The organism is Lacticaseibacillus sp. 30 (genome assembly GCF_053819265.1).
The window spans coordinates 1-50,280 of the sequence record NZ_JBSOQX010000021.1 but is presented as its reverse complement, the minus strand read 5'-3'; the positions used below and the strand labels follow the sequence as shown (position 1 = coordinate 50,280).

General features: G+C 45.7%; 50 protein-coding genes. 27 read left to right on the top strand and 23 right to left on the bottom strand.

All coding sequences use genetic code 11. The annotated features are described in order from the left end of the window. Positions 1 to 350 precede the first annotated feature (350 nt). Positions 351 to 695 carry a hypothetical protein gene (locus tag ACWPAB_RS12425; protein ID WP_003584092.1) on the top strand — a complete coding sequence of 115 codons (345 nt, stop codon included), beginning with the start codon at positions 351 to 353 and terminating at the stop codon, positions 693 to 695. Positions 696 to 917: 222 nt separating this feature from the next. Here ACWPAB_RS12425 and ACWPAB_RS12420 read toward each other — a convergent pair whose 3' ends face one another. The 4 genes from ACWPAB_RS12420 to ACWPAB_RS12405 form a co-directional block, all read right to left on the bottom strand. Then, positions 918 to 2,294 carry an Nramp family divalent metal transporter gene (locus tag ACWPAB_RS12420; RefSeq protein WP_003584090.1) on the bottom strand — a complete coding sequence of 459 codons (1,377 nt, stop codon included), beginning with the start codon at positions 2,292 to 2,294 and terminating at the stop codon, positions 918 to 920. A 482-nt stretch (positions 2,295 to 2,776) separates the two neighbouring features. Then, positions 2,777 to 3,058 carry a hypothetical protein gene (locus tag ACWPAB_RS12415; protein WP_016367437.1) on the bottom strand — a complete coding sequence of 94 codons (282 nt, stop codon included), beginning with the start codon at positions 3,056 to 3,058 and terminating at the stop codon, positions 2,777 to 2,779. Positions 3,059 to 3,076: 18 nt separating this feature from the next. After that, a complete protein-coding gene (locus ACWPAB_RS12410) occupies positions 3,077 to 3,436 on the bottom strand; it encodes a hypothetical protein (RefSeq protein WP_016367436.1) in 360 nt (119 codons plus the stop codon). Positions 3,437 to 3,490: 54 nt separating this feature from the next. Further along, a complete protein-coding gene (locus ACWPAB_RS12405; RefSeq protein ID WP_155468344.1) occupies positions 3,491 to 3,649 on the bottom strand; it encodes a hypothetical protein in 159 nt (52 codons plus the stop codon). A 534-nt stretch (positions 3,650 to 4,183) separates the two neighbouring features. On the opposite strand from ACWPAB_RS12405, the gene ACWPAB_RS12400 reads away from it, so the two are divergent. Both ACWPAB_RS12400 and ACWPAB_RS12395 read left to right on the top strand, forming a co-directional pair. After that, entirely contained in the window at positions 4,184 to 4,822 is a 639-nt protein-coding gene (locus ACWPAB_RS12400) for a TetR/AcrR family transcriptional regulator (RefSeq protein ID WP_003568509.1), read from the top strand. Between the two features lie 48 nt (positions 4,823 to 4,870). Then, positions 4,871 to 5,764 (top strand): magnesium transporter CorA family protein, encoded by an 894-nt coding sequence (locus tag ACWPAB_RS12395; protein ID WP_003584084.1) that lies wholly within the window; start codon positions 4,871 to 4,873, stop codon positions 5,762 to 5,764. Positions 5,765 to 5,887: 123 nt separating this feature from the next. Here the strand turns inward: ACWPAB_RS12395 and ACWPAB_RS12390 are convergent, their stop codons facing one another. Further along, positions 5,888 to 6,493: a TMEM175 family protein gene (locus tag ACWPAB_RS12390; RefSeq protein WP_050569254.1), complete on the bottom strand. Its 606-nt coding sequence runs from the start codon at positions 6,491 to 6,493 to the stop codon at positions 5,888 to 5,890. Between the two features lie 177 nt (positions 6,494 to 6,670). On the opposite strand from ACWPAB_RS12390, the gene ACWPAB_RS12385 reads away from it, so the two are divergent. From ACWPAB_RS12385 to ACWPAB_RS12375, 3 genes are all read left to right on the top strand, one after another. After that, positions 6,671 to 7,444 carry a sulfite exporter TauE/SafE family protein gene (locus tag ACWPAB_RS12385; RefSeq protein WP_003577235.1) on the top strand — a complete coding sequence of 258 codons (774 nt, stop codon included), beginning with the start codon at positions 6,671 to 6,673 and terminating at the stop codon, positions 7,442 to 7,444. A 344-nt stretch (positions 7,445 to 7,788) separates the two neighbouring features. After that, complete coding sequence (locus ACWPAB_RS12380; RefSeq protein WP_016382152.1) at positions 7,789 to 9,939, top strand: glycoside hydrolase domain-containing protein; 2,151 nt, start codon at positions 7,789 to 7,791, stop codon at positions 9,937 to 9,939. 19 nt (positions 9,940 to 9,958) lie between these two features. After that, positions 9,959 to 10,462: a hypothetical protein gene (locus tag ACWPAB_RS12375; RefSeq protein ID WP_016382153.1), complete on the top strand. Its 504-nt coding sequence runs from the start codon at positions 9,959 to 9,961 to the stop codon at positions 10,460 to 10,462. Here ACWPAB_RS12375 and ACWPAB_RS12370 read toward each other — a convergent pair. The 4 genes from ACWPAB_RS12370 to ACWPAB_RS12355 all read right to left on the bottom strand — a co-directional run bounded on the left by ACWPAB_RS12370 (position 10,395) and on the right by ACWPAB_RS12355 (position 13,024). Next, the gene (locus ACWPAB_RS12370) at positions 10,395 to 11,075 is read right to left on the bottom strand and encodes a hypothetical protein (RefSeq protein ID WP_072671865.1); all 681 of its coding nucleotides are present in this window, start codon (positions 11,073 to 11,075) and stop codon (positions 10,395 to 10,397) included. The two genes, ACWPAB_RS12375 and ACWPAB_RS12370, sit on opposite strands and share 68 nt — an antisense overlap. 225 nt (positions 11,076 to 11,300) lie before the next feature. Beyond that, positions 11,301 to 11,621, bottom strand: a complete 321-nt coding sequence (locus ACWPAB_RS12365; protein WP_003584076.1) for a hypothetical protein — start codon at positions 11,619 to 11,621, stop codon at positions 11,301 to 11,303. 4 nt (positions 11,622 to 11,625) lie between these two features. Next, positions 11,626 to 12,432 carry a Cof-type HAD-IIB family hydrolase gene (locus tag ACWPAB_RS12360; protein WP_003584074.1) on the bottom strand — a complete coding sequence of 269 codons (807 nt, stop codon included), beginning with the start codon at positions 12,430 to 12,432 and terminating at the stop codon, positions 11,626 to 11,628. Between the two features lie 43 nt (positions 12,433 to 12,475). Then, positions 12,476 to 13,024 (bottom strand): TetR/AcrR family transcriptional regulator, encoded by a 549-nt coding sequence (locus ACWPAB_RS12355; RefSeq protein WP_003584072.1) that lies wholly within the window; start codon positions 13,022 to 13,024, stop codon positions 12,476 to 12,478. 279 nt (positions 13,025 to 13,303) lie between these two features. Between ACWPAB_RS12355 and ACWPAB_RS12350 the strand changes: the two genes are divergently transcribed. The 9 genes from ACWPAB_RS12350 (at position 13,304) to ACWPAB_RS12310 (ending at position 22,056) form a co-directional block, all read left to right on the top strand. Next, positions 13,304 to 14,005, top strand: a complete 702-nt coding sequence (locus ACWPAB_RS12350) for an ABC transporter ATP-binding protein (protein ID WP_003568488.1) — start codon at positions 13,304 to 13,306, stop codon at positions 14,003 to 14,005. Positions 14,006 to 14,017: 12 nt separating this feature from the next. Further along, positions 14,018 to 16,591 carry an ABC transporter permease gene (locus ACWPAB_RS12345; RefSeq protein ID WP_003584070.1) on the top strand — a complete coding sequence of 858 codons (2,574 nt, stop codon included), beginning with the start codon at positions 14,018 to 14,020 and terminating at the stop codon, positions 16,589 to 16,591. Positions 16,592 to 16,794: 203 nt separating this feature from the next. Further along, positions 16,795 to 18,030, top strand: coding sequence for a cell wall hydrolase P40 (locus ACWPAB_RS12340; protein WP_003572828.1), 1,236 nt, complete (start codon positions 16,795 to 16,797; stop codon positions 18,028 to 18,030). A gap of 497 nt (positions 18,031 to 18,527) precedes the next feature. Next, on the top strand, positions 18,528 to 18,707 hold the full coding sequence (locus ACWPAB_RS12335; RefSeq protein ID WP_003659010.1) for a hypothetical protein: 180 nt from the start codon (positions 18,528 to 18,530) through the stop codon (positions 18,705 to 18,707). Positions 18,708 to 18,757: 50 nt separating this feature from the next. After that, the gene (locus ACWPAB_RS12330) at positions 18,758 to 18,940 is read left to right on the top strand and encodes a hypothetical protein (RefSeq protein WP_003568482.1); all 183 of its coding nucleotides are present in this window, start codon (positions 18,758 to 18,760) and stop codon (positions 18,938 to 18,940) included. 79 nt (positions 18,941 to 19,019) lie between these two features. Next, positions 19,020 to 19,877 carry a CPBP family intramembrane glutamic endopeptidase gene (locus ACWPAB_RS12325; RefSeq protein ID WP_032764316.1) on the top strand — a complete coding sequence of 286 codons (858 nt, stop codon included), beginning with the start codon at positions 19,020 to 19,022 and terminating at the stop codon, positions 19,875 to 19,877. A gap of 278 nt (positions 19,878 to 20,155) precedes the next feature. Next, entirely contained in the window at positions 20,156 to 20,458 is a 303-nt protein-coding gene (locus ACWPAB_RS12320; protein ID WP_003584067.1) for a hypothetical protein, read from the top strand. 212 nt (positions 20,459 to 20,670) lie between these two features. Next, positions 20,671 to 21,066, top strand: a complete 396-nt coding sequence (locus ACWPAB_RS12315; RefSeq protein WP_003584064.1) for a hypothetical protein — start codon at positions 20,671 to 20,673, stop codon at positions 21,064 to 21,066. Positions 21,067 to 21,462: 396 nt separating this feature from the next. Further along, positions 21,463 to 22,056 carry a TMEM175 family protein gene (locus ACWPAB_RS12310; RefSeq protein ID WP_016381922.1) on the top strand — a complete coding sequence of 198 codons (594 nt, stop codon included), beginning with the start codon at positions 21,463 to 21,465 and terminating at the stop codon, positions 22,054 to 22,056. A gap of 72 nt (positions 22,057 to 22,128) precedes the next feature. On the opposite strand, the gene ACWPAB_RS12305 is transcribed toward ACWPAB_RS12310, so the two are convergent. From ACWPAB_RS12305 to ssb (ACWPAB_RS12275), 7 genes are all read right to left on the bottom strand, one after another. Next, positions 22,129 to 22,323 carry a hypothetical protein gene (locus ACWPAB_RS12305; RefSeq protein ID WP_016368469.1) on the bottom strand — a complete coding sequence of 65 codons (195 nt, stop codon included), beginning with the start codon at positions 22,321 to 22,323 and terminating at the stop codon, positions 22,129 to 22,131. 26 nt (positions 22,324 to 22,349) lie between these two features. Next, positions 22,350 to 23,369: a cytochrome d ubiquinol oxidase subunit II gene (cydB, locus tag ACWPAB_RS12300; protein ID WP_003584062.1), complete on the bottom strand. Its 1,020-nt coding sequence runs from the start codon at positions 23,367 to 23,369 to the stop codon at positions 22,350 to 22,352. Beyond that, positions 23,362 to 24,840, bottom strand: coding sequence for a cytochrome ubiquinol oxidase subunit I (locus tag ACWPAB_RS12295; protein ID WP_003568469.1), 1,479 nt, complete (start codon positions 24,838 to 24,840; stop codon positions 23,362 to 23,364). Before ACWPAB_RS12295 ends, cydB begins: the two co-directional genes overlap by 8 nt. A gap of 441 nt (positions 24,841 to 25,281) precedes the next feature. Next, positions 25,282 to 25,518: a 30S ribosomal protein S18 gene (gene rpsR / locus ACWPAB_RS12290; RefSeq protein ID WP_003568467.1), complete on the bottom strand. Its 237-nt coding sequence runs from the start codon at positions 25,516 to 25,518 to the stop codon at positions 25,282 to 25,284. 86 nt (positions 25,519 to 25,604) lie between these two features. Next, positions 25,605 to 26,201 (bottom strand): single-stranded DNA-binding protein, encoded by a 597-nt coding sequence (ssb, locus tag ACWPAB_RS12285; protein WP_003568462.1) that lies wholly within the window; start codon positions 26,199 to 26,201, stop codon positions 25,605 to 25,607. A 30-nt stretch (positions 26,202 to 26,231) separates the two neighbouring features. Next, complete coding sequence (gene rpsF, locus ACWPAB_RS12280; RefSeq protein WP_003568460.1) at positions 26,232 to 26,528, bottom strand: 30S ribosomal protein S6; 297 nt, start codon at positions 26,526 to 26,528, stop codon at positions 26,232 to 26,234. 127 nt (positions 26,529 to 26,655) lie between these two features. Further along, on the bottom strand, positions 26,656 to 27,087 hold the full coding sequence (ssb, locus tag ACWPAB_RS12275; protein ID WP_003568458.1) for a single-stranded DNA-binding protein: 432 nt from the start codon (positions 27,085 to 27,087) through the stop codon (positions 26,656 to 26,658). A 182-nt stretch (positions 27,088 to 27,269) separates the two neighbouring features. Here ssb (ACWPAB_RS12275) and deoC point away from each other — a divergent pair, with 182 nt between their 5' ends. Then, positions 27,270 to 27,974, top strand: a complete 705-nt coding sequence (gene deoC, locus ACWPAB_RS12270) for a deoxyribose-phosphate aldolase (RefSeq protein ID WP_003568456.1) — start codon at positions 27,270 to 27,272, stop codon at positions 27,972 to 27,974. Between the two features lie 104 nt (positions 27,975 to 28,078). Here the strand turns inward: deoC and gyrA are convergent, their stop codons facing one another. The 6 genes from gyrA to dnaA form a co-directional block, all read right to left on the bottom strand. Continuing rightward, positions 28,079 to 30,700 carry a DNA gyrase subunit A gene (gene gyrA / locus ACWPAB_RS12265; RefSeq protein ID WP_003584054.1) on the bottom strand — a complete coding sequence of 874 codons (2,622 nt, stop codon included), beginning with the start codon at positions 30,698 to 30,700 and terminating at the stop codon, positions 28,079 to 28,081. 61 nt (positions 30,701 to 30,761) lie between these two features. Next, positions 30,762 to 32,723 carry a DNA topoisomerase (ATP-hydrolyzing) subunit B gene (gyrB, locus tag ACWPAB_RS12260; protein ID WP_003568453.1) on the bottom strand — a complete coding sequence of 654 codons (1,962 nt, stop codon included), beginning with the start codon at positions 32,721 to 32,723 and terminating at the stop codon, positions 30,762 to 30,764. 252 nt (positions 32,724 to 32,975) lie between these two features. Next, positions 32,976 to 34,091: a DNA replication/repair protein RecF gene (recF, locus tag ACWPAB_RS12255; RefSeq protein WP_003572804.1), complete on the bottom strand. Its 1,116-nt coding sequence runs from the start codon at positions 34,089 to 34,091 to the stop codon at positions 32,976 to 32,978. Next, a complete protein-coding gene (yaaA, locus tag ACWPAB_RS12250; protein ID WP_003568449.1) occupies positions 34,088 to 34,300 on the bottom strand; it encodes a S4 domain-containing protein YaaA in 213 nt (70 codons plus the stop codon). The genes recF and yaaA overlap by 4 nt, the downstream gene beginning before the upstream one ends. 852 nt (positions 34,301 to 35,152) lie before the next feature. Next, positions 35,153 to 36,292, bottom strand: coding sequence for a DNA polymerase III subunit beta (dnaN, locus tag ACWPAB_RS12245; protein WP_003568447.1), 1,140 nt, complete (start codon positions 36,290 to 36,292; stop codon positions 35,153 to 35,155). A 172-nt stretch (positions 36,293 to 36,464) separates the two neighbouring features. Continuing rightward, the gene (gene dnaA / locus ACWPAB_RS12240) at positions 36,465 to 37,814 is read right to left on the bottom strand and encodes a chromosomal replication initiator protein DnaA (protein ID WP_003568444.1); all 1,350 of its coding nucleotides are present in this window, start codon (positions 37,812 to 37,814) and stop codon (positions 36,465 to 36,467) included. Positions 37,815 to 38,744: 930 nt separating this feature from the next. On the opposite strand from dnaA, the gene rpmH reads away from it, so the two are divergent. The 10 genes from rpmH to ACWPAB_RS12190 all read left to right on the top strand — a co-directional run bounded on the left by rpmH (position 38,745) and on the right by ACWPAB_RS12190 (position 48,261). Then, complete coding sequence (gene rpmH, locus ACWPAB_RS12235; RefSeq protein WP_003568442.1) at positions 38,745 to 38,885, top strand: 50S ribosomal protein L34; 141 nt, start codon at positions 38,745 to 38,747, stop codon at positions 38,883 to 38,885. Positions 38,886 to 39,213: 328 nt separating this feature from the next. After that, on the top strand, positions 39,214 to 39,570 hold the full coding sequence (gene rnpA / locus ACWPAB_RS12230; RefSeq protein ID WP_012492235.1) for a ribonuclease P protein component: 357 nt from the start codon (positions 39,214 to 39,216) through the stop codon (positions 39,568 to 39,570). Positions 39,571 to 39,714: 144 nt separating this feature from the next. Further along, on the top strand, positions 39,715 to 40,551 hold the full coding sequence (yidC, locus tag ACWPAB_RS12225) for a membrane protein insertase YidC (RefSeq protein WP_003568431.1): 837 nt from the start codon (positions 39,715 to 39,717) through the stop codon (positions 40,549 to 40,551). Positions 40,552 to 40,568: 17 nt separating this feature from the next. Next, positions 40,569 to 41,333 carry an RNA-binding cell elongation regulator Jag/EloR gene (gene jag / locus ACWPAB_RS12220; RefSeq protein ID WP_003572793.1) on the top strand — a complete coding sequence of 255 codons (765 nt, stop codon included), beginning with the start codon at positions 40,569 to 40,571 and terminating at the stop codon, positions 41,331 to 41,333. A 512-nt stretch (positions 41,334 to 41,845) separates the two neighbouring features. Continuing rightward, positions 41,846 to 43,234: a tRNA uridine-5-carboxymethylaminomethyl(34) synthesis GTPase MnmE gene (gene mnmE, locus ACWPAB_RS12215; protein WP_003568424.1), complete on the top strand. Its 1,389-nt coding sequence runs from the start codon at positions 41,846 to 41,848 to the stop codon at positions 43,232 to 43,234. Between the two features lie 41 nt (positions 43,235 to 43,275). Further along, entirely contained in the window at positions 43,276 to 45,177 is a 1,902-nt protein-coding gene (mnmG, locus tag ACWPAB_RS12210; RefSeq protein ID WP_003568422.1) for a tRNA uridine-5-carboxymethylaminomethyl(34) synthesis enzyme MnmG, read from the top strand. A 262-nt stretch (positions 45,178 to 45,439) separates the two neighbouring features. After that, entirely contained in the window at positions 45,440 to 45,649 is a 210-nt protein-coding gene (locus tag ACWPAB_RS12205; RefSeq protein WP_003568420.1) for a hypothetical protein, read from the top strand. A gap of 161 nt (positions 45,650 to 45,810) precedes the next feature. Continuing rightward, positions 45,811 to 46,575 carry a threonine/serine exporter family protein gene (locus ACWPAB_RS12200; protein WP_003568534.1) on the top strand — a complete coding sequence of 255 codons (765 nt, stop codon included), beginning with the start codon at positions 45,811 to 45,813 and terminating at the stop codon, positions 46,573 to 46,575. Position 46,576: 1 nt separating this feature from the next. Continuing rightward, complete coding sequence (locus tag ACWPAB_RS12195; protein ID WP_003568415.1) at positions 46,577 to 47,065, top strand: threonine/serine exporter family protein; 489 nt, start codon at positions 46,577 to 46,579, stop codon at positions 47,063 to 47,065. Then, positions 47,062 to 48,261, top strand: coding sequence for an amidohydrolase (locus ACWPAB_RS12190; RefSeq protein ID WP_003586125.1), 1,200 nt, complete (start codon positions 47,062 to 47,064; stop codon positions 48,259 to 48,261). Before ACWPAB_RS12195 ends, ACWPAB_RS12190 begins: the two co-directional genes overlap by 4 nt. Positions 48,262 to 48,404: 143 nt before the next feature. On the opposite strand, the gene ACWPAB_RS12185 is transcribed toward ACWPAB_RS12190, so the two are convergent. Next, on the bottom strand, positions 48,405 to 49,490 hold the full coding sequence (locus ACWPAB_RS12185) for an iron-containing alcohol dehydrogenase family protein (RefSeq protein WP_003586123.1): 1,086 nt from the start codon (positions 49,488 to 49,490) through the stop codon (positions 48,405 to 48,407). A gap of 508 nt (positions 49,491 to 49,998) precedes the next feature. On the opposite strand from ACWPAB_RS12185, the gene ACWPAB_RS12180 reads away from it, so the two are divergent. Beyond that, on the top strand, positions 49,999 to 50,280 hold a 282-nt coding region (locus ACWPAB_RS12180; protein ID WP_331242845.1), incomplete at its 3' end, for a CAT RNA binding domain-containing protein.

The following is a 50,280-nucleotide window of genomic DNA, read 5'->3' as shown; positions in this document are numbered from 1 at the left end:
AAACACATTCCGGAGCCTCTTATTGCGTTTGCTTTCATTATCACGTTCGCATTTGAGATTTTCTTTAAGTCAGGTCCACTTTCACCGTATATGTTAACAACATCCCTCATCATCGTGATTTTATCCCTGATTCGAATTGTCATCCTGATCCGCAAACGCCAATAAGAAACGCCAAGGATCCTCTATACTTTAAAGATAGCGCAACCCCCAATTTATTGAGAGGCTGTGCTATCTTGTTATTGGATACTACTTCGCTTCTGTTTGGTTCTAAAAACCAGTCACGGTGAATAACGAATAATCATTCGAAAAATTATCTAACTCATTAATCTGATTAGCGGAGGGAAAAATTTATGCCTTGGATAAAAATTAAGAAGCTTTCCCTGAACCAAGTACTTAAACTGATCATCGGCACCATCATTGGCCTTTTTGTGCTTGGTCACCTAACGCCAACACTGGCAGTCAGAACGCAGCTCTTGATGCATGGATACTTTCAAAGTGCCTTTTGCGCGAAGATTGCGCGGTCATCCGAAAATGCTTATGCTCCTGCGTATAGTCATGACAATGATGGCACTGTCTATTACGTTAAGCCTTCACCGGTTTCCCAAGAAGAGCTCAAAATGACGAGTGCCCGGCCGAATCGTTACGCTGTTCAGACATTTGGTTTGAGCTTTGCCACCATGACTTGGTATAACTGATGTCAATTGAACGCAGGTCCACTCTCCTTCGTGACGGCAATACTTGCTGTTATCACAATGACTATGGCTCTGGTTCAGCTACTATATACTAGGACATCAGCGCCAATAACACTCGCTGCCCTTACGCCGAAATTTGATGAGTCAACTGTCCCCTTTTTAAATAAATCGACACTAAAAGCCGCTCGATCAGCGAATCGAGCGGCTTTTGCTTGCTACAATGACTTATTTAACAAACCCTAACGTCTGCGCAATCAGGTAAAGGTTCAAAATGATCAGGACCCCACTGATGAACCATGCTGTCCACTTCACCCAAGCACGGTTGGCGAACTCACCCATGATTTTTTTATCACTAGTGTAGAGCACTAGCGGGATGACGGCGAATGGTAATGCGATACTGAGGAAGACCTGCGAGAAGGTCAACAGGTTTTCGATTTTGGCTTCGTTGCCATGGTAGTAAATCGCGAAGATGAGCACTGGGGTCACGGACATGAGCCGAGTCAAAAGTCGTTGGGCCCAGAGCGGCATTTTCAAATGAATGAAGCCTTCCATGATAATCTGACCGGCAAGTGTTCCTGTAATCGTGGAGCTTTGGCCGGATGCGAGCAGCGCAACCGCGAACAACATGGAAAGCATCGGGCTGGCGATCGCACCGACGATCTGAGAATTGCTTAGTGCGTTGAAAAGATCAACGAAGCGGCCAACTGAGCTACTTGTGCCGAAGAACAGCGCTGCGCCCAGAATCAGCAGCAGTGAGTTCACAATGAAGGCCATGGTCAGTTGCAGGTTGGAATCAATGGTGGAGAACTTAATCGCCTTTTTGACTTCTTCGTGCTTCGTGCGATCAATTTTTCGTGTTTGCGAAATCGAGGAGCCGAGGAACAGGTCATGCGGCATCACCGTGGCACCAACAATCCCCAAAGAGAGATAGAGCATTGATTTGTTGGTCACGATATCCGCGTGTGGCAGATAGCCTTTCAGCAGTTCCGGGACATTTGGTTGCGCGAGAATCACTTCATAAGCGAAAACCAATAAGATAACCAGCACTAAGGTCGCAACAACCGCCTCAATCTTACGGAAACCGAGGCGCATGAGCAGTAAGAGGATCAGCACATCAGCGGTCGTGATAATGATGCCGACAATCAGCGGCATGTTGAACAGTAACTTCAAGGCAATGGCAGAGCCAATGATTTCGGCGATATCAGTCGCCATAATCGCAAGTTCTGTAATGACCCAAAGAAAACCGCCCATCGCTTTGTTGGTGTGATCACGTGTCATCTGCGCTAAATCTCTGCCGGTCACAATACCAAGACGAGCCGCCATCGCTTGCAGCAGCATCGCAATCAGACTGGAAATAAGAATGACAGATAGCAAGGAATATTTAAATGAAGCGCCACCGGCAATACTGGTGATCCAGTTACCAGGATCCATATACCCAACGGCAACTAGGATGCCTGGGCCAGTGTAAGCTGCTAAAGTTTTCCAAAAGCCCGCATTGTGCGGTACTTCAACACTGCCATTCACTTCATCAAGACTTTTGCTTGGCGTATCTTCGAAGTGAATAATGTGTTCGCGTTTTGATTTTTTATCTTCTGATGCCATTGTGTGAAGCCCTCTTTCCATTGGCTTGAAATTTGGGTCTAATTTGAGTATTTACTCAACATCGTCCGACATAAATATACACCCTTTTAGATACAGGTCAAGAAAAAGGTTAGGCTTGCTTAACTTATTGTTACTGTTACCTTATTTGATCATGTTGGTGTTGATGCATTTGCCCTAACTCTAAAATCGACGTTAACTAGGAGTTTAGAAAGTCTGACGGGTATACTGGCAGAGACCGTTATGTTTGTGGTGATGCATCAGCTTGTAAAAACTGACTGAAAACTTCCAATAAGTCCAGCTTCTCTAGACGGTTATCTAGATGAAGGTATAAAAATATTCCTCTACAGTTATCAGACGAATGATTACATCTCATCTGACAACCCCCTAGAGGAATCATAGCAACAAGTTTTACGACATTTTCTGCTTTGGTCGTGTACTTAATCAAAAGACTCCTACACCACACATATAATCGCTTGTTCTGATTATTTCTGACGTTTGCCTTTTTTGGGAATTCGTTGACTGGAAGATTTTTTCTTTAGAAATAGATTCCAGATTAAAACGTAGCCATTGAACAAAATTAGGAATCCTCCGCCAATAACAATCTCAGTTCGCAAAAAATCACTTAAGGCATGCTTTAAACTAACGGCTCCGACCAAGAAAGGAGCGAAATCATAGTAGCCGCCCCACAAACTAATGAGAAGTAACGCAATGATATTGGTCAAAACCAGTGAGATCATCACTGATCTTTTTTTGTTCTTTGGCATTAAAAACCACCGCTTATCTTAATGAATTTCGTCCCACCCACATTGGGCACCCATCCAAGCCACTGATACCCAACCGACACCTGGCAAGGCAAAATGTGCCAGTCTCTTTACGGCAAAACTTGCTAGTTTCTTGCCAGCAAATTTCGTAATGCGCTGAACGATCATAGCTGAAGCTTTCTTCCAAGCTTGAGACTTGAGGTATCTAACAACTTGTTCATTAAAGACCATCTTCGCAACATCTTTTAATTGGCCAAGCCCCATTTTGATAACCATACACTCACTAAAGCTTGAAATTGAACGTTTCATTCTGGTTGATGCAGGTTGTTCTTCAGAAAAGCTGTAAAGCATGATATTCTTGGCAACTGTTTCTTCTGTCACATTAGGATCAGAAGTATATGCTTCTTCTAAAACTGTAGCTAAATTGCTCGTTGCTTAATCTATATCTGCCTGACTGATCTCCACAGAGTTCTCTGACGCGTATACTGTAGATCCTGTTGTCGCGATCGGCCCAGCTAGTAGCAATGCTACAGCAAAAGCCACTAAATAGGAAACACGATTTTTGAATCGCCATTTTGCAAAAATATTTAACATCCTTCTACCCTCCAATATTAATCTGTCCACCTGCACTTAGCGATTATATGTTAAGCAAAATGTATCATTAAGAGCAAGAGGGAGCAAGGCATTTCTATCAATAACCAGCGATATTTTATCTATTTATAATAATGAAAGCGTTTCTATTCTCTGAATCAACAAATAAAGCGCTCTAAATATGATGCTAATAGTAATTTATACAATTTTTCAAATTTGATATTATTTCATATTCTTTAAGAGATGCACAGTAGTCACGCTGCCACATTAATCTCTCTCTAAGTTGTGACAATTTGAATTAAAGCAAATAGAATGATATCTAGCCATATTAAAGAAATAACAACTCTTATCATGAGAAATTCCAACATGTTGATGAGCTAAGTCTGTGAAAAAACTCATTTTAAGTGCTATAAAAAGGTTAGGCTTGCTTAACTTATTCGCCAAAATCGCTATTGAGGCAACAGGCTGCGTGCTATAATGGGACCAACTTGTTGACTTTAAGTTTTCACTCAAACCCATGAGAAGGGATCCTGACGTATGGCCAGCTCAGCAGACAACATCTTGCATCAGACGCAACTTTTTACCAATTTCACCGCTAAGCAGAAACTCATCATCATTGCGGCCATTGAGGTTTTTGCTGAAAAAGGATACGCCGCGGCCAGTACCAAAGAAATTGCTTTGCGAGCTGGGGTGGCCGAGGGGAATATTTACAGCCGCTTTACCAATAAACGCGGCTTGCTCAATGCCATCATCGCACCGGTGCTGAGTCAAATGTTCCCTGATGAGTTGGACGATTTCATTAAGTCTCGCCTCCATCAGGACTATGTCTCATTGGAAACTTTCTTGACGGTGTTAATAAAGGATCGCGTGACTTTTTTAAAAGATAATGCCCAGATCATCAAAATTGTACTGTCGGAATTACTGAATGATACGCAGGTGCGGGCTCAGGTCGTTGATGGTTTCACCACCCAGTATTGGGAATCCATGACACATGACCTGAACGCGATGGTAAAGCGCGGTTTGATTGTTGATTGGCCGCTTGAAGATATTCTGCGAACAATGTGGTCGATGACCGGTGGCTTGATTTTAGGCTTCTTGTATTTTGACCAACCTTTGGACGCCAATACCGTCAATCACGCGATCACCGCCGCTATCAAGGCCTTATCGCCGAACTAGCCACCTGCTGCTTACCGCTCACTTCTGTTTTGAAAAGGACTTTTGCTAATGCCAACCCCTACTGAAACCTGGCGTCCAGTCACGCGCGACGATGCGTCAGGACTGACACAATTACAAATTGATTTTGGTATCACCGATGAAATGCTGGGATACGCCCGTGACGATTACGAGCAACCGCATATGGAATACGATGCAGAGAGTGATACTTTTCTGCTGATTTATAATGTGCCTAGCGATAAACCTGATACCGATGGCTATCTTTCTGAACCCATGGCGTTTCTCGTCACCGATGACCGCCTCATCACAGTTGGCAGCCATGATGTGAACAATACCAATGCCGCCATCGCCAAAACGGTTGCGCGATTTGGCAGCGAATCGGTGTACAGCCTTTTGTGGCAATGCCTGCTTGCTATCACCGATAATTTTGTCACACTGGTGAAGCAGCAAGACGCCACCCGTCGTCAAATTGCCACACGCTTACGCGAACACACGACCAAAAAAGACTTGTTGAAAATCGCCGAGCTTGCTTTGAGTGCTGATTTTTTGGTTCGAGCAACGATCCAAAACACCGCTGTTTTGAAACAGATTCATGCGTCAACGCGAGTGCCTGGCATTACTGGCACACAAGGGGAACAACTGGAGGATGTCATCATTGAAGCTGATCAGATTGCGGAAATGATGAACTTGTCTTCCCACACCTTGGATCACTTAACGGATAGCTACAACACCGTTTTGAATAATAACTTGAATGACATCATGCGGTTCATGACAGTATGGTCGATTTTGCTCACAGTGCCGACCATCGTTTCCGGCTTTTTTGGCATGAACGTGCCCCTGCCTTTCGCCCACGAACCACTCGGCTGGATCATCACGATTATCATCGCGGCCATCTTGTGGATCGCATTGGGATTGCTGCTTAATCGGTACATTCGGAAAAATTGAACAATCTAACTCAGCCGTGCCAAACTCCGCAATCTCCGGCATGGCACTGGGGTCTTTAAAGCTCACTAGGTCATTCATGGGAAAGAAAAGAACGTTTCCCATTATGCGAAAAATTATTCGCCTTTACTTAGCTTTGCTTTGGCGCTGAAGCCGGCGTCCGATTGTATTATTCAAGGTTCGTGCGCCTAAACCGAGGGCAATCACAACAAGAATCCACTTCGGCAGCAGCAAGCCCACCAGAATGTAAACAATGGCGACGAGCACCATGAGTGATACCGCGCGATACTCTTCCCAATCATGGGCATTTAAGTTTTCTTTTTTCGGTCGTTCGCCAATGACGGATCGGAACAAAATAAATTGAAACAAATCGACCATAAAAATAATGATGGCAAATAATGTTGCACTGATTCGACTGCCCGGATGGTCACCGATGAAACTGGTCGCAAACGGTACTAAACAGATGAACACAAGATAGAAAAAATTTAATACTAAGAAATTAGTGCTTGGCTGCTTAACGGTATGCAGCAGTTCTTGGTGAAATGTCCAGTATTGGCCGACCACCGCAAAACTGATAAAGTAAATAACGACGGAAAAGCCTGTCGCATAAAGATCTGCCATGGTCAGTGTTTTAGGCACCTTGATGTCCAACACCATTAATGTCAGCACAACCGCAAAAACGCCGTCAGAAATGGCATCAAGTCGGCTCTTACTATTTTCAAACATGTGCATCTGTCCCTTCTTCGCTTTTTATCATAACCCCAAATGACGGTGCTTTAGCGTATGATTGACCTATCAACGTTCGCCAGCGTAAAAAAACTGTGAGTGCCCCATGGTCACAGTCCGACCTGACACACGGCATTTCTAAATGCGCTAGATGACGTCCATTCAAATTCTTGGAGGAGCAATATGAATTTTTCGATCTTTGCCTTTCTACTGATTGCCGGGATCGGTGCTGGACTAACGTCTACTTTAGCTGGCTTGGCTTCACTGGTTTCGTACCCAGCCTTGCTTGCAATTGGCGTGCCGCCGGTCATTGCTAACGTCACAAATACCGCAGCACTCGTTTTTACTGGGGTTGGCTCGGCTGTATCCTCACTGCCAGAACTCCGTGGCCGCGGTAAATTTCTCTGGCGGCTGATCTTACTGGTATCACTTGGTAGTATTTTTGGCAGTGCCTTGTTGCTGATCGCCCCGGCAGCCACATTTGAAAAAGTTGTGCCTTTCTTCATCATTGCCGCGGGCCTGTTACTACTCTTCAGCGGCCGACTGCCAACTCAAGAACATCGTCCCGGAGAACCTGCACGCACCTTAACATTTGGACAAGAAGCCGCTCAAACCATCGTCATTTTTGTTACTGGCGCCTATGCTGGCTATTTCGGGGCCGCTGCGGGTGTGGTCATGCTGGCAACCTTAACCTTGACCGTTGATCAACCATTCATCGTCTCCAATTCTATGAAGAATCTGACCGGATTCGCCGCCAATGCCATCGCCACCGTCATCTACGCCTTCACCACCAAAATTGAATGGCTCATGGTCATCCCGCTTGGTATCGGTCTGTTCATCGGTGGCTATATCGGCCCCATCATCGCCCGCCGCCTGCCGGTTCAACTGTTACGATTCATCATCGCAGCCTTAGCCTTTTTGTTAGCAGCCAAGTTATTTGCGCAGGCTTATCTTTAGGAATAGGTCAAAAAATGGGATTATTTATTTTTGTCCCTTCGAAACAGCCGATTCCCTGGCGAATTGGTATAGAACCCATAAAGTGAAAGGCTCGGTAGATGCTTGTATATCTGCCGAGCCTTTTTGATGACCCACTCTATTTCAATATTTTTAGCAATTCACAGCAATTTTTTACAAAGCCTTTCCGAGATAATATCGAGCGTCAAGAGCAGACGGTCTTCCTCCCAAAAACAAAAACATTTCCTTGCAAAAAAGAATGCAATGGATGTAGAGTGATACCGAACACATGTTCGTTATACTGCAACAGACGTGTTGCACACATTGATAATAAAGGAGACTTTAAAATGGCAGATGAAGCAGTACGAGCCGTTCAAAAATGGCTCAACAAAACGTATGGTAGTGTTCCTGGCTTTGTCGCAGCTCCAGAAAACGGACAAACAGGTTGGCCAACAATTTATAGCCTGAGAATGGGATTACAGCACGAAATCGGTATTAGTGCTATTGGTGAAGGCTTTGGCGATACGACCAAAAATGCTTTAGCACCTGTTGTAGGTAGTCTGAAACCAGGATATAAGGGGAACATTGCTCAACTCATTCAAGGGGCTTTCTGGTGCAAAGGAATTAGTCCAGTAGACTTTAATAATGAGTTCACGAATAATACCCTTAATGCTGTTAAAGAACTTCAGCAAGATGCTGGCATTGCGGCTGATGGCTCTGTGACAGTGGCATTTATGGCGGCTTTGTTTGACATGGCAGCTTTCGTCTTAGTTTCAAGCGGCGATGCTAAGGTTCGAACCATGCAGCAAGCGCTCAACCGTAAATTCTCTGGGGAATTACAAGAATTGATGCCGTGTGATGGCGTTTATCAACGAGCAACTAATACAGCGTTGATTTATGCCTTACAACGAGCAATCGGTATGAGTTCTGCGCAAGCAAATGGTAACTATGGTCCAGGGACAATTACCGCTACACCTACTGTTAATCAGGGAGCCAATAGCGACGTTGTCCAGGTCATCCAATACGGCTTGTATGTGAACGGCTTTTATACAGGGGCATTTGATGGCTATTTTAGTTCAGACGTAGCAACGGCAGTGGTAGCTTTTCGAAAGTTTATGAATTTACCGCCATTTAATAGCACAGCTGACCTAACCGTCATCAAAGGATTGTTGACTAGCAACGGCAATACTAATCGTGATTCAAATACTTTTGATACAGCAACTCAATTAAGTGCTGCACAGGCAAAACAACTAAAGCAATTCGATTTTTCAATAGTTGCTCGTTATCTAACTGGCAGCGTTGGTGCAGGGGCTGCCGAACGTGATAAATACTTGACTTCCACGGAACTTGCAAATCTTACTGAGGCTGGACTAAAAGTTGTGCCAATATATGAAGATGGTGGCTATGAGTTTGATTACTTTAGTCTACAGCAGGGAATTCATGACGGATTTGTTGCAAGTAGTACTGCTGCTAAGTTAGGGTTTCCGGCTGCAACTACGATTTACTTTGCAGTTGATGTGGATGTTCAAAGTGGCGATATAGATGGCACAATTATTTCTTATTTCCGTGGTATTAGCCAAGCTATGAACAATAGTATTTTCAAAATTGGAATATATGGAACACGGAATGTATGTAATCGGGTAACCGCTGCATCGGGGACCAATATTCTTTATTCCTACGTCGCTGATATGTCATATGGATGGAGCGGAAACCTAGGTTTTAAGATGCCTCAAAATTGGGCATTTGATCAGTTTGTGGAATACTCAGCTGCAGGTGTTGATATTGACCAAGTAGCTTCTTCAGGAAAAGACCAGGGAAGCGGGACTTTCAAAGTGGATCCTAACGCAGTACGCCTTGAGTTTGCGCGAACCTTAATTAACAATGCCTATCAGTTAAAACCATTACAACCAGATATTCCGACCTTAGAGGTTGATGGCCCTGAAATTCATGTGTCAACTATTTTGGCAGAGTTTTATATTAAACTATCAAGTACTTTTGCGAGCAACGACAGTGGGGCTCCACTAGGTTTTACAATTTCTAATGGCAAATTAGGCACTCAAGTACAATCTGAGATCGATAAATTCAAAGAGGCGCACGAAGCTGCAAGGAATTTTGACTTTACGGCTTTGCTTGGTACACTGGGGCCAATGATTGGCAATGGAAATCTAAAGGTTGGAATGTCAACTAAAAATGGAATGTTGGGGTTTAAAGTGGTCTGTGAGTCTACAACAACAGTTGTTACTAACGGCCAACAGGAAAATGTTACAACCTCATTGAGTATTGAGATATACACTAAACCAAATGGATTGGGGATCCCAGCTGAGGATTATAAACCAATTTATGTTCCCGTTTCTGAACATGAACCAAACCTGGAGTGGATTCCTTGGGCGGCAGGAGCTGTTGTATTAATAGCAACAATTATTATGGCTCCAGAAGTAGCGGCTACGCTTGTTGGAACGGCTGCTAAACTATTACCAGCGACATTCATTGCTGCTTAGCTTTTAAGGAGGTGATTAATTGGGATTGTTACCATTAATGCTTGGTGTGCTTGGATTCACAGTGTTATTAAGTTCTCTTTTTTTAACAACACTGGTACGGCGACAAGCTGCGCATCAAAAGCGTAGTGAAGCCTATATAGAAGTAGCTAAATATCTGGGTGAAAATCCAACTTTATTTAAGAAGGTAAACCAATTGGTCAAATTGGAAAGCACAACAAAGATTTTATCATTGGTGTTTTTCTTAGGCGGCTGGATAGTCTATTCAATAAACGATTTTCTGATAATTTCTTTGGACGACAGTGTCCGTGTAATGATTTTGTGGACATCAATTGTCTTGTTTGTTATTTTAACCATTGTGCAGATGATGCTAGAATTTCGGCACAAAAAATTGTTGGCTTCTCCTTTGTCTAATATTTCTCTAGTGGAGAATACTGCAGGAGAGAAACGCTGGATTCTCAGCAAGATACTGTTAATGATTGGGACTGCGATATTGACAACATGGCTACAGCTTGTGGCTCAATGATTACTAACTGATAAACCTTCAAAAATTGATCCGTTAGATTATACTCTAACGGATCGTTCAAAAGCATCCTAAAACAAGGCTTAAAATCTGATTCAAAGAAAACTAAATTAATGATACCTAGATTTAGTATTCTCAAGCCAATTGAAGGTGTTTGCCCTTCAAAAAATTCCCTTATTGTTTTAGAAATCTCTTCTGTCTTTTTTAAAAGTTGGTACTCCTTCATCTGGAGCATCAACTTTTTTTGGTTGATTACATAGGATACAATGCCCAAAACAATAGTAAAGGAGAAGACGCCAATAGCCAACAATGAATTGTCTATCGTACCGGTGGAAATAGTTTCTGTAAGAATGATCATAAGGAAGCCTAACGTAGCAACGGCACTTAAAGCGTAACCAACTAGAACGATCTTTGCCCAATGTGCCAACACACTTATTTGAGGATTGCTGCTTTCTCCAAATCGATAAGGGCTGGTAGCATCATTCTTAAAAGCCCGCCTTAAACTCATAGGATCGTATTTAAACCTATATCTTAAGTAATACGTATAAGCTGACAAACCGAGACTTACAAAAAGTAATGAAAAGATCACAACAATCCAATTCGCTGCCAAAGTCACATTTTTCACTCACTTTTCATTAGATTTCTAACATCTGAAGGCATTGTATGATTCAGTTCTTTTAAAAAGACAAATAACAACCGACAATCATAAAAAACAATGAGGCTGTTGAACCAAAATTTTTAGAAGTTGTCTAAGGTTCTTCTGCCCATTATGTATGATCTATCAGCAACTAGCTACCAAAAAACTTGATTCAACAACCAACCTTTTATCTGATTTCGCTACTCAGAACAGCCACACCGCTAACCCAAACAAAACAAGATGGACCAGTAATCTGATGATGTGATGATTCACATGCGGTTTACCGTATACCGCAACGCCATTGAACCATGTCACCGCGGACAAAGCCAATAACCCAATCAATAAAACGGTGAGCGCACTGAACTTATCGGGGATAACTGCCGCAGTCATCACTAAGGCCGCAGCTAAAGCCGTCAGTTGGTCTAAGCGAACATCCCCTTGTTTTGTCTGCCATGCTTGCCACGCCGTTAATAACATCAAAAAGCCGTATACACCAATTGCCACACGTATTGAGATAACTGCCATTAGCCTAGCCCTCTTGCGCTTGTAACACTTGATCCATCACATGCAAGACGCCGAATTCATCGTTACTCCGCGTGCGATATTTGGCATGTTGCGCCATGCCTTGCGTTGCATTGGCCATGATGTAACTGTAGCCAACCGTTTCGAGCATTGGAATATCATTATCATAATCGCCAAACGCCATCATTTGTGTCGTAGGAATATCAAAATGACGACTCAAAATCCGCATACCGCGGCCCTTGTTCACGCCGAGGTTCTGAATATCTAGCCAAGTCTCACCGCTGACTTGAACGGTATAATCCTTGCCAAATACTGGGCGGAAATAACGTTCGGAATTTTTGCGGCTGTCTTTATTTGGAAAATAAATCGTCACCTTATCAACTGCCAGCGACTGCGTTAACAAATCCGGCACCTTTTTCAATTGGTGATAAAACGGCAAAAGAGCTGGTGAATATTGGGCATCAGTAGCATTAATATACGCGGCATCCAAGGCACACAGGACAGGAACACCGTCTGTTTTCGTCATGATAAATTGCACGATCTCACGATATTTTTCCTCAGGGATCAGGCTTTTACCAATTAATTGGCCGTGCGAATAAACGAGGCCGCCGTTATCGCAGACCATCGAAATTTGGTCACTAAAGTGTGGGAAAGTTTCTTGTAGCGTATAAAGCGGCCGCCCACTGGCCACGGCAAACTCAATCCCAGCCTCGCCAAGGCGATGAAGATAGCGATCAAAGTGCGGCGGCAAGGTCCCTGCACTTGTCAGTAAAGTCTGGTCCATGTCACTCGCAATTAATTTTACATTCTGCATGCTAATTCCCCTATATTATTTGTCTAATTTCACTTGCTATAATTTAATGCGGTGCGCCTTTAGTCACGACATTTTCGATCACCGCCGCAATCTTTTCAGAACGCTCAACCGTGCCATTTTTCAACCATTTTGTCAGCACGCCAATTGCCCCGTCAATGAAGAACGCGTAGTAGTAAGTGAGAACACTTTTGTCGGTCTCACCATACCACGATTGATAGCTGGTTTCTGTTTTTTGTCGAATTGGATCCGTTATCTTCTTCAACACCACGCTATCAGGATTATTCAAAATAATCGCTGCTTGCGGCTGATTGGCAATGACATTTAAAATCGGCACCAACCATGTGGCCATATCGTTTATTTTAACCGTTAGATAAGGCCGAATTGCCTCGACCAAATCCATTTCAATGCGTTCGAACAAATCGCGTGGAGATTGAAAATGTAAGTAAAACGTCCCGCGATTCAAATCTGCCTGTCGACAAAGCTCAGTCACCGTGACCTCGTCCAACGGTTTCGTCGCCAAAATATGCAACAAAGCGTCTTTAAATCGGTCCATCGTATACTGAACCCGCCGATTATCCTTCGTCCCCGACATCGTCATCCTCCGAACATCATTTGAACAAGTTGTCCATTTAAAAACAAAACGACCATTTCTGTCCTTGAACGGCCGGTTTAAATCTAACATAATGTTATGAAATGGACAATGTGTTGAAGAGCGTGAACAGGCGCGGTTAGAAACCGGAATGTAAGTGGCCTCAGGCGTGATGGCCGGGCTTTGGCCATTGCGCCTTAGGTCCTTATGTGCAGGTTTCTGGGCCTGTGAACGCGTCTAAGAACTTCACACATTGCTCACCATCCACGCTAGGAGGCAATCATGGCATATATCGAAGTCAAACATGAATCAAAACGTTACAAAATGGGCGAAACCATCATTACAGCAAATAACGACATTAATTTTACGGCTGATCAAGGCAAATTAACCGTGATTCTTGGTCCCAGCGGTGCCGGTAAATCAACCTTGCTCAATATCCTCGGTGGCATGGACTCCCCCACTGAAGGCGAGGTATGGATTGACGGCACCGATATTGCGACTTTTTCTGATCGTCAACTGACCGCTTTTCGCCGGCATAATGTTGGCTTCGTGTTCCAGTTTTACAATCTGATTCCGAACCTGACAACAAGGGAAAATGTTGAACTGGCTGGCTCAATTGTCAAAGATGCCTTGGATCCGACAACCGTTTTAAAGCAAGTCGGCCTAGGTGCGCGACTAGATAATTTTCCGTCACAGCTGTCTGGCGGTGAGCAACAACGGGTGGCCATTGCTCGGGCGTTGGCGAAAAACCCGAAGCTGCTGCTTTGTGATGAACCAACTGGTGCCTTGGATTATCGAACCGGCAAACAAGTCTTGCAGTTGTTACAGGATGCCAGTCGTAAAGATCATAAAACCGTCATGATCATTACCCATAATGCAGCGATTGCCAAAATGGCTGACCGGATCATCGAAATTAATGATGCGCAGGTTCGCAGTATTCATGATGAACCGCAGCCAACGCCTGTCGCAGACATTGAGTGGTAGGTGAGTAACGTCATGAAACCACTAACTAAAAATCTTTGGCGTAACATTCGCGACTCTTTGGGCCGGTTTATCGCCATTGTCATTATTATCATGCTAGGTGTCCTGCTGTTCGTCGGCGTCAAGGCCACGGGCCCGGCACTTAAGGATTCTCTAAACACCACGGTGAAAGCCGATCATCTGGCTGATAGTCAGTTGCTGGCAACGACTGGTGTCAGTAAGGCTCAAGTTAAAGCCGCTGAATCAGTTAGCGGCGTGCAGGCAGAAGCCGTCAAGTTTAAGTATGTCATCGGCGGCCGCGCCAGCGATGTTGTTGCCCTTTACGGCTATCAAAAAGGGACAACCATCAATCGACTGCATCTCACCAGCGGACAGCTGCCAACGCAAGCCAATCAGATTGTCCTCGACACGGCAGCCAAAAAAAGCGGCTATCAACTTGGTCAAACTTACACCTTCACCGGCGGCAGCAAGCTTGCTCGACGTACTTTTAAAATTAGCGGTTTTGCTGATTCGCCAGCATACATCGAAGACACTAGTCGTGGGTCAGCGAATATCGGTGATGGCACCGTGCGTTATTTTGCCTACATCCCAGCAAGTCAGATGAAGATGCCGGTCGCCTCGCAGCTCAACATTCGCTTCCCAGCTTTGCAAACACGCGATACCTTCAGCAACCGTTACAAGGACGCCGTTGCCACAAAAATGAAATTGGTGAAACAGCGCGTGAAGGCGCAAGGCGAAAAAGATCTGCGAGCAGCGGTATATGCCAACATTGTCAAAACCGCTACGGCCAAAGCTCAAGCACAATTAGCGGCGTCAGGCATGCCGGCAGCCGCCGTTGCCGCAGCTGCCGATCAAGCTATCAAGCCGCAACTATCAACCTTTCAGCAACAGGCCACTGTCACAGCTCGCAAACAACTGTCAACCAGCCTCACATGGCAAACTCGGGAAGATCTGCCTGGCTTTGGCGATTACGGCGGCTCTGCTGATCGAATTGCCGCCATTGCCAACGTTTTCCCAGTTTTCTTCTTTCTTGTCGCTGCGCTGATTACTTTCACCACGGTCAGTCGCATGGTCGAAGAAGCCCGCGCGCAAATCGGCACATTCAAGGCGCTTGGTTACGGCAAATGGGCGATTGCGCGCAATTACCTCGCCTATGCTGCCTTAGCTGGTTTATTAGGTGGGATCATCGGGGTTTTTGCTGGCAACTTGAGCATTCCGCGCATTGTCTTGAGTTTGTATAAAAATTACATTCCGCTCCAACAAGTCGTCTCTTTGCAATGGCCGTTGATCGCCTTGTCATTGTTATTGGCGCTGATCGCAACATTAGGGGCCGCCGCCATTGTGGTCCGCAATGAACTAACCGAAAAGCCGGCTGCCTTGATGCGGCCGCGAGCACCGAAATCAGCCAAACGCATTTTGCTGGAGCGGATCACGCCGCTTTGGTCGCGTCTGTCTTTTAACCAAAAAGTCAGCTATCGTAATCTTTTCCGATACAAATCACGGCTGGTGATGACCATTCTTGGGATTGCTGGCGGCACCGCCTTGATCCTCACCGGGTTTGGCATCAAAGACTCAATCACTGCTACTGGTGTTCAACAGTATGGTGATGTCATCCATTATCAAGCCATTGTGCGATTGGCTGATGGCAAAAAGCCAGCTGCGGCCCGCGACATTCTGGCTAAAAGCAAAGCTTATCGCAGCGCGGGCACGGTTAGCGGCGCGGTGGCTAAGCTCAGTGCTAAAGGCCATAGCCTGAGCGATGTTAATTTGTTTGCCCCAGCAAACGGCAACGATCTTGAACCTTATGTCAGTCTCCGTTCAACGGCGTCAAATCGCAAACTGACCTTGCCGCGCCACGGTATCGTGATCACCAGCAAACTGGCTAAAGCACTCAACGTGACAACGGGCGATACGCTTAAAGTCGCCACAACTAATGGTCAGAGCAAGCGATTCACAATTAAAGGCATTGCTAAGAATTACGTTGGCCATTTTGGCTATCTCTCCAACACCGCTTATCAACAGCTCGCTGGTAATAGTGCGAAACCAAACACCTTGCTAGTCCGCTTGCAGCCCCAAAGCAGCAAACAAAATGATCGACTCGCTAAGCAATTGCTCAATCATCACGCGATTGTCGGGATTAGTTTCACGACGACAGCAAAGAAAACGTTAAGCAATATGAGCGGTATGTTAGATCCTATTGTTTTGATTTTTATTCTGCTCAGTGCGGTTTTGTCATTCGTGGTCTTGTACAATCTGAATAACATCAACGTTTCGGAACGCATTCGGGAACTATCCACAATCAAGGTGCTGGGCTTTTTCGATCGCGAGGTCACCATGTACATCAGTCGCGAGAGCATTGTGTTGACAGTGATCGGCATCGTGTTCGGCTATCTGCTCGGCAATTTGCTGACAGCCTACATTTTGTATCAAGCCGAAACCGAGGCCGTGGTTTTCCCACTCACGATCAGCATTGTCGGCTACCTCACGGCCACGTTACTCATGTTGGCCTTCACCGGCGTCGTCACCTGGCTCACGCATCGTCGACTCCAACGGGTGGACATGGTCGAAGCCCTGAAATCAAACGAATAACTTACAATTTTGTCAGGCAGCGTCGTCACGGCGCTGCTTTTTTCATACAAAATTCATCAAAAATTGGGATTAAAAACGTTCATGATCGCAATTTTGAAGCGCAAATGAAGATTGAGACCAACTCCTAACAGTCCTGTAACGCTGACGTAACATTGACACAGTAAAGTAGCCTTTAGTTAATCAAATTAAGGGTGAGGTCAAAAATGAAATTCAATAAAGTCATGATCACGTTGGTTGCTGCAGTTACCTTAGCAGGTTCTGCTAGCGCCGTAACACCAGTTTTCGCTGATACAAGCGACAGTATCGCTTCCAACAAAAGCGAAACCAATGCACTGTTGAAGCAAATTGAAGATGCGAACACAGAAGTTATCAATTTGAACAAGCAGATCGATACCAAGAATGGTCAAATCAGCGATGCAACGGCTAAGATCAGCGCAACTGATGCCAAGATTTCATCACTCAGCGGTGAAATTGTTGCCGCTCAAAAGAATGTCACAGCACGCAAGAACAACTTGAAAGATCAGTTGATCTCCTTGCAAAAAAAGGCTGGCAACTCTGTCAGCGGCAATGTCTATATCGACTTTGTTCTGAATTCCCAGAACTTGTCTGACTTAATTGCCCGCACCATGACGGTTGGCAAACTTAGCCAAGCCAGCAAAGATGCGCTTGATGCCGTGACAGTTGCCAAGGATAAATTAGCTGGCTTGAAGACGGAACAGGAAAATGCCCGTCAGACGCTGGTTTCAACTAAGGCTTCATTGGAAACCCAGAAATCACAGTTGGTTTCCCTACAAAAAGATGCTAACGATAAACAAGATGCTTTGAATAAGCAAATTGCTGATCATAAAGATGAGTTGGTTGCTTTGCAAAGCCAATTTGCCCAAGAACAGTCTGAAGCAGCTGCTGCAACCCAAGCCGCTTTGAAGACCGTTGCCGCTTCAACCGCAAGTTCTTCTACTACCAGCAGTTCAAGCAGCGCAACTTCAACCAGCACCATCGCCAACAACACATCAAGTTCTTCAAACAACAGTTCCTCCATTATCAACAACAACACGACTTCAGGTAGCGGCAGTCACGCTGATTACAGCAGTTCAGGCAACACGTATCCTTGGGGTCAGTGCACCTGGTACGTCAAGTCAGTCGCTTCATGGGCTGGTAATGGCTGGGGCAATGGTGCCCAATGGGGTAGTTCCGCTGCAGCTGCTGGTTTCACAGTCAACCACACGCCAGCAGCCGGTTCAATCATCGTCTTCGCCGCTGGTCAATCTGTTGGCGGTCAATGGACAGCCGATGGTTCATACGGTCACGTTGCTTACGTCCAATCTGTCTCTGGTGACAGTGTCACGATCAGCCAAGGCGGCATGGGCTTCAGCTCACCAACCGGCCCGAACACCCAAACCATCTCTGGTGCAAGCAGTTACGTTTATATCCACCGGTAATTTTTACACCCACCCTTAATCACGTCTTGGGATCAAACCACGACCCCAACCTAAAAACTACCGAGTTATCTAAAAGAAGCCACAAGGAATGTTTGATCGCATTCCTTGTGACTTCTTTTTTTGGCACTTAAGGAGGTTTATCAGTGACTATTTCGCTTGTTCGAGACACCCGCTAGCAATCACACGCGACATAACAGGTATCGCAATTGTCAAGATAGAGACTACTCGCTCGACTAAATCAAGACTGCTGCTGATCATCTACCTCTCCTAATAGCCATTGGACACGGTCTCTTAAAACTGAACGTCATGAAAATAGCTTTTAACGTCACTTTTTACGCATTTTAGCAAATTTTCTAACGTTTATCGGCGAATAACAAGCGTTTATATAAAACTCACCAAAAATCCTGTGCACTATTGTAACTTGTTTTTAGGACAGCTAGCTCCTTGAATTACTGCGTTTCAAAAGTTAGGCAAGACTAAATATTAGGAGGGACAAAATGGTAAAACAATTATCTTTAACCGAATTAAGTATGCAAGAGCTTCAACTCGTAGTTGGAGGGGACGGCTCAAGTGACTTCTGGCGCGGCGTCGGCAAAGAACTAGGTATCATTTGGGCCGCAGCAGGTGATGCAGGTTACTGCCGGGCACATAAATATGGCGGACCTGGTCATTGCTGATCTGGTGTTTCCCTGTTGCTACCAAATACTGAAAAAATCGGAGGTATTCCATGACATCATTAACTATGTTTTCCACGCTTTCACTTCAAGATTGCGCTGCCGTGACCGGTGGCAGCAAACGCAAAGGTTGGGTTGACATCGGAATTGGCCTAGCTCAAGAAGCATTTGGCCACATTGATGATATTGTCGCTGGGTTTAACGAAGGCAATCATCGAAATTTTCCACGTCACTAATATTACTTATTTTTCATGAAAGGGAAGAATCCTCTATGAAGATTAGACTTTATACAGGACTCTTTTTTATGGTGAGGATATGGTCGATAACAGAACTTTGCTTAAAGAAATCATATCGGTGTCAATGATAGCGATTGGCTGGGGAATTCTTCCTTCGCTTGCAGTTGGTATGTTACTTGGTTTGCTATCCATGAATACAGCAACACTGTTGGACACGCGTTTTATCATACTAATAGGTTTCGTAGCTCAATTTCTAGGTGCCTATTTGATGTGGCAACGTCATAAAAGCCAGTTGCAAATGATCAAATTTTCAACTAAAGTCGCTTTTAAAACTTGTGTGTTAGGTTCATTAATCGGCTTGTCAGCTGTTCTCATTAACTGGGGCATCATCACACTTTTGGGTGGTTACAAGCTAATCTTCAACTATCAATGGTCTTATCTACCCGTCTTTTTTCTCTTTTTGATTGGCTATACGATTCAGGCAATCGCTGAAGAATTAATATGCCGTGGCTATCTGATGGGGTATTGGCTTAAAAAGAAACGTGTTGTCTTCGCTTTTTTAACAAACTCAATTTTGTATGTTTTTTTACATGTCGTTAATGCAGGATTTGATGTCTATGCTGCACTAAGTCTATTCTTATTCAGTGTTTTGATGTCCGAAATTCGATTGATCTCTGGTAATATTTGGCTGTGTAGCGCTATCAATGCAGCATGGCATTTTTCGGAGGGAATTATCTTCGGGACAGTCGTCTCCGGCTTTCCTGCCATCCGCTTATTTATCACCTCGACACCGACATCGAATACACAATGGCTGAATGGCGGCGTCTTTGGTATTGAACGTGGGGCTATTTCAATAATGCTACTGATTCTGCTTATTATGATTGTCGTGCGTCTGCATAAACATCATCTTAAAAGTCTTCCCCAACAATTAGGATAACCACACGTGGTTGATATTGTTTTTTCAACGAACGCACTCCTCTACGTCTGCTTTAGAAAAATAGTCTGTCAGTGAGTTGATCCTCTGACAGGCTTTTTTTTGCGTGATATTTTTGCTGGCTGCTAATGTCTCATAGTATGCCAACCCCGCTACCTGTCTGCAATTGAGACGTAGTATAACACTATCAAGCCTGAATTTTTGTTGGTATGATTAGGATATAGGCACCAAAATGCGAAACTGATCCGTCCTTTATGGCACGCTTAAAGGAGACAGATACGATGGCTTATCTCAATTCAATTTTACAGCTTCCCATGGCTTTGTTGCTGCTGGCACAGCTACTAGTCATGGCCACGGCTTGGTTCACCAACGCCGTCACAATCTGGCAGCGCCTTAGCATGACGTTCACTGCACTAGTCCTTGCTGGCAGCCACCTTGTTATCATGTATGGCTTTGGCTATTTGGCAGATGCTAATGTTCCCATTGCCGGTTGGACTTGGTTTGCTTTGGCGGCGGCAGTCCTGCTTCTGCTTGCAACCATCGCGGGAGCCAGCAGACATGAACGTAGAAGCAGTCACCGATGAAATGACGGTCTCACACTGAACAATTGCTTCACTTTTGATTCGCTTTTTAAATTTCAGGTGTGTTTATACAAGCAATACATTCAATAACTATCGCCTTATTTATATATTAATTATATTTTTATAGTTATAAATTGATTTTAAAACACATTGACAAGTCGTTTCCCTCTGTGTATCCTATCGTTTAGAAAGCGTTTTCTTGGCGGGGTGATTTATTGCTTGATAAAATTACTTTTAAAATGTATTTGCGTTTCTCTATTTTAGGCATGCTGCTATGGGCTCAACACACTTCCGAAGATCAAACTGGTAAGATCGCCTTGTCTCTGAATGGTGGTTATATTCTCTTTTTTCTCGGCGGTATGTTGCACAGTCCTGAACTATCAATGATCCCTATATTCTTGCTTATCTATGGAAATGCTAACTTTATTAAGCATATTAAGGGTGATGAACCGTATCTTTTTTCAAACGTTGGTAGTCTCTTGATCATGACTGTTTGTTTTGCAACGATTTTTTTGATGAAATCACGGTACGCATTTGTTCTAATACCTTTGTTTTCATTATGCTCCAATAGTCTTTTAGTCAGTCTTCAAGTCTCCGAAAAACACAAATAAAATAATTCACGTTTCTCAACTTAAAGGTCGATTGGCTAACGTAGCTTCGACCTTTTTCAGTTGTTTCCCAACGCATGCTTTTTCAATTTTATGGCTTTGACTAAAAGTCGAAAATCACACATTATTAACAGTAGGAAACCGCGATGAAAAATATACCTTTATGAACGTTTGCTACTACGCCACTCACCAACAAATGATGTCGCAATTTTTTCATATTAAGAGAGATAAAACTTTTTTCACCAGAAACTCAAAAACGCTTAGTGAGCTTGCTTATCTGTCCGCTTCTTCAGACCCATATTTGGGGTTTAAAAAGTGTCCTCAGAAACAAACAGTAGTAAACTCAGATCAAATGATCTTATTGTCGAATCATTCTTAGTTTACGATAAAGAGGAAAAAATGAATAAAAGTCGAGTTGAAGCATTCACAGACGCAGTCGTAGCCATTATCCTTACCATTATGGTGCTTGAGTTTAAAACCCCGGAAACCGCAAAATGGACGGGTATTATCCATCAATTACCTTATTTTTTTGCTTATATTGTCAGCTTTCTTTTTGTCGGGGTGGCTTGGTACAACCATCACTACATGTTTGCCTTAGCCCTCAGAATATCAAAAAAGGTTTATTGGATTAACAACTTGTGGCTTTTTAGCATGTCTTTACTGCCTGTCGCAACTGGTTGGGTCGGGAAGTTTCCACAAGCTACTGGACCGGAGTATCTATATTTGTTTGTCTTCATTTTTTGGAGTCTATCGTATCTGTGGCTTTCAGATGCCATTAGAAAAACACCTGAACACGTGCATACTGCTGTTAGTCAAAAAATTGCGCAGATGTTTCCTTTTAAATTTCTATCCTCAATCTTTTTCCCACTATCAATTGGCATCACTGCTATTGGCATCTATTTTTATCCAGCCCTTGGGATCTCAATCACCTTTGTCGGCCTGATCATCCTGAGTTTTTTTACCCCATCAGACAGCGATCAAGTCAGCCAATAGCTGACGCCTAATCAGCATTCAAAAAAACCGTTGCGATCGTGAAGTCGCAGCGGTTTTCTTTGTTCATAACACTCAAGCATTCTGACGCCCATAGCCTTTCATTGTGGCCCGAACTGCAAAACCGAAAGCAATGGCAGCAAGGCTGTACAACGCCACCATGCCGTAGAACTTACTGATCGGGTTCCAGAATAACGGCCAGAAGACCTGATAGAGCCAGAAACCAACGACTAACAGTCCCCAGAAGACATTGATCAATATTTTTTTCATCATGTGCACCTTCTCTTCGATGCCGCCTATATCATTGGTGATGCCGGTTCGTGGTAGTACTTATTGATTAAGTGATAGGCTGTTGACTGCAAACCAATCATCAGAATAATCGTGAAGCCGAACAACCATGCTGTCCATAACAGAGAAACTGGTCCGCTTGTTGCTGTCAACGCCGTAATGGAAGTGCCCGTCGTTCGGCCAACAATCAAGGTTGGAAAGACTCCTAGAAAAATGGTGTAAATGAAGCTGGCCATGGTGCCGACACTAAGCCAAAAGGCTACACGCCGTCGTTGTTGGCTGATTGCCCATGTTTCCATACCAAGGAAGGCCACCAGTAAAATCAGCAGTAACGTGACAATGACAGTCCGGTTGGTAAAGAACTGCGTGTTAAACGGCAATAAGATGGCAAACAAGACGAGCGCTGGATAGAGGATCCAAGTGGTTCGTTTTAACGCACCGGTCAAACTTGTTGCTACCGGTTCGGTAACTTTTTTGATGACCCGATTCAAACCAACATTCAGGCTTAAGAGAACGGCCAGAATGCCGCCGAGGATACTGAATGGCGTCAGAATGTCACCCATGCTGGCGTAGACGAAGCCATTGCGAATCGGCACGCCGCTTACTGTGGAACTAAAGATAATGCCTAACAGGAATGGTGGCATTAAACTGCCAATGAAAAGTGCCCAGTCCCAGAAGCGATTGTAGTGGCGACTGTGCCATTGATTGCGATAATCAAACGAGACCCCGCGAAAGATCAGAAAGAACAGCATAAGGAAGATGAGTGGGTAATAACCGGATGTTAACGCTGAGTACCACCCCGGATAAGCCGCAAACATCACTGCAAAGGCGGTGACCGCCCAAGTCTCATTACCGCCCCAAACTGGTCCAGTAACCTTCATAATTTGTTGACGCTTGGATAGATCATCGCCAACAAAGAATGTCGCCATGCCGGCTCCGAAATCAGCGCCGTCCAAAACGAAGAATAGCATCAGCTCAGTCGAAATGATACCTAGAAAGATCACTTGTAAATTTGAAAGGCTAGGCATGACTGAACGCCTCCTTTGCAAATGGATCCGGAATTGTGCGATCTTCTGGATAATCACCGGTGATTTGCGGCAAACCGCGTTTAACAGTGCGATGTGAAATGTAAATCATCGTGGTCACTAAGAAGATATCGGCCATTAAGAACAAGGCCAGACTTGTACCAGCCTCAGTGACGGTCACACTCGGTGAAACCGCATCGTACTGCGTGAGTAGCCCATAAACCACAAATGGATATCGGCCAACTTCCGCAACGATCCAGCCAGATGTGAAGGTCAAATATGGCAGCCATAGTACCCAACCGAGTGTCCGCAACGTTTTGGGATGATCTTCGATTGCCGATTGCCGCCGATGCAGCATGATCGTCGCAAACAACGCGAACATCGTGAAGAAGTACCCCGCATAAACCATCAAATGCATGGTCCAGAACAGCAGGGTCACTGGCGGATAATAAGTCATCTGGCCATCGTACGACTTGGCAACCGTTTTATCGAACTTTGCGTGATACATTTTGGCAACAGCGTTCATGCCCGGCATGGTGCCAGTGAACGTGTTCTTGCCGAAGTAAGTCCCCATGTTCGGAATCGACACGGCCTTGGTTGTGTGCGTGTCTTCATTGATCAGCGCAGCCATCGCCCAAGGTGCCCCAGTTGTGGGACTACCTTCCGTCTCATACCGGCCTTCAATTGCGGTAAACTTCATCGGCTGCAACGCTGCTGTTGCGGCACCTTGATCGTCGCCTTGTGCCGGCTGTAAGAATGCTGCTGGCAAAGCAATGAGTAAGCCAATTTGAACGGCAATTTTGAACGCTGACGTATCACGCTTGTGCAGAATCTGCCAGGCAGCAATCCCTGCTGTCAAAAATCCGCCGGTGATCAGGATCGCGAATAAAACATGCAAAAATTCCGGCCGATATTGCGGGTTCTGTAATAACGTAATCAGACTCGTGAGCCGTGCACGGCCACCTTCCAGACGGAAACCATAAGGATTTTGCATGAATGCATTGATTGCAATGATCCAGACAATGGAAAAAAGCGATGCGCCCAACATCCCAACGCCTAACCAAGCATGTGCTCGTTTTGGCAACTTGCCCCAAGTAAAGCGCCATAAACCGATGATGGTCGACTCAACGAAGAAGGAAATCATACTTTCGATCGCCAGTGGCACACCGGCAACATCGCCCATCAATCGCGTAAACGCCGACCAATTCATCCCAAATTGAAACTCCATGATCAGCCCGGTAACAACACCTGTCCCAAAACTGAAGAAGAAAATCCGACTGAAGAATAAGGTCAGCCGGCCATACTTTTCAGTATCGCCACGGCCATACGCGTACATAAATTCAAAAATCATCGTCGTCAACAACATGCCAATGGTTGTTGTTACAAATAGAAAATGCGTGATCGCGGTTACCGCAAACTGCATGCGTGACAGATTCGTCACAGCCAGCGGAATCGTGGCTAACGTGAGCCCCATTTTGATCACCTCTATTAACCAATAATGTCATTTTTCCCTGTATTCCTGATCACCGCTATTGTAGAACTATCTCGTTATTTTATATAACAATAAGCTTGTGATAAATACCGCAATCGTCATATATTGGTCTGCTTCATGATAGAAAATGTTTTTAGCCAGTATTCAATTTATTTCGATAAAAGGGCTTGCTGTTTTACCGATTGGTCTCATACACTTCTCTTCTTTGTGACAGGATCGAAAATAACAATTAAAGGCGTCAAAATTCATCATAACGCGCGAATTGGCGCAGTATCCTGCACGTAAAGACCTAAGTCGCAATGACCCAAGACCGGTCATCACGACTTAGGCCGCTTACGCTCCGGTTACTACCCGCGCCAATTCACGCTCACACAAAAAAAGACGCTCCCGCCAGTTAAGCAGGAACGTCCTTTTGAATACCAATTAATCTTCTGAAACAAATGGCAGAAGACCCATAATCCGAGCTCGCTTGATTGCGATCGTCAGCTTACGTTGGTTCTTAGCGCTGGTGCCGGTTACCCGACGCGGCAAAATCTTGCCACGTTCTGAGATGAACCGATCCAACAAGTTCGTGTCTTTATAATCGATATATTCGATGTGGTTTGCGGCGATGAAGTCGACTTTACGACGACGACGGCCACCACGGCGTTGTTGTGCCATGAGAATTCCTCCCTTATCAAAGATTCCACTTAGATAACCCTTCGCCTGAAGGTATTACCGCGGTTAGTGCGACTTTGAGTCACACCTTAGAATGGCAAATCATCATCGGAAATGTCGATCGGCTTGCCATTATTAGCAAACGGATCGGGATTAGCAGGGTTAGCCGCGGAGTTGCCTCCTTGGTTCTGACTTGCTGCCGGATTTTGACCCGGATTCGATGATGATGCATTGTTCGGGGCGCCTTGTGAACCAAAACTTGGCGGATTCTGCGGTTGGTTATTGCCAAACTGCTGCCCGCCGCCATAGTTCTGATTACCTTGGCCAGCTGGATTTGCCGGTTCGGACGGCCGCTGTTGAGTCGTTGCCCGGGATTCCAGCAACGCAAAGTTTTCAACGACGACTTCGGTCACATAGACCTTTTGTCCTTGCGCGTTATCATACGTACGCGTTTGGATATGGCCTTCAACTCCAACCATGGATCCTTTTTTGGTGAAGTTTGCAAAGTTCTCTGCAGACTTACGCCAGATCACACAATTGATGAAGTCAGTTTCACGTTCGCCGTTTGCACTGCGGAACTGGCGGTCAACGGCCAGCGTAAAAGAACCGACAGCCGTGCCACTTTGCGTGTAACGCAAATCAACGTCTCTGGTTAATCGACCTGTCAATGCAACACTGTTAAGCATGCCGTAGCGCCCCTTTCAAAAAAGTTACGATTAGTCTTCTCGCTTCACGATCATGTGACGCAGAATATCGTTGTTGATCTTGCCAAGACGATCAAATTCATTGATCGCTTTGTCATCTTCTGCGGACAAGTTCACGATATGATAGAGACCTTCGTTGTACTTGTTGATCTCATATGCGAGCTTACGCTTTTGCCAATCCTTGGAATCAATGATGTTGGCACCATTTTCCTTCAAAATATTGTCAAAACGTTCAACCAATTCAGTCTTTGCAGCATCGTCCAAATCTGGACGGATGATATAAGTGACTTCATATTTGGTTTCAGCCATGACGATTCACCTCCTTATGGACTTTAGGCCCCGGTCATTTGCCGGAGCAAGGAGAGTACTAAGGCTATAGAATAGCCGGATACTCACGAGTTAAAATTGTAGCATAGATCCGCGGCGAATACCACCTTTAAAATGGCAGATCGTCGGTTGCGACCTGTGGCGGGGTGCCTTCCTCTACTGGCATGACGTCGTCTGTTCCTGTCGCCTGCAAGGTCCCTGCCCGGCGGCTTTCCGTCGTGGCTCGCGACTCCAACCAAGCAAAATTATCAACGACGACAGCGGTCCGCCACACTTGCTCACCTTGCTTATTTTCAAAATGATTATTACTCAGCCGCCCTGAAATACCCAACAATGACCCTTTGGTAGTTGATCCCGCAAAAGTTAAAGCGCGTTTGCCAAAAATGACACACTCAATAAAATCAGTCTCGCGCTGTCCCGTTTTATTCTTGAAAACGCGATTCACCGCCAACGTAAATCGGACGATATCAAGCTCGTTAGCCGTTCGGAAAACTTCAGGCTCCTTGGTCAACCGCCCTGTTAGACTCACACTATTCAACATTCGCTTCTCCTCCTCTAAACGCGTTCACTGGTGCAGCAACCTGCACATAAGGACCTTGACCGCAATGACCTTTCTTCTGCATGGTTGCTTGCACAACACCGTACTATTTATCGCTGTCAGATATACATTACGCAAAAAGTGGTATGCTAAATGTAAACGAATTCAACTTTGGAGGAAAAATCATGACAGCTTATACTTTAGATCAATTCAGTCGCATGATTGATCACACAAACTTACATGCAGATGCAACTCACGCAGATTTGCGCCAGCTTTGCAACGAGGCCAAACAATATCATTTTAAAATGGTGGCGATTAACCAAGTCCAATCGGCTTTTTGTGCGAAACAACTAGCAGGTACCGACATTGATGTTGGCGCCGCAATTGCTTTCCCCTTAGGCCAAACGAGCATCGCGGCCAAAGTTTTTGAAACCAAAGACGCCTTACAAAACGGTGCCAACGAAATTGACTACGTGATCAATATCACGGCGCTTAAGGAACAGCAATACAGTTATCTTGAAAATGAAATGCGTCAAATCGTTGCTGTCTGTCATGCGGTCAATGTACCGTGCAAAGTCATTTTTGAAACCGCCTACCTCACCAAGCCGGAAATTATCAAAATGGCAACTATTGCTAAGGACGTCGGTCCGGATTTTATTAAGACTTCAACGGGCTTTGGCCCAGCCGGTGCCACTGTCGAAAATGTGGCTTTGATGAAAGAAACAGTCGGCGATCAAGTGCAAGTCAAAGCGGCTGGCGGTATCAGAGATGTTGATACCTTTTTGGCAATGATTAAAGCTGGTGCGACTCGCATCGGTACCAGCAGCGGCGTTAAGATCATCCATGAACTTAAGGCGCGCATGGGCAACCAATCAACCTTCACGATTTGAGGTTATCTGTACGCAAACAAATACCGGTCGAAGTGGCAAATTGCCATTTCGACCGGTATTTTTATTGAGCGTGAATCAGCTCAATTGATGCTAGCATTATTAGATTATTCAGGCTGGTCGCCAGTATCATGTTGCTCTGGTTGATCAGCTTCAGCGCGATCAAGCAATTGGCTCACTTGCTGATCGGCATCGCCAGCATACGAACCATCAGCTGGCTGCTGCGAGGTTGGTGCAGCAGAACCGTCTGTCGGGCTAGTTGGCTGATCTGGCTTGCTGCCATCGTCTGGATCGTCGCTTTCCGGTTCAACCTTGGCCATCGTTGCAACCTTGGCATCGTCGTCAACTCGAATTAAACGAACCCCTAACGTTGCTCGGCCAGTTTGCGAAACACTTTGAATATTGAAGCGAATCATGACACCAGAATCAGTCATAACAAGAATATCTTCGGTACCATCAACGGTAGTGACCCCTGCCAACGGACCATTCTTGGCGGTGATGTTGGCTGTCTTGATCCCTTTACCGCCACGACCTTTAATCGGATATTCCTTCGCTGCCGTCCGTTTACCGTAACCTTTTTCTGAAATGACAAAGACTTCGGAATCGGGTTTGAGAATGTCGGAACCCACTACGTAATCGTGTTCACGTAAACGAATACCTCGAACCCCAGTCGCTGAACGTCCCATTGAGCGAACGTCTTGTTCCTTGAAGGTCACACTGTAACCCAGATGCGTCCCGATCAGGATATTGTCTTGTCCGGACGTTAGGATGACATTATTCAGTTCGTCTTCATCCTTGAGATTCAACGCAATCAGTCCGTTGCTGCGAATATTGGCGAATTCCTTCACCGGTGTGCGCTTAACAACGCCTTTTTGCGTGACGAAGAAGAGATAACGATCATCATTTTCGCCTTCATGCACGTTGATAACCGTTTGAATCTTTTCACCGGCACCGACACCAAGCAAGTTGATAATTGGAATCCCTTTTGCGGTTCGACCGTACTCAGGAATTTCGTAACCCTTGCTGCGATAAACTTTACCTTTGTTGGTGAAGAAGAGCAGGACATCATGCGTGGAAGTCGAAATCAGGCGTTCAACGAAATCGTCATCATGGACGTTCATCCCCTGAATACCGCGACCCCCGCGATTTTGTGCCTTGAATTCACTGGTTGCCAATCGCTTGACGTAGCCGTTATGACTCAACGTAATGACCACGTCTTCTTGCTCGATCAGATCTTCATCTTCAAGACTGAGCACTTCACCGACCAGTAATTCAGTACGGCGCTTATCGCCGAACTTCTTCTGAATATCCAGCAATTCGTTGTAGATGATCTGATGAACACGTTCCGGTCTAGCAAGAATATCAGTATAATCAGCAATCGCTGCTTCAACATCCTTATATTCGCTTTCAACCTTCTCGCGTTCCAAACCGGTCAACCGAACCAGCCGCATATCCAAGATTGCTTGGCTCTGCTTGTCAGACAACTTAAACTTGTCCATCAAAATGACTTTTGCCTTGTCGCCAGTTTCAGAACTACGGATAATCGTGATGATTTCATCAATATGATCAAGCGCAATCCGTAATCCTTCGAGGATATGCTCACGAGCCTTGGCCTTACGCAGGTCAAATTGCGTCCGCCGACGAATGACGTTTTCTTGATGATCCAGATAATATTGCAGGATCTGTTTCAAGCTCAACACTTTGGGCGCACCATTAACGATTGCCACCATGTTGAATGAAAAGCCGGTTTGTAGTGGCGTGAGCTTGTACAAGTTATTCAAAATAACTGATGCACTAGCATCACGGCGCACATCAATGACGATCCGCATCCCGTCACGGTCAGATTCATCCCGCAAGGTTACGATCCCATCGATTTTCTTTTCATGAACCAAATCTGCGATCCGTTCAACCATTTTGGCTTTGTTAACCATATATGGAATCTCGGTAATCACGATCCGTTCACGGCCAGACTTCTCCGTCTGAACATCAACTTTCCCGCGCAAAACAATCGTGCCGCGGCCAGTTTCATAAGCATGGCGAATGCCTGACTTACCCATCACAACGCCGCCGGTTGGAAAATCAGGTCCTGGCAGTGCCTGCATTAGGTCAGCTGTCGTGGCATCTGGATTATCCATCAACACGTGCAGCGCCGAGATAGTCTCTGACAGATTATGCGGCGGAATATTGGTCGTCATACCGACCGCAATCCCAGTCGCCCCATTGACCAACAGATTTGGAAAACGTGCCGGTAAAACAACCGGTTCTTTTTCCGTGCCATCATAGTTATCCTGAAAATCAATCGTATCTTTGTTGATGTCACGCAGCATCTCGACTGCTATTTTGCTCATGCGAGCTTCGGTATACCGCATCGCAGCGGCACCGTCACCATCGACAGATCCAAAGTTCCCGTGGCCATCGACCAGCATGTAACGATAGCTGAAGTCCTGTGCCATTCGTACGAGCCCTTCATAAATCGAGCTATCACCATGCGGATGGTATTTCCCCATGACATCCCCAACAATACGCGCACTCTTCTTGTACGGTTTATCCGGCGTCACGCCGAGTTCATTCATACCGTACAGAATCCGCCGTTGAACCGGCTTGAGGCCATCGCGCACATCAGGCAAGGCCCGCGCTACAATGACACTCATCGCGTATTCAAGGAATGATTTACGCATTGTTTCGCCGAGGTTCACATTGGTAATTCGGCTTTCTTGGCGATCATCCATTAAGCGAAAAGTCTCCTCTCAAAAATTCTCATGCAAAAGCTGACTTAGTTAAACTGGTCAATCAAGCATCAATGTTGTTCGGATCAACAAACACAGCGTTATCTTCAATAAATTTACGCCGCGGTTCAACATGATCACCCATCAACATTTCAAAAACGCCATCTGCAGCTTCGGCATCCTTTGGCGATACCCGCAGTAAGCGCCGATTATCCGGATCCATGGTCGTCTCCCATAGCTGGTTGGCGTCCATTTCCCCAAGCCCTTTGTAACGCTGAATCTCTGGCTTTGGACTCGGCGGCAACTGGCCTAGAATGTCTTGCAATTCTTCATCGGAATCAATATATTGCGTCATTTTGCCTTGGCGTAACCGATACAACGGCGGCTGTGCGATGTAGACATAGCCAGCGTCAAGCACTGGCCGCATGTAGCGATAAATCAACGTCAGCAACAAAGTCCGAATGTGGGCACCATCAACATCGGCATCGGTCATAATGATCAGTTTGTGATATCGAGCCTTATTGATATCAAAGTCCTGCCCAAAACCGGTACCCATCGCGGTGAATAAGGTTCGAATTTCTTCATTGGCCAAGATGCGTTCCATTGAAGCCTTTTCGACATTCAGAATTTTCCCACGAATTGGCAAAATGGCCTGCGTCAGGCGACTACGCCCTGATTTGGCAGAACCACCAGCGGAATCCCCTTCGACGATAAATAATTCAGAGATCTCTGGGTCCTTACTGGTGTTGTCGGCCAATTTACCAGGCAGGTTCGAAATTTCCAACCCGCTCTTTTTCCGGGTCACTTCACGCGCCCGCTTAGCCGCCAAACGTGCCTTGCTGGCCAGCATGGCTTTGTCAATGATTAGCTTGCCATCAGCTGGGTGTTCCATGAGAAACTTATTGAAGTGGTCAGAGAAGGTACGGTCAACCACCGTTCGGGCATCCGAGTTTCCTAATTTGGTTTTAGTTTGCCCTTCAAACTGCGGATCTGGATGTTTCACGGAAACAACCGCCGTCAAGCCCTCACGAACATCATCCCCGCTTAACGGATCATCGCTGTCTTTTAGCGCCCCAGACCGGCGAGCGTAATCATTAATGACCCGTGTCAGCGCCGTTTTAAACCCGGTCTCATGCGTGCCGCCTTCATACGTATGGATGTTGTTGGCAAACGTCAACAAGGTGCTGTGATAGTCGTTGGTGTATTGCAACGCGACTTCCACCGTGATGCCTTTGTCTTGTCCTTCCACATAAATTGGTTCTTGTAACAGGTTTTCTTTTTTCTCAGTTAAAAAGTCAACGTAAGACTTGAGGCCGCCTTCGTAATGGAACACCAGCTTCTCGTGCGTTGCCGCGCGCTTGTCGGTAAAGGTCAACTTGAGACCCTTGTTCAAGAAAGCCAGTTCGCGAATTCTGGTGGTCAGGATCTTATCATCGAATGTTCTAATTTCGGTAAAAATGTCCGGATCAGGCAGAAAATGAACCTTGGTGCCGTGTTCGTGCTCCGGTGCCGTGCCAATCACTTTCATCGGCGTGTTCACCTTGCCGCGAATAAAGTCAATGTAGTAACGTTTGCCACCACGAGTAACCGTGACGTCCAAATCAGTCGACAACGCATTCACGACTGATGCCCCGACACCATGTAGGCCACCGGAAACTTTGTAGCCGCCGCCGCCGAATTTACCACCGGCATGTAAAACGGTATAAACCGTTTCAAGTGCTGGCCGTCCGGTTTTAGACTGGATATCGACTGGAATCCCGCGACCGTCATCTGTTACCGTCACACTATTATCTGGGTTAACTTCAACTTCAATCCGTGTTGCGAATCCAGCCAGCGCTTCATCAATCCCGTTATCAATGATTTCCCAGACCAAATGATGCAAGCCTTGGCTGCTTGTCGAGCCAATATACATCCCTGGACGCTTCCGAACCGCTTCAAGTCCTGAAAGTACTTGAATCTGGCTGGCATCATACTCAGCCGCCAGTTCATCCTTCTTCTCTTCGGCCGTTTCTTTCTTGTCCGTCACTGGTTATCCTCCTTGTTAAAATGCGTTCACTGGCACAGAAACCTGCACATAAGGACCTTGAACGCAATGGCCAAAAACCGGCCATCACGTTCAAGCCCACTTATGTTCCGGTTTCTAAACGTGCCTGTTCACGCTCTGCTTTAAACGCGTTCAACAGCCCAGAAACCTGCGTGTAAGGAACCTGAACGCAATGACCAAAGTACGGTCATCACATTCAGGCCCACTTACACTCCGGTTTCTAACCGGGCTGGTTCACGCTCTTGCTAATGTCCCCTCATCAACTTTAAAGACTGCAGGGGTTGCGATGATTTCTTTTTGAATGCCTTCCAAACTTGTGGTGGTTAAAAAGGTTTGGACTTTGGTTTGAATGGCCTTAAGTAAATGGGTTTGGCGAGCCGCATCTAATTCTGACAACACATCGTCCAGTAATAGCACTGGATATTCGCCAGTTTGATCCTTCATAAGGTCAATCTCTGCCAGCTTAACAGCCAATGCTGTGGTGCGTTGTTGCCCTTGACTGCCAAAATTGGCAACATCCTTATCATTGACGATGAACAACACATCATCTCGCTGGGGACCGACTAAACTGGTTCCTTGTTCGATTTCGCGCGCTTGCTGCTTGGCAAACATCTCGCCCAAAGCAGTGTAAACCTGCTCACTGTCACCGCGAAGACTGGGGTCAACCTGCGTTTGATAAGAAAAATGCAATGACTCCCGCCCCTTGGTGATATCTTGCTGAATCGTTGCAGCATAATCCGACATCGTCTCCAACAACTTAGCGCGCGCCGTAATTAGCTCTGCCCCGAAAGCTGCAAGCGAGTCAGTCAACACATCCAGATAAACCAGATCCTTGGCCTGATGATACTTAAGCTGCTTCAAATACGCATTGCGCTGCTTCAAAAACGTTTTATATTGGCTCAGATTATAAAGGTACTTGGGACTCATCTGACCAAACTCCATGTCGATGAAGCGACGCCGCCCAGCCGGACTGCCCTTGACGATGGCTAAATCCTCAGGTGCAAACAAGATGACATTAAAATGCCCTAAATACTGGGAAAGCTTCGGTTGTTCGATGCGATCAATCCGGGCACGCTTGCCTTGATGACTGATAATCAACTCCAACTGATGGGAACCGCTTTGTCGCGAAACTTGCCCGGAAACCCGTGCAAACTCGCTACCAAAGCGAATCAGTTCCTTATCATTGTTGGTTCGATGACTGCGAGCCAATGCCAAAACATAGATTGATTCAAGCAGATTTGTCTTGCCTTGAGCATTTGCCCCAATCAAAACATTGATTTCTGGTGAAAATGTTGTATCAACAGCAGCATAATTGCGATAATTTTTCAGCACCAAGTGATCCAGTTTCATGCGCTCACGATCACGTATGTTTGGCCGGCCACGCTGACTTGATCATCTGGATACAGCTTGCGCCCACGTCGCTCCTCAGCTGCGCCGTTGACTGTCACTGAGTTTTCACCCAGATACCACTTGGCCGCACCGCCACTATCGATCAATCCCGCCTCTTTCAGAAACTGGCCCAAGGTCAAAAAAGGGGTCGTGATTTCGATTGTTGTCATTGCTGTCGCCCTCCATTCCGAAAAGTGCTAGACAAACCGCGTTAAACCGCGATTTGTCGTCAATGAACACAAATTAATTATACCCTTATACTACTTAAAACACAATTCTAAAACGGCATTAAAGCGGCTCTGAGGCAATCTGAACGTTGTGCGTCCCCCTAGACTAAAAAGACCCAGAAAGGCCAAAATCGGCTAAATTTTGATTTCTATCGATTTTGACCAACTCTAAAGCTACTTTTACTTTTGTCCAGCAATATCCAAATCTGCGTTTAAAAATATCAAGCAACGCAAATGAACGTTTTTGCAATTTGATCGTGAATCGCGATTAGCCTTCAAAAATGAAAGGCTGCACACTTGGCTATCTATAATCACTTCTGTATAATTAGAGCATAGAACAATGTATAAATGTGTCTTTTTACATAAAAAGTCACTTTTTAATTTCATAAAAGTTAACATAAAGCTTTGTATAGGCTCTTATTATTTTATAAAAATAATATATTGGCTATCTATTATTATGTATTTATTTTCTATTTGTGAAAGCGCAGTCTGCACCCATATATGGAGGAAAATATGACATCTACTACTAAGTCGGTCTTTGGTATCTTTTTAATTTCTTCAGTGGCTACGTACGTCTATGGAAATTTCAATACAGATTTTCATAATTGGCTGAATCCTATGACAATCTTGGTCAGCGTCTTGATGGGTTGTGTCTTGGCATTTGTCTATTATTATTTCGTCAAAAGAAAACACTAAGCTTTGGCGAATATCAGTTCGATAACAAAAAAGATTCTAGAGAATTCATCACTCTCTAGAATCTTTTTTAATTGGCGCTCTTTGTTGCTACATCACGTGTTAAAACGTTCGAACTGGCGTGATGAGTTGGATAAACCGTTCCTTGTCTTCTGTTGGAACCAAAGTGAATGGTCGCAATGGTGCGGTGAAGTCAACTTCAATTGCCGTTTGGCCAAATCCTTGCAAGGCATCCTTCATATAGTCAGGGTTGAACGAGATTTCTAGATCCTCGCCGCTAAGTTTGTTGAAACTAAGTACTTCTTCAACATTCCCGACGTCTGGCGAATTACCGTAGATAGTCGCTTTTTGATCAGCGATATTAAGGACAAGCCGAACCACATTGTTGCTACTTTCGTGACTCAGCAAGCTGGCACGTTGAATGGAGGCCAGCAATGCTGGTGCGTCAAATTCCGCTTGCGTATTGCTGGATGTTGGAATAAGTCGGCTTGTGTCAGGGTAGTTGCCTTCAAGTAAGCGTGAATAAAAGGCCGTTTGCCCAAACACGAACAGCACTTGATTTTCCGCAATGCGAATTTCGATTTTTTCAACGTCATCGCTTAACATGCGGCTAAGTTCTGTCAGACTTTTCCCTGGAATAATGATGTCATAATCCGAGGCACTTGCTGTTGGTAAGGTCAGGCTACGTTGCGCAAGGCGGTGGGAATCAGTCGCAACAGCTACCAACTGATCGCCGGTAATTGTCAGATGAACCCCTGTCAAGATTGGTCGACTTTCCTGATTAGAAACGGCAATAACTGTTTGGTTAATCAACTGACGTAACACATCAGCTGAAACACTCAACGCTGCATCGGCTGTAATTTCTGGCAACCGCGGATAGTTATTGGCATCCAAACCATTAATAGTAAATTCAGATGCCCCAGACGTGATGACGGTTTGGAAATTGTCTTTAACTTCAAGCGTCATTGTGCTTTCTGGCAAACGTTTAACGATTTCGCTAAAGAAACGGGCTGGCAAGACGATTTCACCAGTGCTTCCGATTTGGAGATCATTATTTTCATCCGTTGCGTTGATCCGTGATTCGATTGAAATATCGGCATCACTACCAGTGAGGATTAAGCCGCTATCGTTGAGCACAATTTTCAATCCAGTCAGAATCGGAATGGTTGTTTTGGTTGAAATGGCCCGAGAAACATCATTCAAGGTTTTTAAGAATGTGGATCGGGTGATCGTAAATTTCATAAGAGCCTCCTGAACGTCTTTTATATATATAATATAAAGCTTTTGAAGTAATAGTAATAGGGCGTGTTCAAACTGTGGAAAACTTTGAGAAACAACAACTGAGAAAGTTATGCACTTGTGGATAAGTGCGACGGATAAAATGGTTTGTTTTTGAAGGTTATCCACATGTGCATTACCCGCGGTTTTTCAAGATATTCCGCAATTCGATCACTTGAGCTTTTAAATTCTCATCAGTTGTCATTGAAGCCATAATTTTTTCGTGGGCATGGATGACGGTTGTATGATCCTTGCCGCCGATTTCCTGACCTATTTTCGGTAAACTGTTATCGGTCATTTCGCGCGCTAGATACATCGCGATTTGGCGCGGAATGACAATCTGTTTGACGCGTTTCTTTCCTTTAAGATCCTGAACCGTCAGCTGAAAATATTTCGCGACAGCATTCAGGATTTGTGGAATGGTCAATTGTCCGCTGCGGTCATCAAGTTTCAGGGCTTTCAAGGCATCCGCGGCTAAGCTGGTCGTGATATCTTCGTTTTTCATGGTTGAAAAGGCTTGAACGCGTACTAACGCACCTTCGAGATCACGTACGTTACTTTCAATTTGACCAGCAATGTAAGACAAGGTGTCATCTGGAATGCTGAGATCTTCAGCATCGGCTTTATTCCGCAAAATAGCGATTCGTGTTTCCAGATCTGGCGGTGTGACATCGACAGACAAGCCCTTATTAAACCGCGAAACCAACCGTTCTTGAAGTTTGGGGATTTCGTTAGGCAGGCGATCACTGGTCAAAACAATTTGCTTCATATTTTCATACAGCGTATTGAAGGTATGAAAAAATTCTTCCTGTGTGGCCTCTTTGTCACCAAAAAACTGAATATCATCTACCAACAGCAGGTCCACATTTCGGTATTCTTGCCGAAATTGTTCCTGTTGTTTGGTTTGAATCGAGTTAATGAAGTCATTAGCAAAATTCTCACTGGTGACGTATTTTATGTTGGCTGCTGGGTTATTACCTAGCACTAAATTACCAATCGCTTGCATTAAGTGGGTTTTGCCAAGACCGACGCCACCATAAATAAACAGAGGGTTGTATGTTGTCCCAGGGGCTTCAGCAACCGCCAAAGCAGCCGCGTGGGCCATTTGGTTGCCCTTACCAATCACGAAGCGGTCAAACGTATATTTCGGATTTAAATGGGTTTTTGCCTTAAAAGTCAGATTTTGATCGTCTTCTTCAACCGCAGGACGTTGATCTGTAGCCGGAGCTGGCTGCAACTCATCCTTGGTCATAATGACGGGATCAACTTCAAGTTGCGCGAATTCGTAAACGCCTTCGACTACCTTGGTCACGAGATTCTTTTCCCAATAAGCTTTGTGTAAAGAAGCTGGGACTTCAATTTCGAGTTTATCTTTGGTTAATTTGACGGGTTTTGCTGTCTGGATCCATGTGCTGTAACCGACCGGGGTCAATTCTTCACGGAATTTATCATTCAGGTAAGCCCAAAGTTCCTCTAAATTGGGCATTCATGCCCCTCCTCCAATTATGTCCGGTAGCAAACCAGCTTATAGCTATGCTGACGAGTGATGACGGACATTCCTATATAAAAACGCGCTCATTGGCACCGAAACCTGCGTGTAAGGACCTTGACTGCAATGACCAAAGCCCGGTCATCACAGGCAAGGCCAATACACGCCGATTATTCAACGCGCCAATTCACGCTCTGCTGAAACGCGCTCGCATGCCCAGAAACCTCCACATAAGGACCTCGAGTCTAAATGGCCAAAGAGCAGCCATTTAGACTCGAGGCCACTTATGTTCCGGTTTCTAACCGGGCATGCGAGCGCTCTGCCAAAACGCGTTCATTGGCGCAGCAACCTGCGTGTAAGAACCTTGACTGCAATGACCAAAGCCCGGTCATCACAGTCAAGGCCGCTTACACTTCGGTTACTGAACGCGCCAATTCACGCTCTGTAAAAATAAGTTTAGCATTGCTGGCGTAAGTTTTCCACAGAAAGCACAGTTTTCCACAAACAAAAAATTGAGAAATGAACAGGGTGCGAACAGACTATCCCCAAGGTCGGGGACAACGAAAGCGTGATGACAATAAATTCGCAGTTATGCACATTGGCGCTGTGGAACAAAAACCTTGTAGCAGTAAGTGTTTCACAAGATATGAACAGGGCTTTGACAGCTTGTGGATAACTTTCTTCACACCCCTGTTTATCTGCGAATTTCCTGTGATTGGTTTGTGGAAATGACCGAAACCTAAAAATTTGAGACACAAGTTATCCACAGGTTCATAACTATCTGTGGATGTCGTGTCATCATCATGAGATCCTGCTTTCAATGGAAAAAACCTTGACGATAGTTGCTTCCTCGTGTAAACTCGGATGATGTCTGATAATGCAAGTCATCTTAATAAGATAAATCGTTTTTCATAGGAGGTGTCGTCAATGACAACCAAACGGACTTTCCAACCAAAGAAACGTCACCGTGAACGTGTTCATGGTTTCATGAAGCGGATGAGCACAAAGAACGGCCGCAAAGTTTTAGCACGCCGTCGCGCTAAAGGACGTAAAGTATTATCTGCCTAAGCCACTGACCGCGTCAGTGGTTTTTTTTAGAGCGCAAACAAACGCAGTTAGGAACCGGAGCGTAAGCGGCCTAAGTCGTGATGACCGGTCTTTGGTCATTGCGACTTAGGTCCTTACGTGCAGGTTTCTGCGCTTGTTCACGCGTTTCGGCGGCAGCAGCATGACCCCAATGAACGGCAATGGCCCAATCGTTGGTCGTTGCCGTTCATTTTCTGCTCAACAGCTTAATCTCAATGTGCAGATTAGAAACCGTCGACAAACCGCTGATACATATAGGAAAACACCGAGTCATCTTGTATACTTAGAACCAGATTGTGAGGGAGCATCATTGCGCAAGTCATATCGGATCAAAAAAGAAGCTGAATTTCAGAATGTGTTTGACCATGGCGATTCGGTTGCCAACCGCAATTTTGTGATCTATCACATGAAACGCGACCAACCGCATTTTCGTGTTGGTATCTCAGTGGGGAAGAAAGTTGGCCACACTGCGGTCATGCGTAACCAGATTAAGCGCTATATTCGGCAAAGTTTACTGGAGTTAAAACCTAATATTGACGCGCAAACCGATTTTTTGGTTATTGCACGTAAATCTGCTAACCAGCTCGACATGGCTGGCACCAAGAAAAATTTGATTCATGTCATGCGATTGGCTGGCATCCTGAACGAAGACATCGAGGTCATCTGACCAGAGCGTGAGCAGGCGCGTTTAGAAACCGGAGCATAAGCGGACTCAAATCTAAATGGCTGGGCTTTAGCCATTTAAATTTGAGGTCCTTCTGTGCAGATTTCTGCGCCTAGCGACCGCGTTTAAAAAAGAGAGGGATCATTTGTGAAAAATCGTCAAATCAAACGTGTGCTCGTCATTTTGAGCATGCTAAGCCTGGTCTTCATTTTGACGGCCTGCGGAACCGGACCCGTTACGCAAAATAGTACGGGGTTCTGGGATCGCTATGTTGTCTACACAGCCGGTCAATTTGTTATCTGGCTGGCGAATTTGTTCGGTGGCAACCCTGGTGTCGGGATTATTGCCTTCACCTTGATCATCCGAATTTTGATTTTCCCGCTGAGTTACATGTCAATCAAGAGCATGTCCAAACAGCAGGAAATTGCGCCGCAGCTAAAAGAACTACAAAAGAAGTACAGTTCAAAGGATACGGAAACCCAGACACGACTGCGTGATGAAACACAGAAACTTTATGCTTCAGCTGGGGTTAACCCAGTGATGGGCTGTCTGCCGATTGTGATCCAGATGCCATTCCTGATTGCGCTGTATCAAGCAATTTTGCGCACATCATCACTGCAAACGGGTACTTTCCTTTGGATGAACCTGTCACAACCAGATCCGTTGTGGATTATGCAGATTCTGGCAACTTTATTCACGTTGGGTACTAGTGTCTTATCCATGATGGCACAACCAACGCGTAATTCTAGCAGCTGGCTCATGATGATCGTCTCGCCTGTCATGATTTTCGTTTTCTCAATTACCTTGCCAAGTGCGCTGGCCATTTACTGGGTAGTTACCAATGCCTTTTCAATGATTCAGCAGTTGCTGATCCAGAACCCATTCAAGATTCGCCGCGAACGTGAAGCAAAAGCGCAGGCTGAAAAAGAAAAAGAACGGGCACTCAAGCGAGCGTACAAAAAAGCAACCAAACGGCGTAAATAACAACGGGAGGAAGCAAGATGCCAACCTTTCAAGGCAGTACGATTCAAAAAGCCATCGAAACTGGTCTCAAGCAGCTTGGCTTGCCGCGTGATGCCGTTAGCGTTGAAGTCGTTCGAGAAAATAAGAACGGATTTCTGGGCTTGATGCGTAAGCCAGCGATTGTTAATTTAAAACCCTTGGAACCGCCGATAGACGCTGATCCGACGCCAAGCGACGATCCGCCTGCCAAACCGCGGGCAGGGAAAAAACTTGCAACGGCTTTAACTGATGGTGCAGGCAAGAAAATTGCCAGTGCTTTCAACGATATCACCACCAAAAAGCGAGATAATCAAACCGCATTGGCCATGGTGCAGAGTTATCTGGAAGACATCACCACTGGTATGGGGATCGACACTCAAGTCACAAGTGAACGGCAAGGTAACACGGTCACATTTCAGTTGAAAACAGATGAAGAAGGCCTGTTGATCGGTAAGCATGGCAAAATCATCAATGCAATTCAATACTTAGCCCAAACTGAGTTCAATCATTATGCCAAAAGTAAATGGACAATCATGCTTGATGTCGGCGATTATCGCGAACGACGGCAGGCAACTGTCACACGTTTAGCAGAACGCACCGCTCGCGAGGTTTTAGCAACTGGCAAAGCCGTCTATCTCGACCCGATGCCATCATTTGAACGCAAAACGATTCATACGACACTTGTGGACAATACGTACGTTGAGACCCATTCAGAAGGCGTCGATCCTCGGCGATATGTCGTAGTCACACCCAAAAGACCGTAACTAACTTTTGACAAGTGACCGTTGCTTAAGTATGATAGTCACAGTTTAATAACGATGAAGTAGTCAAAGTGCTTTATCCAGTCTTTCCCTGATAGGGGGAAAGACTGGATTTTGCGCTTTTTTTGTAGAGCGCAATCAGGCGCGGTTAGAAACCGGAGCATAAGTGGCATCAGACCTAAATGGCTGGTTTTGCCATTTAGGTCTGATGTCCTTATGTGCAGGTTTCTGCGCCTGATTGCGCGTTTCGGAACCGCCTAGCCCCCTAACCAGAAAGTCTGGGCTTTGGGCCATCTGGTTGGACTGTCCTTCGCATAGCCGAGATGCGCCTGATTGCGCGTTTCAGAGGCCACGAAGGGATTGGCCTTTACCACACAAATCCCTACATGCAGGTTCTACAATTCCATTGCGCGTTTCGGAGGCCGCCACATCACTCATCCGCCTCAGTCGCCTGCCATGTCCAACCCCATCAACTCATTTTTCTTACCGAATCATCTCAAAAAGGAGTCTTTCAAATGTCTGCATCTATCACTGCGTACGACACCATCGCTGCCATCTCCACCCCGCCTGGCGAAGGTGCCATCAGCATCGTTCGGCTCAGCGGTGAGACAGCCGTAGCGACAGCTAATCAAGTTTTCAAGGGAAAAGACCTCTCGCAGGTTAAAAGCCATACGATTCATTATGGCCATATTGTCGACCCTGAAAGCGGCGAGTTGATTGATGAGGTCATGGTTAGTGTCATGTTGGCACCTAAGACCTTTACCCGTGAAGATGTTGTCGAGATTAATTGTCATGGCGGTATTGTTGCCACTAACCGCATTTTGCAGTTGCTCTTAGGCGAAGGCGCACGGATGGCTGAGCCAGGTGAGTTCACCAAACGGGCATTCCTGAACGGCCGCATTGATCTCACAGAAGCTGAGTCGGTCATGGATCTGATTCGAGCCAAAACCGATCGGGCGATGCAGGTTGCAGTCAATCAGCTAGACGGTAATCTGCATACATTGATCAAACGCCTTCGTCAGGAAATCCTCGAAGTGTTGGCACAGGTGGAAGTCAACATTGACTATCCTGAGTATGATACTGATGAAATGACCACCAAAATGCTGCTTGAAAAGGCGCAAACCGTTCAAAAAGCTATCAGCAATTTGCTGAGTACCGCCAGTCAAGGCAAGGTCTTGCGCGAAGGTTTAGCCACCGCAATTGTTGGCCGTCCCAACGTTGGAAAAAGTTCGCTGTTAAATCACATGTTGCATGAGGATAAAGCGATTGTGACCGATGTAGCTGGTACGACTCGTGATGTGCTAGAGGAGTATGTCAACGTGCGTGGTGTCCCGCTAAAACTGGTCGACACAGCCGGTATTCATGACACGACTGACAAAGTCGAGAAAATCGGTGTTGAACGCTCACGTCAAGCCATCACACAAGCCGATTTGATTTTGCTAGTGTTGGATCAAAGTGAACCATTGACGGATGAAGACGAACAGCTCATTCAAGCAACAGCTAATAAAAAACGGATTATCGTTTTGAATAAACAGGACTTACCTGCACAGCTAGATACCACCGCCTTGTTGAAGTTGGTTTCGCCGGATGAAATCATCAAGACCGCTATCCCGACTAGCGCAGGCATGGATGCCTTAGACGAACGGATTGCGAAGTTGTTCTTCGGCGGCATCGAAAATAGCCAAACAACAGTGATGGTTTCCAACGCTCGGCAGATCGGGCTATTACGCCAAGCCAACAAGAGCTTGGACGCTGTGATCGCCGGAATCCATGCTGGTATGCCAATTGATCTCGTGCAAATCGACATGACTGCGGCGTGGGATAAACTTGGTGAAATTACTGGTGAAAGTGCGCCAGATGAACTAATCACCCAATTGTTTAGTCAATTCTGCTTGGGCAAGTAAAGCTCAGTGCCAATTAGAAACTTATTCATGGAGGAAATCGAATGCCTGATGTCAAAAAATTTGAAGCCGGTACCTATGATGTCATCGTTGTTGGTGCTGGTCACGCTGGTTGTGAGGCCGCTTTGGCAGCCGCGCGGATGGGCCAAAAGACGTTACTATTGACGATCAGCTTGGAAATGCTGGCGTTTATGCCGTGTAATCCAAGTCTGGGCGGCCCAGCCAAGGGAATCGTAGTGCGTGAAATTGATGCACTCGGTGGTGAAATGGGCAAGAATATTGATCGAACATATATTCAGATGCGGATGCTTAACACCGGCAAGGGCCCAGCCGTTCGTGCATTACGGGCCCAGGCTGATAAGGCAGCCTATCACCGCAGCATGAAACACGTGATTGAAAACACGCCAAATCTGGATCTGCGTCAAGGCCTCGCTACTGAGGTGCTCGTCGAAAATGGCCAAGCTGTCGGTATCGTGGCGGCAACTGGCGCAATGTATCGGGCCAAGAGTGTTGTTTTGACCGCAGGCACCAGTTCTCGCGGCAAGATTATCATCGGTGAGTTGATGTACAGTTCTGGCCCTAATAACAGCCTGCCAAGTATCAAGCTGTCAGAAAATCTTGAACAGCTCGGCTTCAAATTGCGGCGATTTAAAACCGGGACTCCGCCGCGAGTCAATGGCAACACCATCGAATTTGATAAAACCGAGGAACAGCCTGGCGATAAGACTCCGAATCATTTTAGCTTCACGACGCCGGATTCAGTTTATTTGAAGGATCAGCTTAGTTGCTGGATGACTTACACTAATGCAACGACCCATCAAATTATTCGCGATAATTTGGATCGGGCGCCAATGTTTTCCGGTGTGATCAAAGGGGTTGGCCCGCGCTATTGCCCATCAATTGAGGATAAGATCGTTCGTTTTGCTGACAAGCCGCGGCATCAACTGTTTTTAGAGCCAGAAGGTCGCGATACCTCCGAATACTATGTCGGTGATTTTTCGACTTCTATGCCAGAAGAAATTCAACTGAAAATGCTGCATAGTGTGGCTGGGTTGGAACATGCCGAACTCATGCGTGCCGGGTATGCAATTGAGTACGATGTGATCGAGCCATGGCAACTGAAGGCCACGTTAGAAACCAAAGTCGTTGATAATCTTTTCACTGCCGGCCAGATGAATGGTACCAGCGGCTATGAAGAAGCAGCTGGCCAAGGCATTATGGCTGGCATCAATGCGGCGTTGCGTGCCCAAGGCAAAGGGCCGTTCACGCTCAAGCGTTCCGATGCCTATATTGGTGTGATGATCGATGATTTGGTGACTAAGGGCACGAATGAACCTTATCGCCTGTTGACCAGCCGTGCTGAATATCGACTTTTGTTACGCCATGACAATGCCGATCTGCGGCTGACGCCAATGGGCCATGAGCTTGGTTTAATTAGCGATGAGCGCTATGCTGAATTTTTGGCAAAGCGTCAGGCCATTGAAACTGAACTTAACCGGCTGAATACGACCCGGTTGAAGCCTAAAGACGTGAATCCATGGCTAGAGGCCCATCATTATGCGCCACTTAAGGATGGCGTCTTGGCCAGCGACTTCCTGAAGCGGCCGGAAATCGACTATCAGACGATGGCGCAATTCTTGCCAGATAATCCGACTTTGGATCATCGTGTCATTGAGCAGGTTGAGATTCAAATTAAGTATGCTGGCTATATTGCAAAGGAAGAAGCCAGTGTCGCCAAACTGAAGCGCCTGGAAGGCAAAAAGATTCCGCTACGTATTAACTACGCGGCCATCAATGGTTTGGCAACTGAAGCACGTCAGAAGTTGGTTAAAATCCAGCCAGAAACCATTGCGCAGGCGAGTCGTATCAGCGGCGTCAATCCTGCTGATGTGGCGATTTTGTCAGTGTACATTGAGCAGGGACGCATTAGTAAAGTGGCCCAATAAATTGGAAACCGAATTGCCAAACTAGCTGGCGATTCGGTTTTTTTGATGCCAAGCCAGCCCGGGGAGAGACCGACGTGTAAGTAGCCTTGGACGGGGGCGCGTGATCATGAGAAGCAGCAGTTTTGTGCTTTGAAGCAACCTTTGATAAGCTGAAAAAGTCTACTGGACATGACGCTTTTTTGCCTTGTCACTGTCGGCGAATTATCGATTTAAAAAGTGGGGAACGGCTAAGTAGCAAGATGAAATTAGAGGAGTGGGAACCATGTTAGGCTTTTGGACATCTAGAGCACTACTTTTTTTCTTTTTATTTCTGGTGCTCATCTTATTAGGACTTGGGATAGTCGTCATTTTGCGCAGAAAAGATTTTTCATTAGCAGTGAAACTGGCTTTGGCGCTACTGCTGATAATCGCATTTTTAGGCATTGGTTATGTTTTGTTATTTATTTCTTTCATTGGTTTTAACACGCCATAACGCACTTGTGTTTTCATTTGTTTAAGGGGTTAATAAATGAAAAACCTTTTCAGAAAAATTTGCTGACGATTGCCTAATGTCATCACTTGCCACCGCTATCAAAAAAGCCGACAATTAATAAAATGCAAAACGCGGAAACGCGATCTTGAGGAGCAAACGCGATGAGTCAACCAGGAACAGAGGAAATTTTAGAAGTCTGCGGCAAGGTGGGAGAGATTTTACTGAATGCCGGCGCCGAGACATCACGGATTGAGACAACCGTGGAATATATCGGGCATGCGGCAGGGGCAAGCGTTGCGTGTTATGCCACGATTACGGCAGTTTTTGTCAGTTTGGAGAACGAAAGTCGTACGCGCTTAATCAAATCAACATTAGGCGGATTCAACTTGCAAAAGGTCGATGAGTTGAATCAACTGTCGCGTGAATTCGTCGCTCATCGGATAACATTTGAAGCCCTTAAGCAAGAAGTTGCGCGAATTGATCACCAAGTCATTAATTTCCCATGGTGGGCGCGGATTCTGGGCGCCGGTTGGGTTTCGGTCGCGCCAATGCTGCTTTTTAAAGCGACAAATGGTGATTTGGCTTTAGCCTTTTTTGTTGGTATTTTTGGTTATCTTGCGGCTGAGTATGTCGGTCGCCGCACGACGACGCCTTATTTCAAAGAAGCGACTGGTGCCTTTGTGGTGGCCATTTTAGCGGAATTACTGGTGAGCATCGGGTGGGGCGATAGTTCCGGCAATATTATTATTAGTGCCCTCATGCCGTTGGTTCCTGGGGTGGCCATCACCAATGCGATTCGGGAAATTCTTTCGCGGCAAATCATCAGCGGCATTGTTCGCACTGTAGACGCCATTTTTGTAGCTGGCGCAATTGGTTCTGGGGTCGTTATTGCGATTGTACTGAATAATGTTTGGGGAGGGCGCTAGCATGCGCTTATTAATTGAATTTCTGATTAGCGTCTTGTCGAGCATCGGGTTTGGCGTCATCACCAACATCCCCAAACGCGCCTTGCTGCCAGCTGGGATCACAGGCGGTGTTTCGTGGTGTGCATACTGGCTCATCAGCCTGCAGGATCACAGTCTCATATTACCGAACTTCACGGCCACGGTAATCATCGGATTGCTGGGGAATTATTTTGCTATTCGTCACCGGGTGCCGGTTAATACGATTTACATACCAAGTCTTGTATCACTGGTGCCAGGCGGCATTGCTTATCTGGGTGCGCGCAGTTTCACCATGGGAAAAGCCGCGAGTGCTGCGCAGCAAATCTATAACGTCATTTTGATTGCGATGGCACTGGCAGTCGGTTTTGTGGTCGCGGAGGTTATTTTTAAGGCCGTTCGACCGCAACTTGTTCGCCTAATTGCAAAGTTGCCGAAAGTTCAGACAAAATCACAGAGAGGAAAAAGACCATGACTTTAACAGAACAATTGATGCAGACACTGGCTGCCGATGAATCAGAAATGCTTGCGATTCGGCGGCATCTCCATGCTCATCCGGAAATTTCGTTTCATGAGAAACAAACGGCTGCTTATATCAAACAATATTATGCAGCCTTGAACGTCCCCGTGACGCCGTGTGGGGAGGGCTATGGCATGTACGTTGATATTCAAGGCGGTCAACCGGGACCGACGTTAGCGTTGCGGGCGGATTTTGATGCCTTGGCGATTCAAGAGGATAACGACCTGTCGTTCAAGTCTCAGAATCCTGGGGTGATGCATGCGTGTGGCCATGATGCGCATACGGCTTATTTGCTGGTGTTGGCTAAAGAATTGATCAAGATCAAAGCCAAATTGGCCGGTACCATTCGAATCATTCACCAGCCCGCTGAGGAAGTCTCTCCAGGTGGTGCCAAGGGGATGGTAGCAGCAGGGGTTCTCGAAGGCGTTGATAATGTGTTAGGCGTTCATGTCATGTCATCGATGCCGACAGGGTTGATTGGCTACCATACAGGCGCAACCCAAACCGGGCGGGCCAACTTTACCGATACGATTATCGGCAAAGGTGGACACGCTTCTATGCCGCACCTGAGCAACGATGCTATCGTGGCTGGCAGCTATTTGGTGACGGCACTGCAAACGATTGTGTCGCGGCGAGTTGATCCTTTTGACACGGCAAGCGTCACCATCGGCTCATTTGACGGCGCTGGTTCTTTCAATGCGATTAAGCAAGACGTTGTATTGAAAGGCGATGTCCGGATGATGAAGGAAACAACGCGCAAAACGATTCGACAACAGATCGTCACCATGAACCAAGGACTAGAAACCCTGTTTGGGGTTAAAACAAAGCTGGACTATGATGACAATTATCCGGTTTTGATGAATGATGCGACCTTAACCGAAAATGCAATGGCCGCGATCAAAGCAGCAAATATTCCGGAGATTAAGGCCATTAAGGACACTGGCGTTCAAGACCCATCCGAAGATTTTGCGTATTTTGCCCAAAAGGTACCAAGCAGTTTCTTCTACATTGGCTGTCAACTGCCAGACGGCTCTAATCATCCTCACCACAGTCCCGACTTTATGATGGACGAAGATGCGATTCTGATTGCTGCCAAGGCTGTTGGCGCGGCGGCGTTAGGGTATTTGCAAAGTGAATCGACAACGCGATGAACAAGTAGGACTTTGCGCGGTCGTGGTTTGATATGCTTTCTTTAATACAAAAACGAAAAAACCTTGCAACCATTTTAAGAGGGCTGCAAGGTTTTTTAAAATTTTTGTGAAACAGTATTCATTAGATTGTCCGATTTCGGACTTTAAGCTGCTGGCTCACTGGTGACTTGTTCCACTTTTGTCATCGCATCTGCTACTTTGGCAGGTGTTAAAGTTGGATCAACCAAGATGAAGGTTTCATCTGGTTTAGCGGCAAATTCGGCCACTTGCTTAATCTTTTCATCGACTTGATCGGTGACATGCAAATCTTCAAGGTTCAATGGCAAACCGATCTTTTCATAGAATGGAATCAAGTTGCGAATTTCGGTATCATCGCCGGTTTCAGCCAGTTGCACCAGAATGCCGTAAGCCACTTTTGAACCGTGCAAGATGGCATGGGTTTCTGGTAAGTAGGAGAGGCCATTGTGAGTGGCGTGAGCACCGGCAGCGCGACCATCAATGCCGCCGAAGCCACCGACTTCACCAGCCAAGCCGATAATGGTATCGGCAACCGCCTCAAAAGCCGGGGTGTCGCGGCCAGCATCCAAATCGGCCAAGGCCTGTTCAGCATCTTTAAAGAGAATCTTTTGAATCGTTTTGGCCGCGGCACGACTCAACTGGCCGTATGCCTTTAACTGATCCACTTTATCACGGGTAATGCCGTCCATCTCATACCATTTGGCCAAGGTATCGCCAATTCCAGCAACAAAGAAATCATGTGGGGTGGACAATAAGAGGTTATAGTCTACCAAAGTAATATAGGCAGATTTTTTAAAATATTCAACGTAACTAAAGGTATGACCTTGCGGATGATAAATTGCAGCAAGCGGTGTGAATGGCGCACAGTTAGAGGCCAAGGTGGGGATGCTGATGAGCTCAGCACCCAAGGCTTCGGCCGCAACTTTGGCGGTATCGATCAAGCGACCAGCACCGATTCCTACCACGGCATCAGCATGACCGATTTCCTGTGCAAGTTCGTGTCCATTCTCATCACTGGCGGAGCCGTCGTAATGATAGACTGGCAAGTTCAGTTCGCCGGGATAAGCCTTGGTGAAAGCAGCAAAACTTTTTTCGCCGGTAATCACAACTGGTTGATTAAAATCCGCTAAGATCGTATCTAAGTATGCCAAGGCACCTGACTCACTCACAAAACGATTTGCCCCAGGGCGTAGTTCCAAATCTAACTTCATCGACAAAACTCCTCTCATGTAAATCTCATCTTATGTGATAATTTTTAACATACGCGATGTTCTGTATGAAGTCAACTAGAAAATGAAAACAGGTAAAACCTGGATACCAAAAATACACTTAGCCTACAACAACTGGGATTGTTGTAAGCAAAAACAGTCACTAATAATGTCACGGAAAGTCCGAGATACTACGCCGTTCCACTATCTCTTATTTCCAAAATACTTATAGGTTGGTAAATTATTTTCTGTTGTGTCGCTGGGCGACAAGGGTTACATGCGAGTATTGGGAAAAAGGACAAACAAAAACGGGTTTTAAAAACAGTGTTGACATTGCTTGAAAGCGCTGTTAATATAACAAAGTAGTATAAATACGTAGGAACGTGACTTAACAAATTAAGGCGTCACCTATTCACAATGAGATCCATTTCGGGTTTTTTTGGTGAATAGGTGTTTTTTTGTTCTCTCTGGGTTGGCTTTAAAACATGTGTTTTGTAGGGAGGTGATTGGGATGAAAGTGGTTAAAAAAGTTTACAATAATAACGTTGTTCTCGTTATTAATGAGAAAGGCCATGAAGAAATCATCATGGGGAAAGGTATCGGATTTAACCTACGTGCTAAAGAAACGTTTGATGAAGCAAAGCTTTCGATCGACAAGACTTTTGTCGTTGAAGACGAGCAAAGCATTAATAATCTTCCTGATATTTTAAATACAATCGATTATTCTGATATCGAATTGGCCAGTGACATCATTAAGCAAGGAGAAAAAGTTTTAGGTTATAAGTGTTCAACT

What these genes read in the sequence shown, in the direction of transcription:
- ACWPAB_RS12425 (WP_003584092.1), top strand. Translation starts at nt 351, where the DNA reads ATGCCTTGGATAAAAATTAAGAAGCTTTCCCTGAACCAAGTACTTAAA.
- ACWPAB_RS12420 (WP_003584090.1), bottom strand. Translation starts at nt 2,294, where the DNA reads ATGGCATCAGAAGATAAAAAATCAAAACGCGAACACATTATTCACTTC.
- ACWPAB_RS12415 (WP_016367437.1), bottom strand. Translation starts at nt 3,058, where the DNA reads ATGCCAAAGAACAAAAAAAGATCAGTGATGATCTCACTGGTTTTGACC.
- ACWPAB_RS12405 (WP_155468344.1), bottom strand. Translation starts at nt 3,649, where the DNA reads ATGTTAAATATTTTTGCAAAATGGCGATTCAAAAATCGTGTTTCCTAT.
- ACWPAB_RS12400 (WP_003568509.1), top strand. Translation starts at nt 4,184, where the DNA reads ATGGCCAGCTCAGCAGACAACATCTTGCATCAGACGCAACTTTTTACC.
- ACWPAB_RS12395 (WP_003584084.1), top strand. Translation starts at nt 4,871, where the DNA reads ATGCCAACCCCTACTGAAACCTGGCGTCCAGTCACGCGCGACGATGCG.
- ACWPAB_RS12390 (WP_050569254.1), bottom strand. Translation starts at nt 6,493, where the DNA reads ATGCACATGTTTGAAAATAGTAAGAGCCGACTTGATGCCATTTCTGAC.
- ACWPAB_RS12385 (WP_003577235.1), top strand. Translation starts at nt 6,671, where the DNA reads ATGAATTTTTCGATCTTTGCCTTTCTACTGATTGCCGGGATCGGTGCT.
- ACWPAB_RS12380 (WP_016382152.1), top strand. Translation starts at nt 7,789, where the DNA reads ATGGCAGATGAAGCAGTACGAGCCGTTCAAAAATGGCTCAACAAAACG.
- ACWPAB_RS12365 (WP_003584076.1), bottom strand. Translation starts at nt 11,621, where the DNA reads ATGGCAGTTATCTCAATACGTGTGGCAATTGGTGTATACGGCTTTTTG.
- ACWPAB_RS12360 (WP_003584074.1), bottom strand. Translation starts at nt 12,432, where the DNA reads ATGCAGAATGTAAAATTAATTGCGAGTGACATGGACCAGACTTTACTG.
- ACWPAB_RS12355 (WP_003584072.1), bottom strand. Translation starts at nt 13,024, where the DNA reads ATGTCGGGGACGAAGGATAATCGGCGGGTTCAGTATACGATGGACCGA.
- ACWPAB_RS12350 (WP_003568488.1), top strand. Translation starts at nt 13,304, where the DNA reads ATGGCATATATCGAAGTCAAACATGAATCAAAACGTTACAAAATGGGC.
- ACWPAB_RS12345 (WP_003584070.1), top strand. Translation starts at nt 14,018, where the DNA reads ATGAAACCACTAACTAAAAATCTTTGGCGTAACATTCGCGACTCTTTG.
- ACWPAB_RS12340 (WP_003572828.1), top strand. Translation starts at nt 16,795, where the DNA reads ATGAAATTCAATAAAGTCATGATCACGTTGGTTGCTGCAGTTACCTTA.
- ACWPAB_RS12335 (WP_003659010.1), top strand. Translation starts at nt 18,528, where the DNA reads ATGGTAAAACAATTATCTTTAACCGAATTAAGTATGCAAGAGCTTCAA.
- ACWPAB_RS12330 (WP_003568482.1), top strand. Translation starts at nt 18,758, where the DNA reads ATGACATCATTAACTATGTTTTCCACGCTTTCACTTCAAGATTGCGCT.
- ACWPAB_RS12325 (WP_032764316.1), top strand. Translation starts at nt 19,020, where the DNA reads ATGGTCGATAACAGAACTTTGCTTAAAGAAATCATATCGGTGTCAATG.
- ACWPAB_RS12320 (WP_003584067.1), top strand. Translation starts at nt 20,156, where the DNA reads ATGGCTTATCTCAATTCAATTTTACAGCTTCCCATGGCTTTGTTGCTG.
- ACWPAB_RS12310 (WP_016381922.1), top strand. Translation starts at nt 21,463, where the DNA reads ATGAATAAAAGTCGAGTTGAAGCATTCACAGACGCAGTCGTAGCCATT.
- ACWPAB_RS12305 (WP_016368469.1), bottom strand. Translation starts at nt 22,323, where the DNA reads ATGAAAAAAATATTGATCAATGTCTTCTGGGGACTGTTAGTCGTTGGT.
- cydB (WP_003584062.1), bottom strand. Translation starts at nt 23,369, where the DNA reads ATGCCTAGCCTTTCAAATTTACAAGTGATCTTTCTAGGTATCATTTCG.
- ACWPAB_RS12295 (WP_003568469.1), bottom strand. Translation starts at nt 24,840, where the DNA reads ATGGGGCTCACGTTAGCCACGATTCCGCTGGCTGTGACGAATCTGTCA.
- rpsR (WP_003568467.1), bottom strand. Translation starts at nt 25,518, where the DNA reads ATGGCACAACAACGCCGTGGTGGCCGTCGTCGTCGTAAAGTCGACTTC.
- ssb (WP_003568462.1), bottom strand. Translation starts at nt 26,201, where the DNA reads ATGCTTAACAGTGTTGCATTGACAGGTCGATTAACCAGAGACGTTGAT.
- rpsF (WP_003568460.1), bottom strand. Translation starts at nt 26,528, where the DNA reads ATGGCTGAAACCAAATATGAAGTCACTTATATCATCCGTCCAGATTTG.
- ssb (WP_003568458.1), bottom strand. Translation starts at nt 27,087, where the DNA reads ATGTTGAATAGTGTGAGTCTAACAGGGCGGTTGACCAAGGAGCCTGAA.
- deoC (WP_003568456.1), top strand. Translation starts at nt 27,270, where the DNA reads ATGACAGCTTATACTTTAGATCAATTCAGTCGCATGATTGATCACACA.
- gyrA (WP_003584054.1), bottom strand. Translation starts at nt 30,700, where the DNA reads ATGGATGATCGCCAAGAAAGCCGAATTACCAATGTGAACCTCGGCGAA.
- recF (WP_003572804.1), bottom strand. Translation starts at nt 34,091, where the DNA reads ATGAAACTGGATCACTTGGTGCTGAAAAATTATCGCAATTATGCTGCT.
- yaaA (WP_003568449.1), bottom strand. Translation starts at nt 34,300, where the DNA reads ATGACAACAATCGAAATCACGACCCCTTTTTTGACCTTGGGCCAGTTT.
- dnaN (WP_003568447.1), bottom strand. Translation starts at nt 36,292, where the DNA reads ATGAAATTTACGATCACCCGATCCACATTCTTAAAAACCTTGAATGAT.
- dnaA (WP_003568444.1), bottom strand. Translation starts at nt 37,814, where the DNA reads ATGCCCAATTTAGAGGAACTTTGGGCTTACCTGAATGATAAATTCCGT.
- rpmH (WP_003568442.1), top strand. Translation starts at nt 38,745, where the DNA reads ATGACAACCAAACGGACTTTCCAACCAAAGAAACGTCACCGTGAACGT.
- jag (WP_003572793.1), top strand. Translation starts at nt 40,569, where the DNA reads ATGCCAACCTTTCAAGGCAGTACGATTCAAAAAGCCATCGAAACTGGT.
- mnmE (WP_003568424.1), top strand. Translation starts at nt 41,846, where the DNA reads ATGTCTGCATCTATCACTGCGTACGACACCATCGCTGCCATCTCCACC.
- mnmG (WP_003568422.1), top strand. Translation starts at nt 43,276, where the DNA reads ATGCCTGATGTCAAAAAATTTGAAGCCGGTACCTATGATGTCATCGTT.
- ACWPAB_RS12205 (WP_003568420.1), top strand. Translation starts at nt 45,440, where the DNA reads ATGTTAGGCTTTTGGACATCTAGAGCACTACTTTTTTTCTTTTTATTT.
- ACWPAB_RS12200 (WP_003568534.1), top strand. Translation starts at nt 45,811, where the DNA reads ATGAGTCAACCAGGAACAGAGGAAATTTTAGAAGTCTGCGGCAAGGTG.
- ACWPAB_RS12195 (WP_003568415.1), top strand. Translation starts at nt 46,577, where the DNA reads ATGCGCTTATTAATTGAATTTCTGATTAGCGTCTTGTCGAGCATCGGG.
- ACWPAB_RS12190 (WP_003586125.1), top strand. Translation starts at nt 47,062, where the DNA reads ATGACTTTAACAGAACAATTGATGCAGACACTGGCTGCCGATGAATCA.
- ACWPAB_RS12185 (WP_003586123.1), bottom strand. Translation starts at nt 49,490, where the DNA reads ATGAAGTTAGATTTGGAACTACGCCCTGGGGCAAATCGTTTTGTGAGT.